Source organism: Paenibacillus sp. GCM10027628 (genome assembly GCF_042676385.1).
Lineage (GTDB): Bacteria > Bacillota > Bacilli > Paenibacillales > NBRC-103111 > Paenibacillus_E.
Genome location: NZ_JBHTHA010000052.1, coordinates 56,293 through 112,195, shown reverse-complemented (window position 1 = coordinate 112,195; position 55,903 = coordinate 56,293). Strand labels below are relative to the sequence as shown.

The window sequence follows — 55,903 nt, the reverse complement described above, 5'->3', positions numbered from 1 at the left end:
CTTTACATTGATTTTACATAAAGTTAATAAAGCTTGTTATTTGATTTGATAAGATAGAGGTACTAGAAGCATATAGTACAATTTGAGTGGGTAAAAAGTCTCAAGCAGGCTTTTTAATCTGCCTTTAAAGGGATGATAGCCAAGCCATGGATGTTCAGTCAGATTCAATATCTCAGTTTCAGGAAATCATTGAGCAGCAGTCGATTTATTCGGTCTATCAACCTATTGTTTCTTTACAAGATGGGAATGTCTTTGGATATGAAGCGTTAACGAGGGGGCCGAAGGGGAGTATCTTTCATTCACCGCTTGAAATGTTCCAGTTTGCTGAACAGCAAGGGGAATTATACATATTGGAGAAGCTTGCCCGTGAGAAAGCGATTCAAGGTTCGATTCTTGAACATCCGCAGCAGCTTCTCTTTATCAATATTTCGTCTCAAGTGTTATATGATCCGCAGTTTGTTCCCGGTAAAACGCTGGAAATTCTGCATAAGCATGGACTTCGTCCCAGCAATGTCGTATTCGAAATTACGGAGCGAAGCTCGATCGAAGATTTTTCCCTGGCCAAAAAAATACTGGAGCATTACCGGAAGCAAGGCTACCGGATTGCGATTGACGATGCGGGAGCCGGCTACTCGTCCCTTCAAGCGATTGCCGAGCTCCAGCCGGATTTTATCAAAATCGACCGTTCGCTAATTGAAAGCATCCATACGAATAAAGTCAAGGAATACATTCTGGAAACTTTCGTAACCTTTGCGCAGAAAATGAACATCTCACTGATTGCAGAAGGAATCGAGCATACGGACGAGTTGATTAAACTGTCACGCCTTGGCGTTCATTATGCGCAAGGTTATTTGCTTGGGAGACCTGCCGAGCGCCCGGTCCAGGTAGAGGAAAGCCACCGCTCACTTATATGGCAGCACCGTAAAGTTGAAGGGAGCGGAATGACCTGGATGATCGGGGATTTGGCAACCCCTGTGAAGGTATTTGACCGGAAAGCGGTCATTTCCGAGGTGGCCGATTATTTGAAAAAAAATCAGGAATCCGTCGGTGTCGTGATCGTAAGCGGGGATAGTCCGGTCGGGCTTATGATGCGGGACCGCTTTTTCCAACAGTTGACTGGACAGTATGCGTTCTCCTTATTCTGGAATCGGACGATCGATAGCATTATGGATGATACGCCTCTTATTGTAGATGAGCTTATGGCGGTTGAGCAGGTATCTCAAATGGCCACTTCCCGTTCGATTCACCGTTTGTATGATCTGGTCATTATTACAAGCAAGGGGAAATTGGTAGGCTCTGCTTCCATTAGAACGATACTCGAAAGCATTACGAATGTGCGGATGGAGTCGGCTCGGGTCGCTAATCCGCTTACCGGGCTGCCCGGAAACCTGCAAATCAATAGGGAACTAAACAAGCGGTTATTAGAAAATAAACCATTTCATGTGGTTTATGCGGATCTGGACTATTTTAAATGGTTCAATGACCGATTTGGTTTTCAAAGAGGGGATCAGTTGATTCAGTATACGGCGGATATCATGCAGCAGGCAATTGCCGTTTGCGGGACACCGCATGATTTTGTCGGACACGTAGGCGGCGACGATTTTATCGCGATCTCAGCCACTTCCTCCCCGGAACTGCTGTGTCAGGAAATGATTCGCCGTTTTGATCAGGGCGTGCAGATGTTCTATGAGGGGGAAGTGTGGGACTTTGTCAGAGACCGGACCGGTAATCCGGTACAAAGTGAAGGCGTTACGCTGTCGCTCTCGCTTGTCGTATGCAGCTGCGAAACGCCCATTTCGCTTGAACAAATTTCGCAGACTGCGGCGCTGTTGAAAAAGAAAGCGAAGGCTCATCAAGGAAGCATTTATTATTTTCAAAATATTGGATAAGTTTCTCAAATTAAAATGTGTAAGGAAGCTGCTTAAAAGAACGAACGATGACAACTTTTTGTTTGCCGATTCGCCGTTCCGATATTTTCTTTATGTTCCCCGGATGTATCCATATGGCATCCATGCCGCATGAGGTTGCTCCTACAATGTCGTTGCGCCACGAATTACCGACCATGACGCTGTGGTTGGCTGTGGTGCCCATCGCCTTCATAGCCGCTTCAAAGATCGCCGGATGCGGCTTACGCGGCCCATCCTTCTCCGAACTGAACAAACGATCCTGGTCGATCCAGGACGTGAGCCTCAATTTCTGCAGATTGCTCTGCAGCCGCTTCCTGTTGCCGTTACTGATAATCGCAAGTTTGTAGGTTTTCGAAAGGGTCTCCAGCGTATCTTCAACGCCTGGGAAAAGAGCGACGAAGTTGTCTTCCTGCTCCTCGACTTGATCGAAAAATGAACGGGTAAACGCCGGATTAACGGTAACCGGAAATGGCTGCAGCGCTTTGCGCAAGCAAACATGGCGCAGTTCGTCTGGAGAGATCGGACTGCGAATGGGAGCTTTCCGGTGACGGCTCCATTCCAGCTTGTAGCTTTGCAGCGCATCTTGCGACGACCAGTTCTGATCGTCCGGCTCCCACCGCGCTGTATAATCGTTCATCACTTCCAGAAATGCCGAATCAAAGCACTGTCTGCGATCCAGGATCGTATTATTCATATCGAAAAAGATGACTTTTTTGCGTGTCGGGGAAAAAAAAGGGCTCATTTGGAGAACCTCCTTCTGAAGACCGCTTAGCCGATTATTTGCTTCCTTACATGTTTATGTGCGCATACGTTTTTTTATTTTTATTTCGTATGCTATGATGAAGAGAGTATGCGAAAAATCGGGGTGCGCACTTATGGATAAGCTCATTATTATTGATGGTAATTCTATCGCCAACAGAGCCTTTTATGCTTTACCGCTGCTCAGCAATTCCAGTGGATTGCATACGAATGCGGTTTACGGATTTACGACCATGCTGCTCAAATTAATTGAAGAAGAGAAACCGACACACTTTTTGGTCGCATTTGACGCCGGCAAAATTACATTCAGGCATAAAGAATACACCGAATACAAAGGCGGGAGAGCGAAGACGCCGCCAGAACTTTCGGAACAATTCCCGCTCATTAAGGAACTGCTGAAAGCGTTCCAAATTCCGCAGTTTGAACTGACTGGATATGAAGCGGATGATATTATCGGGACACTCACCAAAATCGCTGACGAGAAAGGCGAGAAAGTTCTGCTTGTCTCCGGAGACAAAGATATGCTGCAGCTGGCTTCCGACCATGTAACCGTAGCTATTACGCGTAAGGGTATTACGGAAGTAGAGCGGTACAATCCTGAGGAAATTAAGGAAAAATACGGACTTACCCCGAACCAGATCATCGATCTGAAAGGTTTGATGGGCGATACGTCGGACAACATCCCGGGTATCCCGGGTGTAGGCGAAAAAACAGCGCTCAAAATGCTTCATGAATTCGGCACTGTGGAGGAAGTACTCGCAAATTCGGCCAGTTTGAAAGGCAAAATGAAGGAAAAAGTCGAGGAACATGCCCAAGATGCGATCATGAGCAAGGAGCTGGCGACCATTTTCCGTGAAGTACCTATGGAAACCGAATGGTCTTCATTCCGCTACGATGGCTATGACGGACAAGCCTTAGCCGGTATGTTCCGTAAGCTTGAGTTCAAATCTCTGCTTGAAAAGATGGATTTCTCCGGAGGCGCTGCGGCCGAAGAGGAAACAGAGAGCCTTGAAGTTGAGATTGTTACGGCTTCCAGTGTAGAAAGGTCGCTCTCCGCGATGGGGGATTCTGCGCCGATACACGTAGAAATCATCGGAGAGAATCCGCATCATTCGGTTATAGCCGGCATTGCCGTATATTTGGATGCGGAGAGCAAGAGCCTCTACATGCCGTTTGAGCTGCTGATGAGCGAAGCGGGTGCGCCAGTCCGTGACTGGCTAAGCGACGCTTCGAAGAAGAAGCAGCTGTTCGACCAGCACCGTGCGGAGCTGGCGCTGGCCTGGCATGGCGTCCACCTCCGCGGTGTGGACTTCGACGTACTGCTGGCTGCTTATCTGCTCGATCCGACGGAATCGAATCTCACGCTCAGCGGCCTTTCGAGCAAATACGGCCTTCCGGGCATCAAGGCCGATGAAGAGGTTTTCGGCAAGGGCGCGAAGTTTCGCTTGCCGGAACTGCCTGCGCTTAGCGAGCACCTGGGCCGCAAAGCGCATTCGATCGCGCGCATCGTCCCGGTGCTGCGCGATGAGCTCGAGAAGGGCGAGATGCATCGCCTCTTCTACGAGCTGGAGCTGCCGCTCGCCGGCGTGCTCGCCGAGATGGAGCTGCGCGGCATCAAGGTGGACGCCGCCGACCTCAAGGCGTTCGGAGACGAGCTTGCGAAGCAGCTCGAAAGCATCATGACGCGCATCTACGACCTCGCGGGTCTGGAATTCAACATCAATTCGCCGAAGCAGCTCGGCGAGATTCTGTTCGAGAAACTGGGTCTTCCCGCATGGAAGAAGACCAAGACCGGCTACTCGACGGACGCCGAGGTGCTGGAGAAGCTGGCGCCCTATCACGAAGTCGTAGGGCAGATCCTGAACTACCGGCAATTGGCGAAGCTTCAGTCGACGTACGTGGAAGGGCTGCTTAAAGAGGTGCGGCCGGAGACGGGTAAGGTGCATACCTATTACCGTCAAACGATCGCCGCCACAGGCCGCCTCAGCAGCCAATACCCGAACCTCCAGAATATTCCGATCCGTCTGGAGGAGGGCCGCAAGATCCGCAAAGTGTTCGTTCCATCCGAGCCGGGATGGTACATTCTTGCCGCGGATTACTCGCAGATCGAGCTTCGCGTGCTGGCGCACATCTCGCAGGATGAGAAGCTGAAGGAGGCTTTCCTTCAGAATATGGACATTCATACCAAGACGGCAATGGACGTCTTTGGCGTGGCCGAGAGCGACGTCGACTCGAACATGCGTCGACAAGCGAAGGCCGTCAATTTCGGTATCGTTTACGGCATTAGCGACTACGGCTTGTCACAGAACTTGGACATTACCCGCAAGGAAGCCGCTGCCTTTATCGAGCAGTATTTTGCCGTCTTCCAAGGGGTTCGCAAATATATGGATGATATCGTCCAAGATGCTCGAAGAGACGGGTATGTCACGACGCTCCTGCAGCGACGCCGTTACCTGCCTGAAATTACGGCTTCAAACTTTAATCTGCGCTCGTTCGCAGAGCGGACAGCAATGAATACGCCGATTCAAGGCACGGCTGCGGACATTATCAAGCTCGCCATGGTGCAAATGGCTGAACGCCTGAAGCAAGGGCAGCTAAAAAGCCGCATGCTGCTGCAAGTACATGACGAACTTGTCTTCGAAGTGCCTGAAGAGGAGCTCGAAACGATGAAGCGTATCGTCCCTGAAGTCATGGCCGCAGCGCTCAAGCTGGACGTTCCGCTTCGTGCCGATGTGGACTACGGCCTTACCTGGTACGACGCTAAATAATAAGGATGTTTTATAAGACCACTTTGTCCACATCAGACGATAGTCTGATTGGCGAATAAACCTACCTCTAAACGCGGTCGTTCGTCTCTGATTGACCTCGATATAGGTTTATCTCATAACGATGTTTTCACAGGATGCTTATTCGGCATCGAATCTTGAACGAAATCCAGGAACTGCGGTACTCACGTAGTACCCCACTACGCTCCGTTCCTCGTTCTCTGGATTTCGTCCAACCTTCTCGGTTCTGAAAGCGGACTTTTAAAACTTTCATTGAAATTAAATATCCACAAATAAAACACAAGAGGTGATGTCCGGTGCCCGAACTACCTGAAGTCGAAACCGTCAAGCGCACCCTGAATATGCTCGTCACCGGCAAAACCATTGAGTATGTGCAGGTTAAACTGCCCCGCATCATTCAGAAGCCGGATGATATTCATCTCTTCGAGGTGCTGCTGCAAGGGCAGACCATTCGAACGATCGAGCGCAGGGGCAAATTCCTGCGTTTTGTGCTCGATGACTATGTGATGGTCTCGCATTTGCGCATGGAAGGCCGGTACGGATTGTACCAAGGCGATGATCCGGTGGAACGCCATACGCATGTCCTCTTCCGGTTCACCGATGGCACCGAACTCCGGTACAAGGATGTCCGGCAGTTCGGAACGATGCATTTGTTTCCCAAAGGCGATGAACTGACGCAGCCTCCCTTGCACAAGCTGGGTTTGGAGCCACTGGATGAAGCATTCACGTTCGAGGCGTTCAAAGAGCGGATTGCGAAACGTTCGACGAAGATAAAGCCGCTCCTGCTCAATCAAGAATATATCGTCGGCATCGGGAATATTTATGTAGACGAGTCCCTCTTTTTGTCTGGCATTCATCCCGAACGCGAAGCCTCATCGCTTACGCGCAAAGAACTTGAAGCTCTGCATGAAGCCATTGTTCGCACACTCCGGGGAGCGGTCGAAGTCGGCGGCTCCTCGATTAAATCATTTGTCAACGGTCAAGGTGAAATCGGCCTCTTTCAACATCAATTTAACATCTATGGACGTCAATCCGAGTCCTGCAAAAAATGTGGAAGCCAGATCTACAAGACGGTTGTAGGCGGAAGAGGGACACATATTTGCCCTGTATGCCAACCGCTCAAACGCAAGCGAGTACTGAAGAAATCCAAGAAGTAGGCACGCGAAGCCCGCCCTCCTCATAGGATATGGAGTACTAAGCCCAGGTTGTGTGTAGAACCTGGTGCATAACTCTTAGGAGGGGTTTTATGCTTCCTGCCGTTTCTTTGCTTATTCTCGCGTTTGCTGTCTCTTTGGACGGATTCGGTGTCGGTGTCATGTATGGCCTGCGCAAAATCCGAATTCCGTTCCTCTCCATCGGCATTATTTCGCTTTGGTCGGGAATTATTATATTTGCCTCCATGCAAATCGGAGTCTTGATGTCTTCATTCATGAGTCCGATGGTTGCCAAACGCATAGGCGCTTTGATTCTTATTGGGATCGGCATTTGGGCATTGGTGCAGATGAGGCAGCAAAAGGCTCATGAAGCCCAGGACATGGACGATTCCAAACAGACGGGCGAACTCCAGGTACATTCGCTGGATACGCTCCAGAGGACGAAAGAGATTTTGAATATCGAATTAAAACGATTCGGTCTTGTCATCCAAATTTTGCGGACGCCCTCCATTGCGGACGTGGACCGCTCGGGCAACATTTCGGCCTCTGAAGCTACGCTACTTGGCTTGGCGCTTTCATTAGATGCATTTGGTGCCGGCATAGGAGCTGCTCTGATTGGATTCGTTCCTTTATTGACGGCATCGGTTATTGCTTTATCCAGCGGTACGTTCATCGCCATCGGACTCCGCATCGGTTTCCGCTATGCGGAGATGAATTGGATGAAGAAGCTGTCGGTTCTTCCGGGATGTGTCTTGATTTTGATGGGTATTATGAAAATGTTCTAACGTAAGCTGACGATGATCGTTTTCCTGGCGGAAAACACGAAGGAGCTCCCCTTATGAATATCGGGTTAACTGGAGGTATCGCTTGCGGCAAAAGTACGGTAAGTGCTATGCTGGTCAGCCGCGGCGCCATATTAGTTGATGCGGACCAATTAGCCCGCGATGTTGTTGAGCCCGGCAGCCCTGTTCTGGAAAGGGTTGCTGGGCATTTTGGACAAGCGGTTCTACATCCGGATGGATCTTTGAACCGCAAAAAACTTGGCGAGATCGTCTTTGCAGATGCGTCAGCGCGCAAACAATTGGAAAATTTGCTTCATCCGCCGATCCGTGCGTTGATGCGAGCACAGATGGAAACGGCGGAGCGTGAACACCCGGAGAAATTGGTTGTTGTCGATGTGCCGCTGCTGTACGAATCCGGCCTCGTTGCGATGTTTCAAGAAGTAATGGTTGTATATGTACCTAGAGACGTGCAGCTCGCAAGACTTATTCAGCGTGACGGTCTAACAGAGGTGTCTGCACAGGAAAGGCTAGCCGCCCAAATGTCGATCGAAGAAAAGCGCGAGCTGGCCGATATTGTGATTGATAATAGTGGAACTAGGGAAGAGACAAGCCTATTGATCGACCAGTTTTGGATAAGGAAGGGGCTTTCATGACATTTTTTCGCAAGAAGCGGGTTTTCGCTCTTCTGCTGATCTGTTTTGTCCTGATCCTGTTCATGAATAGTACATTTATCGGAAGAAAACTGTATCCCATTTACTTCGAGAAGGAAATCCGCCAAAGCGCGGCGAAACATCATATAGACCCATTTTTGATTGCAGCCATTATTAGGGTTGAAACGAATTATAAGGTTCATTTGGAATCGCATAAAGGGGCTATCGGCCTCATGCAGCTTATGCCGGAAACGGCTGCGTGGATCGTGGAATCCGGCAATTTAGGGCCTCAATCACAGGAAGATTTGCGTAATGCGGAAGTCAACATCAACCTTGGTGCCTGGTATTTGAATTGGCTAACCAAACATTATAGCGGGAATTTGATTTATGCGATCGCCGCTTATAATGCCGGCCAGGGTAATGTGAATAAATGGAAGCAAAATGAAATTTGGGACGGTACAGAAGCCAATATCAGCCAAATTCCGTTTGGCGAGACGCGGCATTATGTACAGCGAGTGTTATATTATTATGAAAAGTATACGAAGCTGTATGGGGAGCAGTGGAATGATCAAGCTCGAGCCCAAAACAAAGAAGCATTGGACTAGCTCCTTAACGGAGCGTAAAGTCCAATACTTCTTGTTTGCAGAAATCAGAGGTTAGGATTCAAGATTACTTGAATTGACCAGCCAGGGATTGCTCTGCAATTTGCACCAGGCGACGAGTAATGTTACCACCGATTGCACCAGCATCACGAGTAGCCATATTACCCATGTATCCATCCTGAGGGATAGCGATACCCAGTTCTTGTGCTACCTCGTATTTCAACTGGTCCAACGCTGCATTAGCTTGAGGAACAACTAAAACATTGTTGCTGCGGGATTGTCCTGCGCCCATGTCTGTTCACCTCCTTGTCGTTGGTAACTGTATTATGTGCGTTTCTGTATGGATCATAACAAGTAACATCTGGTAATACGCCAGGAAAGAAAGGAGAGAAGAGAGCGAATGAGATGTCCGTTCTGTGACTATAACGGTACGAAAGTGCTCGATTCCCGATCTGCAAACGAAAACAAGTCGATTCGCCGCCGCCGAGAGTGCGAGAAATGCGCGCGCCGGTTCACGACATTCGAGATGGTGGAAGAAACACCGCTCATCGTGATTAAGAAGGACGGCAGTCGGGAAGAATTTAGTCGAGAGAAAGTACTGCGAGGTTTGATTCGTGCTTGCGAAAAACGACCCGTATCGATGGAGCGGCTGGAGGTCATTGTCTCAGAAGTGGAAATGCAGCTTCGCAACACCGCTCATGCGGAAGTAGACAGCTTGGCCATCGGCGAGCTCGTCATGGAGCAATTGTACCCGGTTGATGAAGTGGCTTACATTCGCTTTGCTTCGGTTTACCGGCAATTCAAGGATATTAACATGTTCTTGAAAGAATTAACGCAAATCTTAGGTAAAGATGATTCAGGTCCGATCCGAGACAAATAAATCGTCGCAATAAAAGCCGTCTTGCTCGTCATGGCAACGAGAAAGACGGCTTTTTAGTTTTGTTCTACATATACAAGGCACAAGGCCATGCACGGTGCGAAAACCCGTCAATCCTCCATCAACTCATCTGTAAAGATGAAAAATATCGTTAGCGACAACATCCCCACATGTGTGTTACGATGATAACCATCTTTCCATAGCATGCTCAAGAGCCTCTATGAAAAATCCTTGCATTTTTCAATTTATGGTGCTAATATCTATTTTAACGTTACTTGTATAAAGTAAGTGTTTACAACACAATTTCATAATTGAATCTTCGGGGCAGGGTGTAATTCCCTACCGGCGGTGAAGATACTTACGTGTATCTCAAGCCCGCGACTCCCGGCTCACAAGGCTGGGACTGACTTGGTGAAACTCCAAGGCCGACGGTTATAGTCCGGATGGGAGAAGGTGAAGAGCAGCTTGTTAAAAATAACATTTTTAACAGGTCTGTTTGTCAATGCCCCCGTTGAATGTCTAGCGGGGGCATTGTTTCTTTCAGAAGGTTCAATTCAAAACTTGTTTTGCAAAAGCAAAACACATTGGAGGTTTTTGAATTGGATAATGCAGTAAATTTTAAAAGCAAGAGTTTGGCAATGAAATCATCGCGAATCGCGGGAATGAACGGAATCTGGTATATTGCGCTTGGAGCTACGTTATGGGGACTGGATCCGTTATTCCGAATCCTGTTGCTTAAAAGCTTCACATCCGCTCAGATCGTCTTCATTGAGCATCTGTTACTAGCTTGTTATGCTCTGCCTGTATTGATTAAACACCGCCGAACCTTAACCGGCAAGCTAACGTTAGCCGTCATCGGGGCTCTGCTCTTCATCTCGTGGGGCGGCTCTGCCATTGCAACCATCTTATTTACTTCCGCTTTTGCCCATGGCAGTGCGAATGCAATCCTATTGCTTCAAAAGCTGCAGCCCTTATTCGCAATTATTTTAGCTAGATTGATGCTTAAAGAGGCTTTGCCTTCCAAGTTTTTTCTCTATATCCTTGCAGCTCTGTTAGGTACGTATTTGTTGACATTCGGTTTTGCATCACCTGCCCTTGGTTTCAAGAATTTGGGGACACTGAGCTGTTTGTTCTCGATTCTCGCAGCAAGCTTGTGGGGAGGATCTACGGTCATGGGGAAATTTCTGCTCCAGAAGAAATTGGATTTCCCAGTCGTCACTTCGCTGCGATTTTTGCTGGCGATCCCCCTATTGACCATTGTTCTTTTGGCCAGTGGTGACGCTTGGCAACTGAAAGGCACATCCGGCGGGCTTGCGTTGTTGGCCGTGAATCTGCTGTTTCAGGCGTTTTTTCCAGGGTTGCTGAGCATGCTGCTCTATTATAAAGGTTTATCATCGACGAAAGCTTTTTTTGCTACGTTGGCTGAACTTGCTTTCCCTGCAGTCGGTGTGCTGATTAATTGGATTGTATTCCACCAGCCTTTGACACTTGGACAACTGCTCGGATTTCTCCTTATCTGGTTCACCTTATGGTTGATGAGCCGCGGCAAGGGAGACGATTCGGCAACCGCTAGTCTGAAAAGTTCATAATTGTCTGCAAAAAATCCCTGTTTTGCTGCAGTAATGCAACAACAAGACAGGGATTTTTTCATTTATTTACAAAACGGATAAAATTCATTCGTTTATTAGCGAATCCTCCGTGGTATGCCTCTCCATCTGGAAAGCTTCATGTTGATTATCTTTTTCGATGAGTACTTTGTAGCCATGATCAATAAAAACGTCTGCAAATCTATATAATTCCTTCGAATCTTTGAAAGATAGCTCAATCGTTCTTTCGTCACTGTCAATGACGTAAATTCGGAACACCTGGCAACACCTCACAATGGGGGATTCAAGCCATACATTATATGCAGTTCCGGTAAGTTTATGAGCAAATCCCTGGCCAAGCTATGAAAAAAAGAAAAACTCCCTTTAACGGGAGTTAGTCATTTTCATGGCGATCTACGCCATTTAAGACACCTTGTATTTCGTTGTTAACATCAACTGAAAGTCTGGTTTTGAAATAATCTACTACAGCCTCAACGGCCTTCTCAGCTTGAAATTCTGATATACCCGCTTCACTTGCCACATGATCTCTAACGATGTGTTTCATTGTACAGCTCCTCCAGATTTTGAAATTATAACGACCTATAGTATTTGCCAATCGAGGAGGATTATTCAGCACAATTGAACAATTTGAGTCCTGTTTATGAGCGGGGGTTAGGTAGAGCAGTGCAGCATAGGTGGTTGTTATCCTTGATATTCACCATGTCAGAGACCTGTTTGTAACTGTCCACCTTACCTTCCTTGATACGTAGTTGGATAGTGATGCGGGTGCGGATATGGAACCGGATAAATGGCTATCGGATGATGGTGATGCGGATGATGCATATGCATATGATAATGGGGATGATACGGGTGCATATGGTGATAATGCGGGTGCATGTGGTGAGGATGAGGATGGTGTGGATGATAATAATGTGTTTGTGGGGAATAACTCATTGAATAATCGCCTCCAACGAAATGATACAACAACCTATGCATCTAAAAAGGAGATGGATGCTTGCCTTTACTGAATTGGGCTTAGTGTCCAACAAGCCGTTTCGATCGTCGCACCAGAGGAATAAATGAAAAAAAGAAGAGGTTTTCCCTCTTCTTACAAGATACATTTCGGAGAAGGAAACGAGATTACATTCCTAATCCTCGGATGTTCGATCCAAGTAAAGGCGAGTTACTGTAGTAGAGTCACCTTTCTCAATTTCCTCTTCGGTCGCTTTCTCTTCAAGTGGATCATGCATATTCATACCTGGTGCGATTGTTGGCTCATGCTTTTCGGGTTGTTCCAGCTCGGTCACTCCTTTACAAGAATTACAAGCTTATGTTGGAACATTTTTAGTTGATTTATTCAAAAGTATAAGGAGGATGCTCGTCAATCACTGTAGACGGAGATAGCGCGGTTTCTTCGTTTTGTTATAAGCTTAACTGTCGTGTGGATCATTATGGCCGTCATGAATGGAAGCGCCCAACAAGAAAAGGATCACAATAAGTACCCATATCACTTGGACCATAATAACCCCACCTTTTATATGATAAATCAAGCTTAACAGGATTCTTTGTTGGTTTCTGTCTGAAAATACACAAAAATGCAACAATTAGACGAATAATGTTTACTCAATAGGGTACGCAAAATGTTTGCAAAATTTGGGGCTAATGGATTTATTACGGTTTAAAAGTGCTATAATAAAAGGATTCGAGAGTCCAATCATTCCACGAGAGGGAAGGAGAAACATTCATGAATACAAAGCAATTGGATCGAATCCATACGGGAAAGGGCTTTATAGCAGCGTTAGACCAAAGTGGCGGAAGTACGCCTAAAGCTCTGCTGCAATACGGCATTAAAGAAAACAGATATTCCAATGAAGAAGAGATGTATGAATTGGTTCACGAGATGAGAACGCGTATTATAAAAAGTTCCGCCTTTGATTCTCGGTACATTTTGGGGGCGATCTTATTTGAGAACACAATGGATCGATTCATTGACGGGCAATTTACCGCCGATTATCTCTGGGAGAAGAAAGGCATCGTGCCTTTTCTGAAAGTCGATCAAGGACTCGCCGATCTTGAAGGCGGGGTTCAGCTAATGAAGCCGATCCCCGGCTTAAACGACCTTCTGAAGCGGGCGGCTGAGCGAAACATCTTCGGGACGAAAATGCGCTCGCTGATTAAGGAAGCCAATCCTGCCGGAATTAAAAAAGTCGTTGAGCAACAGTTTGCGATCGGTAACCAAATCGTAGAGATGGGACTGGTTCCGATTATTGAACCGGAAGTTGACATCTACAGCGCGGATAAGGCAACATCGGAAAAACTGCTAAAGGACGAAATTTTCGCTCAATTATCCAACCTGAGCAAAGACGTAAAGATCATGCTTAAACTTTCCATACCGACGGAAGAAAATTTCTACAGTGAATTAATGGAGGATCCGCATGTTGTACGGATTGTGGCTTTGTCAGGCGGTTACACGCAAGCGGAAGCCAACGAAAAGCTGGCGCATAATCACGGACTGATCGCCAGTTTCTCACGTGCCTTATCAGAGGGACTAACCGATGGACAAACCGACGATGAATTCAACGCGATGCTGGCCAAATCCATTCAGAACATTTATGAAGCTTCCATTATATAAAAGGTTCCTGCCGGGGTTCTCTCCCTGTGGCTCCTTAACAAAAAAATCCGCAAACCATGATGGTTGCGGATTCTTTCTTACGACCTACTTATTCGTAGTATCCTTCCGTTGATTTGCGGAATTGTTTGAATTGATTCGCATCATGCCCGAACCACACTTGGGAATTCGTTCGGGCAGCGAGCGTGCGGATTTTCTCAATCGCGTTCCGGTAGCCGATTGAATCGTATATAATGCCCGGCGGCTTGACGGGTGGACCATAACTCTCAGCCGTATAGATGGTATCGGAAGCAAGGATGATCCCGCCTGCTTCCGGCATTTCAATGTGCAAGCCTAACATGCCCCAAGCATGGCCGCTGCCAAAGTTAATAATCTTGATGCCTTCAGCCAGTTGTCTTCATTGCGTTTGACGGTCTGCCACTGCAAGTGGTTTTTGATCCAAGCATCAATGTCCGCCCAAACGTAGGCTCCTTCTTTATCGTTGCGTGCATAGCTTTGCAGCGTGCCGTTCAGCTCATCTTCATGGACGATAATCGTAGCATTCGTGAACATCTCCAGGCACCCGGCATGGTCCAGATGCAAATGAGAGGCAACGACGTACTTGATTTCCTCAGGTCTAACATGGAGCTGATCCAACCGGTTATGCAGGTAACATTCCTCGCTCGCCACCCAAGGGAACGCCTGCTGGGTGGATTCGGCCCATCGCCCTTCGACGCCCATCGAGTTCGGGTTGCAAGCCGTATCGAACAAAATTTTTCCTTCCGCATGATCGATCAATACCGTATAAATCGGAAATTCCACGAACTGTGTCGGTGCATTAGGATTACTGACCGTAGCGGGATTATGCATGGCGATCATCCAGTTTTTATCCATACTCATACGACCGTTATCCATTACATAGAGCTTAGGGCGGGCTTTAATAATATTCGGCATGTTCATTTCCTCCCATGAAATTATAGTTTTTGTCTGATTGCTGTTCATGTTCAACTTTGCCGGCTTATGAGGCGTTGTTGGCGTGCATAGCCTTCACTCCGTTTCTTGTGAGTGCACGGGCGAAACAAAAAATAAGAATCCACTCTTGGCATTGTGAAGGATCATAATCGCAAAGTGAATATCCATTGTTGCTCCACCGGTGGTATAGACATACAATAATAAATAAACTAAACTTATGTAAGTAGGCACTTTAAGGTGTCCTGGGAACTTCGAAGTGCAAAGGAGGGAGATCATTTGACATCTTCAGCCAAAACAAAACAACCCGACATCTCGTTGGCGGTGTGCGGCTATAGCAAAGTTCTTGAAATTATTTCCAATAAATGGACGGCACTCGTCATTTATGCATTGGAAAACGGAAGCATTCGATACGGAGAAATGGAAAGAAGAATCGAGGGCATTTCCAAAAAAATGCTCACTCAAACGGTGCGAAAGCTGGAATGGAATGGACTGGTTAAGCGCCATATTACACCAACCGTGCCCCCAGCCGTCGAATATTCACTCACCCCTTTGGGGGAAAGTTTACTTCAGCCGATGAGAGAGCTAAGACAGTGGGGAAGGGAAAATTACTTGCATGTCGAGGCGGCAAGAGCAAATTCTGATCTAACTTACAGTAAGGAGACTCAGTCCTCAGCAAATTGAAAATTACGATCAACGTGACGACTATTGCGCGGAACGAGCCCTCTTCGTTGAACCAAAGCAAAATAATTGCCCTGCCCTTTTGAATAAGAGCAAGGCGATTATTTTTTATCGAGAAAAACGATGCTGGCTTCGGACATATTGTGTGCACCGCATCTCAGTGTTAGGATCAAACGAAAAAATATGACGGAAGAAACACCACACCTGCTTAAAGTAATACCTAATTCGAAAAACCTTGATACAACAGTCTGTCCCCGAAAGTCATCGTAGATGACTGAGGACAGTCTTTTGATCTTTCGCTGGCGCGCGGGAACTCCCCCGCACAGCGATGTAAAACATCGTTGCGGCCACGATACGATGATGATCCTACTCCTGCAACGATGGAAACCAACGTTGCAGATCGCCTTTATACGCTGGCGCGCGGGAAAGGCGTAACTAGGGAGCGGAAATTACATATAGCCGGACAAGGATAAGTCCAGCCCGGCTCTTTGACCTTGGTTTACTTATTTGCACCAAAGTCACGATAAATTTGGTGGAGCCTAGGGGGATGTCCGAATCTTTGATTTAAAGGCTGACGAAGCGTATTGACGAGGACTTTTAGCGGTAGATTCAGACTCCGTTTTCTTACCCCACAAAGTGAAGCCAAGCGTTGAAGCTTACTCCTATTACTTTGCGGGGGCCCCGGGTACAATTAAGCTCCTTGTGCACGGACTGAACCCCACCAGGGGTTCGCTCCAGCCCTAGGCCATAAAAAAGAAGCACCACAACCTAAAGGTTGCAGTGCTTCTTTTTTATGGAGCCTAGGGGGATCGAACCCCTGACCTCATCGCTGCCAGCGATGCGCTCTCCCAGCTGAGCTAAGGCCCCGCGAATTAACGTCGACTTTTCGTATTATACATGAATAATGCCGATTGAGCAAGCCCTGGGCAAATAAAAATTTATGTTGCTAAATTCATGCTCGATTGCTGTGGACGATTCTGTTACAAACACTAGCAAACGTTGTTTCAAGCAGACATTCATGCTAACCTAATAGAATAAAAAGTTCTCGTTTGGGAGTGACCGGAAGTGTCGAACAATGTGCTGTACTGGATTTTCTTGGGGTTGGCTTTTGCGCTGCCTTTTATGATGGGCGTGTGGTTGATGCGGAGAACGAATCGACTGGCATTCTCGTTTTGGATATCGACGGCTTTCAATGTGATTTTGACGGTTGCTGCTGTTTTATGGTGGAAATCGGTAAGTGCAGAGGGGTTCCGAATGATGTTCGGCATGGCTTTTTACGGAGTGTCTTGTGTAAATTTAATGGTTCTGGAATTTTTCGCTTTATTCAGTATTCATAAGAAATTGAATCCCTAAGGAGATTGATGTTATGCGCCAAGCGTCTTCGATTCGTTTCTATTTGTTTTTGGCCGCTGCCCTCATCTGGATGGCGGTTATTTTTTTCAAATCAGCGGAAACGTACCAGCAGCAAAGCCTGCGTCCGCTATTATCGTCGTGGTTTGAGGGAATGAAATTATCGAAGAGTCTCCCGCATTGGGAGTTTACTTATGATCACGATCTAGTATCATGGCAGGATCCGATTGGGTTAATCGAATTCTTCATAAGAAAAGCAGGGCATGTTAGCGAATACGCTATCCTTGCCCTGCTTTGGTCATTGGCCTTACTGGCCAAACGGCTGAATGTCATCATGGCACTGCTCACCTCCTCGTTGATATCTGTGCTTTACGCGATTACGGATGAATGGCATCAAACTTTTGTACCCGGTAGAACCGGTCATGCAATTGATGTTGGTGTGGATACCATTGGTGTTGCATTTGCCATATTATTCGTCCTGATCTGCCTAGGCATTAGAAAATGGATTAGACGAAGAGGAAGAAACTAGATAACATTACATAGACCTTGCGCTGCTTGAACGATTTCCATTTCCATAGCTCGCGCGCTTCTCTTTCCAGCTCTTGCTGCTGCCATTGCATCAATTTTTCCGATAAATAAATATCTGTGGGTTGCATCCATATCACCTTCCTTTCATTTCCTGTTGCTCTTAGCATACATCTAGAATAAGGGGAACAAAAAGAGTATAATTTTCTTTATTAATTTCCCCTTTTATGAACGGAGGCAGCGATGCAGCTTTTGACCCATTATTTAGAGCTTCGTGCCGGCTTTGAACACGGAGTTGAGAATCAAGCACAGCGTGTAACCTTAGAGGAATTAGCGGATAAGCTGTACTGTACGACCCGCAATGTCAAGCTGCTGCTTAAGAAAATGGCGGAACAAGAATGGATCAGCTGGAAGCCCGGACGGGGCAGGGGCAATGCTTCAGAATTGACTTTTCATGTGTCGGCCGAGGATATGATATCGAAGCAGGCCATGGAGCTAGCCGGACGTGGGGATTACAAAGGCGCTATCGAGCTGATTCATCAGTTAGGCAAGGGAGAGTCGCTGCAGGATTCTTTTATTGAATGGTTGTTTAGTAATTTCGGTTATCGTGCGGTAGAACATGAAGAGCGGTATAAGGATACGCTGCGTTTCCCCGTTTATAAATGGCTGGTTAAGCTGGATCCGGCACATTCTTTTTATGCGTTCGATTGTCATTTAATCAATCAGATTTTTGATACGTTGGTTCAATACAATTCCAAGACCATGGCGGTTGAGCCGCATTTGGCTCATTACTGGGAAATCAGTGAAGACGGTTTACATTATACGTTTTATTTGCGGAAAGGTGTCTTATTCCATCACGGGAGAGAGATGACGGCAAACGATGTTTGCTACTCTTTTTCAAGGCTCGGAGAAATCGGAACTACGGCTAGCCACGGATGGCTCGCAGACGGCATTGAGGCTATTACGGTCCTTCACCGTAATGCGATTGCCATCGAACTGAAGCGCCCTAACGTGCTTTTCCTGCAGCAGTTGGCTGATGCGTCGCTAGCTATTGTTCCTGAAGAAATTTGTCGGGACAACGAAGCGATGTTTGCTCGATTACCGATAGGAACGGGACCCTTTCGTTTGGAACGCAATGATGACTATATATTAAAGCTTCGCGCGTTTGACAGCTATTTTGGCGTGAGACCGCATCTGGATCAAGTGGAGATTTGGCTGCTGCCGCAGGATTTATGCGAAGTGGGTCCGAGCTGGGATATGGTACAGGTGCTTTTCGATCCGTCTGACTCCAGAAAACCTGTGGGAGCCGTAGGTAAAGATTCCGAATGGCACCAGATCGAACAATCCGTCCTTGGCTGCAGTTTATTAACCTTTAATATGAAAAAGCAAGGGCCGCAGCAGCATCCCCTATTTCGTAAAGCAGTCGATCTTGTTATCGACAGGGAACGCTTGATTCTTGAGCTTGGAGGCTTAAGGGAAGCGCCGGCCAGTAGTTTTATACCGGGAATCGAACGAGCGAACAACCAACCCTATCAAACGGATCTTGCTGAAGCTAAAAAGTTACTGGACGATATGGGATACTCCGGCGAGAAAGTAAGCATGTACATCTATTCCGAAAAGAATGAGGATGCAGATTGGATTTGTATACAGTGTGCAAAAGTCGGCATTAACATTGAGCTGTTCCCTCAAAGTAAATCCGATATGATGAAGCTGGAAACCGTCACCGCAGCCGATCTTATCTTGTATCACATCATGATGGAAAGCGATTACGATCTTCACATCATACAGACGCTTAAACAATCTAACAGTTACGTACGCGCGCATATGAGTGATCGCCGCACCGCATGGATTGACGAAGAAATTGATCTGCTTCTGGCAAATCCCAATCAACAGGAACGCATTGATAGGCTGAATCAGATGGTTGATGTACTGCAGGAAGAAAAAGCGTTTTTATTCATTTTGCATCGATCTATGCAGACGACTTACCATGCTTCCGTAAAAGGAGTCAGTATAAACGATCTGGGTTGGGTCGATTTTCGCAAGATCTGGTTTGCGCCGAATCGCTGATAAAAGGTAACAATCTTGGAGATACTTCCTATTACCACTTTGATCGTTAATAAGGAGGGCTCCAGTATGACTGCAATCAAGCATGCGGAAATTAAAGGATTTATTGAGCGAAATGATGTTCAATGTGCAGATATAGAAGTGAAGGTAAAAGGCACTAAAGACGTTTTTCTTGCGGAGTTCACAGAATCGAATGATAATGATTTTGACATGACCCATGTGTTTCGGAAAGATGTGACAGGCGCAATCGACTGGTACGATAATCATTTGCACAAAGCGTTTGAAGATGTTTCCGAGGAATTGTTTCAAAACGAGGCGGGAGAGACGATTTGGGCCAAACGTGAGGAGTTTAAGGAAGGCATATTGAATTTCGGCAAGATCCGCCAAGAGTTGGCTGAACATTTTAAGCTGCTGCGCAAAGCATCATTGTTCCATACGGAGGATACCCGGGAGCAATCTTATCTGCACTAGACCTATACGAAAAAAACGACCCTCTAGGATCGTTTGTACATGGTAGGCTCATATCGGCGTTCCATCGACTGCCAACGGGCATTAGCCACGAAAAAACCGACGAATGCAAAGACGATCAGTCGGATCGGAATCCAAACCAAGTTGATATCGTGAAAACTTAGGAATTCAATAAAACTGAAAAGAACAGTGAGCCCCAGGCCCCAAGGCAGCAGTCCAAAACGGATTAGATAGTTCGATCGTCCAAGTTGCTTCCTTTTTAGCCAAACTTCTTTACGCGGATCGTTCATCATGATAACTCCCTTTTCTTTTCATTATAGCATTACTAGAGCAAAATCTCGAATGAGTCGCATGGAATTAACCGGCGGCTTTTTTCATTGATGACCAAAGCATGTAAATTATGGTAGTATAGGGGAGGCTCAATAACTCGCTTATTGTATGCATCGATAGTTTTTCTTAAGGAGAGGATTCAACATGCTTACCAAACTGCTTGCATTTGGATTACTGTGGCGTTTAACAGGCAATCCGTTTCTTGCACTTATTATTTTACTCGTGATTCTATATGTGCTAGATCGTAGATTCGTAGGGTTAACACCTAACCTGTTTAAGCCTTTTCAGCTCAGTCGAAAAGCATCCCGATTGCGCCAAGACCTGCACGCCAATCCGCATAACACCTCGTCCAAGCTTGAGCTTGCACGAATTTTATTAGAACGAAAAAAATACAGCGAAGCGCTGCCCTACCTGGAGCAATCGCTTAACGTGATGGAGGATTCGGCTGACGTTCATTACGAGCTCGGACTTTGCCGTTTAAAGCTCGGCGAATTAGAGGAAGGTGAACGTTTGATGCTGAAAGCGCTAGAGCTGAATCCTCGCGTGAAATATGGCGAGCCCTATTTGCGCCTAGGAGAAGCTTTGGCATCCGTTGCTCCTGAGAGAGCCGTCGCCTACATGGAACGGTTCCGCGAAGTTCATTCTTCGTCGGTTGAAGCCTATTACCGGCTCGGCCAACTGTACCAAGGGCTGGGCCGACGCGAAGAAGCGAGACGCGCTTACCGAGAAGCGCTGGATATTTACCGCGGCTTACCGAAATACAGCCGAAGACAGCAGCGACGCTGGGCGCTGTTAGCCCGCTTCAAATGAAAAAAGGCAAAGGTCCGCTTACTTGGCGGATCCTTTGCCTTTTTTCAGTGTGCTGCGATAAAGCAGCACGAGCAGCCACGAGCCCAGCAAGCCGACGAGGATCGAGGAAGCGGTGTGCAGGTCGAAGAGCAGGATATGCTCGTTTGCAGGCTTTAAACGATCCCACAGCGTTAAGAGCGCCGGATGCGCAAGGTAGATGCCGAAGGAGGCTGCTCCTAGGCCGGACATCATTGTGCTGAGTGGAGAGTGACTCTTATGCACCCGCTGCCCCCACTGGACGAAGCAAAGCGCGGCAGCCATGCAGTACACAAGCAGCGCCAGCTCAAACCACGTATTTTCAAATGAGGCCAATCCGAACTGGTTGAGTAGCAGCATACCGACAAATGCGAGTCCTCCCAAGGACATTGCCGCCCAAATCATAGCACGATGCTTGTCCGTCCATGCACTGACTTTGTCATAATGAATGCCGGTAAAGGCTCCGAAAGCAAAGAGAGCCGAATAGCTTGCAAAAAAAGAAGCATACTCAGGGATAGGATGCACCCAATGATTCACAGTGTAAGCGACAGCTTGAATACTGATGCCTATAGGAATTAATCCATGGCGGAGCAACCGGAATTTACGGACTGCCGTCATTATGATTGGAAATAAGATATAGAACTGTACAATGATAACCATGTAATAGAGATGGTAGCTGGCATTGCCCGAAAGGAGCAATTTGAGCATATAAATCGCGTCAAAATTAGCCTTGCCATGATACATATATTGGTTATAAATGTAATAAAAAATCGACCAGAGTACATAGGGGACCAAGATGCGCCGCAACCGTTTTGTCCAAAATAAGAATGACATAGGGGGATCCCAGCGGTCGTAGTAGTTATAAAATAAGACAACACCGCTGATCCAGATGAATACTGGAACGGTAAATAAGCAAGCGCGGTTAAGCGTGAAAAATATTGCCTGAGACCCCGTTCCCATAGGCAATAAGGTTGCAGCGGAGGTTCCATGTATAAGAATAACGGCTATTATCGCAATAGCTCTAACGAAGTCGATTTCAGGAATTTTGGGTCGAATTTGCATGAATACGAGTCTCCTTTTTCACCATTTCCACTTTATCATGAATAAAATGAGAGAACAATAGAGTCTCCGTGCGTCTGGAGCGCGCTTGACGCTCTCATGACTGAGAGATACACTGATTAGGAGAAAGAATGACGAGTATATCAAAAGGGTGAATCAACATGAGTTATGAGTATGTGATGCAGGCGGTTTTGTTGATTTTTTTGGTCATCGTGACCTTCTTTGCCATGGTGTTATGGACGAAATGGAGAAAAAGAGGACGGAGATAGCGCATGTATTTTATCAATCACGAACAAATTGATCAGCGAATTCAATTTTTAGAAGTTCTGGCGGAGGCATGTAAGAAACTTGAAGAGCAATGGGGTGCCGACGAAGGCGATCTCATTTTGCAGATGGCTCAGGAACGAGTGCTTCATTTGGCAATTGAGACGGTAACCGATGTCGGTAGTTTGTTAATTGATGCGTTTATTTTAAGAGATGCGAGCAGTTATGAGGATATTGTCGAAATCGTGCAGGGTGAAGGCGCATATTCGGAGGCGTTAACATCGATTTTATTGGAACTGGTCAAGCTGAGAAAGCCTCTCGTACAGGAATATGTGAACTGGAATAGGGAACATTTCCATCCTTTAATTCCTAAGCTTCCAGGAGCGTTTGAAGAATTCGCTTCCAGTGTAAAAGCCTTTATCAAGAAGGAAATGGAATAACATACATAGTTGTTTATTAATTTACTTATGCTTTCGGATGCTGTAAAATGAGACTAAATTGCAGTTCCGAGGGTAGGTGAGCTTATGAATCATGAACCTGAGACATCCACGCGCAAAGTCATCCTTTCTATGCTCAAGACTCAGGGGCCTCTAAGTGTCCATGATATGTCGAAGCAGCTCGGAATTACGGAAATGGCCGTAAGGCGCCATATCAATTCGCTCGAGAAGGATAGTTTGATAGAGGCGAAAATTGTCAGACAGGCAATGGGAAGACCGACAAGCGTGTATTCCTTGACACCTATAGCCGATGAATTATTTCCCAAGAAATATATGCAGCTGACGGTGGATCTGTTAGGAGAGCTGCTGGAAGACGAAGGTCAAGAGAAAATCGACCATTTGTTCGAACGCAGACAAGAGAAATTGGAGCTTCGATATAAGGCGCGAATGAAAGCCGGAAGTTTGGAAGAGCGTGTAGCTGAGCTGGCTCACATTCAGAATGAGAATGGCTATATGGTACAATGGTCCCAGCTAGGTGATGGCGAGTTCATGCTAAGTGAACATAATTGTCCGATCACGCAAGTGGCCAATTTGTTCCAACAAGCCTGTAAGTGCGAGCTTTCGCTATTCCAGAACCTCCTTGATGCAAATGTGGAGCGTACAGAATGTCTGTCGAAAGGCGGAAGCAAGTGCGTGTATATGATCCGTCAAAATAAATAGCCATCTTCCTCAAGTTTTGGGGAAGATGGCTTTTTGTATTGTACTATATTGATGCGGCCAGCAATCGCGCGGCTTTGTCCGTGATCCATTCAAACCGGCCAGCTTCGATTTCTTTTAAATTAATCAAAGAGCCGCCAATGCCTAAACCGAAGCAGCCTAGGCTCAGAAATTGCTTAATGTTTTCTTCAGTTACGCCTCCGACTGCCATCATCGGAATGTGGTTAAGCGGGCCCATCAGTTCTTTGATGTAGGCGATGCCAAGACTTGCGCTCGGGAACACTTTTACCGCAGTAGCTCCAGCTTTCCAGGCTTTAACAATCTCTGTCGGTGTCATAGCGCCCGGGAAAATGGGGATTTCCTCAGTTTTCGCCCAGCGAATGACTTCCTCGTCCATATTCGGCGTGACGAGGAAGGAAGCACCGGCTTGAACGGCTTGTTTCGCATCTGCCAGGTCTAGTACCGTTCCGGCGCCAATGTACATTCGATCGGCGAATTTTTTCTGCAGCTCACGGATCATCCCTAATGCACCGGGCGTATTCAGCGTCACTTCCATAACCGTTACGCCACCCCGGAACAAGGCGTCAGCGACTGAAGCAATATCGGCTTCTTTAACCCCTCGTACGATCGCTACAATGCGTGTACGTTCGATTTCTTTAAGTCCTTGCTCGCGATTCATGAGTATCCTCCACATGTCCTATATTAGTTTATCTAACATTATGACAGGTCCCCTCAAATTTTTCACCATTTTTGTGTCAAAACGAGAAGCAGCTGCCTATACTGTAGTAATTCATAGGCATTCGTCTAGAAGAGGCCATGTGGAAAGCTTAGGAGGTGCCGGTCAATGACATGGATGGAGATCAGCGCACTCAGTGCAGCTGTCGCTTTTATCATACTTGTCGGTTTCGCTGTGCGGGCTTTGATTGCCGCCAAGCATATGCTGAGCAAGTTAAGCGATGCAGCAGACCAAGCAAAGCAGAGCGTAGTCATTACTGCAGAGCAGACGGACCGGTTGATTAAGCAGGTCGGAATGCTTACCGAAGACGTTCACGCGCAAGTGCAATCGCTGCAAGCATGCTTTCAGTCGATCGATCAGGCAGGAGCAGCTATAGGGGATGTCGCTTCTGCGCTTCGCAAAGCCTCGCGCGTGATGAACGAATCGATTCATGGTGCGGAAAAGGTTATACATACGCACCAGAAACGATTGCAGGACGCTATCGAGTGGGCAACGACCGGCATCGAACTATGGCACAAATGGCAGGCACACAGGAATGCCAAATCAGACACCTAGCGGGTCTGACCAATTATTCTAAAGGAGTGGATTCGAATGTCAAATCAAAAAAAAGGTAAAGATCTTCTCATCGGAGCTGTCGTTGGAGGCGTGCTTGGAGCGGCTACTGCACTTCTGTTTGCTCCAAAATCAGGTCGCGAATTAAGAAGCGACATCGCGGATCAAGCGCAAGCCGTAAGTGAGAAAACCGTTCAGATTGCAAGTACGGTCAGCCAAAAGACACAGGAAATCGCGAAAACAGTGAGCGCTCAAACTTCGGAATTGGTCGGCAAAGCGAAAGATACGGCAGCAAATGTCGTAGAAAACGTCCGTTCCTGGAAAGAGTCCAGAAAAGTCGATGAGCTGGCCCAAGAGCTTGAGGAATCTTCTGAGGCTGCCGAAGATTTGGTCATCATCGGAAATTAATCATGCTATACGACGGCAATTAAAAAAACGCACGAAGCTCGTTTCAATGAGCTTCGTGCGTTTTGGTATGTTACCACTTGGAGGGATCAATCTTGCGAATATCAAGGCCTTCCCAGACGTTCTTAATCTTAGCCGTTTCCGGATGGTCGAAAACAAGCCAGGCAGTCGGAAGATAGCGTTCGCCGTATTCACTGGACGGTTTGTTCACAATCGTGTTGTTATGAACAAGAACGGTAGAAGCTCCGCCGTCCAGATTGGCAGCGGTAACCGCACCGTGCTCGAGGAAGATTTGCTGCACATCGTAAAGCGTTGCACCGATGCTGTGTTTTTGCCTGCCGTCGATGATACAGAAGAGAATCGAACCGTCCTTCGTCTGCGCCATGCTGGTGCGCGGAGCGATACCCCAGCCGTCCGCTTGGCTCTTGATTTGTCCTACGCCGTTCACGATAAAGCGAGGGCTGAAGGAAACCGCTTCCTGGACACCCATATCCACGAGCTCGGATACTTTGTATTTGCCGGCGATCATCCGGCCTTCTTTATCGATGCCGACTACTTGGACCGAGCCATTCATGCCTTTGTCATTATAGAAAATCTTGCCTCCGGAGATGACAATGCCTTCGGGCTGAAAGCCGTTTCCTTCCCAATTCGGATCGATGAATCCGCCGCCATTGACGCCAAGGACGGCTCCCGTCCGCTTCACCATCGAAGAAACCTTTTCACCCTTGCCTGCTTTTTCAGGTACGGCAATTCTCAGCTTTTTCGGGTCAGAGATCGTAACCAAGTAGCCTTTGAAGTTGCTTCCGGAAATAGGCTCGACCGTGACAAGATCTTTTTTGACGACCGTCTGCGCAGTTGCTTTGTGCCCGACGTCGACAAGGCCTTTGTCTTTTTCAACTCCCATATCGTCGAATTTTTTCCAATAAGCTTCTACCCGTTTTTGCAATTCATCAGAGCCAATCAAATATTTGGCCCAGTCGCGATGCTGAGTTGTAATGAGCGTATCTGCCATCATGAATCTTAAATTGGTTCCCGATGAAGTCAGAAAAAACCAGCCTAAAGCGCCCAAGAATAACACTGTAAAACTAATAACCATAACCAGCATGAAACCCAGTCCGGCGGATTTTTTGCGCCTCGGTTTACTGGTCTGCCGGGGAGGGAGCTGGGAAGCTGCTTGCTGCATAGCCATAAATTTTCACAACCATTCCTATCCGGATTTCATCTCTTTCATTGCATTGACATAACAATCCCTTATAAATAAACGAAAAAAAGGAAGTAAAAGTTTCATCAATCACAAACTTTTTTTCCTTTTTTCGTCAGTTGGGGTATAGGACTTTATTTTCTGCTATCATGTTCTCAAACTGTTCGGCCGGCAGCGGGGTGCTGAAAATATAGCCCTGAATCTCATTGCAGCCGCGTTCTCGCAGGAATTGAAGCTGTTCCAAAGTCTCAACGCCTTCAGCCAGGGACTTGATTTTCAATTGCTGCGACATCGCGATGAGCGCCGTTACAATGGCTGCGTTATCTTCATCCGTGGTCACGTCTCTAATGAACGACTGGTCGATCTTGAGTGTATGTACACGGAACCGCTTGAGATAGCTGAGAGAAGAATAACCCGTTCCAAAGTCGTCAATCGAGATTTGCACGCCAAGCCGCTTCAGTTTGTCCAGCGTATCTTGAATAAAGGTCACATTGTTCATCGCGACACTTTCTGTAATTTCCAGGCAAAGCAAATTGGACGGAAGCCCGGAAGTCCGCAGCGTCTCTTCTATCAGCTGAACAAAGCCGCTCTGCATGAATTGTTTCACCGAGATATTGACGGAGACGCATAAAGGAGGAAGTCCCATTGCAATCCACTTCGCATTTTGCGCGCATGCCTGCTTCAAGACCCAGTTCCCAAGCTGTAGGATTAAACCTGTTTCTTCAGCAACGGGAATAAATTCACCGGGGGACACCATGCCCCATTCCGGATGCTTCCAACGGACGAGAGATTCCATGCCGAAAATTTTACCTGTCGACAGCTCGACAAGCGGCTGATAATAAACCATGAACTGTTCGCGTTCCACGGCTTTACGCAGCTCTATTTCCATATTGAGGCGATAGAGAGAACGCATATTCATTTCCGGGTGATACATCTCAAAGGTGTTGCCGCCTTTTTCTTTGGCTTTGTACATCGCCGTATCGGCGTTTTTAATCAGGGTTTGGTCATCGTTACCATCTCGGGGATACATGGCCACTCCGACGCTAGCCGTTATGTAAAGCTCCTGCTGTTCAAAATAATACGCATCCTTCATGCAATTCGGAATGCCGCCGGCAAAGGCCAGCACTTCTTCGGTGTGACGGATGCCGGTCATCAGGATGATGAACTCATCGCCTCCGAATCTAGCAACGAAATGAGAGTCTCCCGCAAATTCGGAGAGCTGCGCGGCGACGTGCTGCTGCAAGAGATCACCAGCTTGATGCCCTAGTGTATCGTTAATAATTTTAAAGCGATCTAAATCGACGAACAAAACAGCAAGCATCGTACCTGAGGCATGAGCCTCGGTGATCGCCGTCTGAAGTGTTTCTTGGAATTTTAACCGATTCGGCAAATTAGTTAGAGAATCATGGTAAGCCATATGAACCAACTGTTCTTCCGCTTGCCGTTTGGCGTGCATCGCACGGATGGTGGCATACGATCTGGAGAACTGATTATCTTCATTCATCACGAAGGCAGGAGGTTGAATATCCGCTTGTCGATGCTCACCATTGGCCGCCCAGCTCGTTGAAGTCTGAAGCATCGAGATCAGATTCGTAATGTGTTCCTTATGAATATGTGCAGCTGATGCTGTTTTCGTTTTCTTGGCGTCAGGGTCTCCCAAGTAGAGGGTGCCTTTGCGCGCATCGTACGCTTTCACTAGATTCATATTGACAATATTGCTGCTGTCCACAAGGCGAAAGCCGTCTTCATAGAGCCATTCTTCGATACTACCCAGCGAAAAGTCCAGATAATACTGGTTGTCCTTCGTATGGATCAGGTAATCCCGATGACCGATCTTATCGATCTTAACGACTTTATTGGCATCGATAAGCAACGAATCGGATCCTTTTTTTCCATCGCGGGTAACGGGTATTTTCTGTGACATTCGATCAGCTCCATAAGTCGATAGATAAACATATTTTAACATTTTATTATACCTTTGTTTACCAATCAAGCGAATGGTGTCGAAAAATGACGAATTTACAGATTTTTCACTATGAAATCGGTCGTTTTAGTGAAGGAAACAATGATTCGACGCCAGTACCCCGTTCGAATTGATAATCAAGGCTCTTACCGGTATTGCGTGCTACGCTGCGTGTAATAAGCTCATGATATTTTTTTTGCCGTATGGCAGCGATGACGACATGCTTGCCGATCCCCAAGGGGTCAAAATAAAGCTTACCTTCTTTTTCGGCATATTTCTGCACATGATGAAGGTTTACGAATAAATCCGTATCCATCTTCTTAAACCCTTGCTCTTCCAGTTTGTCGAGAAAACCGCTGAAATCGATCAAGGAATTCACGCTTCTGCTTAATTTGCTCAAATGCGTATGGTAGGTGATCTCACGCATACTGACTTCGATATAAAGAACATCCTGAAAAGGTATTTCGACTTCCTTCTCAGATTTGTCCTCTTTTTCCAGATAACCAGCTTTTTCCATCAGTTCGGTGTAGGAAAAATTGTATGCATCCGACAGCTTTTTCAGCGTAACAGGCGATGGTTTGATTTTTTCGTTGGTCGAACGGTTCCGCTCCAGCTCAAGATCGCGAATGTAAGCATGTGAAAGTCCGCTTTTATGGGCTGCTTCACGTAAGGACATCTTGCCGCGTAAGCTTTCCAAAAATTTACCGAATCCTTCTAATTGCTGCATAGTGACGAATCCCTCCATTTGACTCATATTGTAAACGAATTCCTTGGAAATGAAAATGCATGAGGCTTTGATTGGTGCCAATTACCACTACTTCCAGTGAAGTAACAACAGATGCATATTTAAGCTCTGCACATGGAAAATTAATCGCAACATCCTTGGAAAGGGGCTGATGATATGGCCAGAGATTTGCCCATAGGAAATGGGAATGTGCTCATCAACTTTGATGCTGCTTATAATATTCGTGACATGTACTTCCCTTTGGTAGGGCAGGAGAATCAATCCAGCGATCATCTTTCGCATTTTGGCGTTTGGTGTCAGGAAGAATTTTTCTGGATTGATCATCAGGAGGTCTCCAAAAAGCTTAACTATTTGCAGGATTCTCTTGTCACGAATGCAGAATGCACGCACGAACGGCTCGGTCTTCGGATGGTGCTAAGGGATGGTGTGGACGTTCAGCAAAATGTTTTTTTGCGTAAGGCGAAAGTGGAAAATTTGTTTGAAGCTGAGCGGACGGTTAAACTGTATTTTCATCTGGATTTGCAAATTTATGGGAATGGGATCGGCGATACGATTTTCTTCGATCCTGAGCTGAGTTCGCTTGTGTTTTATAAAGGACACCGTTATATGACATTATCGTGCTTATCGCCTGACGAGATGAAGGCGGGGCCTAGCGGATATGCGACGGGTCAAAAGGGGATTCACGGCCTGGAGGGGACATGGCGCGACGCGGAAGACGGTCACCTTGGCGGCAATCCCATCGCACAGGGTTCAGTCGACGGCATTATCGAACTGACAATGACGCTGCCGCCTAAGGGCGCGAAGGAAGCGTGGTTTTGGATATGTTTTGGCAAGAGTAAGCAGGAAGTGGAACGATTGGAGCGTTTGCTCCGCACTGCGACTCCGCAAGTTTTGCTGCAGCGCACCCACGATCATTGGGTGAAATGGGTGAATCGCGACCAACATCAGCTATCGCTGCTGAAACCGGATTTGGACTCATTTTACAAGAGAAGTTTGCTCATCACAAGAACAAATCTGGACAATCGGGGAGCCATTGTAGCCGCCAACGACTCGGATATTTTAAAATTCGCCAAAGACTCCTACTCCTATATGTGGCCGCGTGACGGCGCATTGGTATCTCATGCATTGGATCGAGCGGGCTATCATGAACTGGCCCGTAAATTTTTCGATTTTTGTATCAAGACATTGACGCCGGAAGGCTATTTGATGCATAAGTACAATCCGGACGGATCCGTAGGCTCCAGCTGGCATCCCTGGGTGAATGCGCAGGGAGCGAAGCAACTAGCCATTCAGGAGGATGAGACGGCACTCGTTCTTTATGCGATGTGGCATCACCATAAGCTTGCGAACACGATGGAGCAATCCAGAAACGATTATGAACAATTCGTCAAACCCGCTGCGGATTTTCTTGTTCATTACCGTGATGCATCGGGATTGCCGCTGCCATCCTATGATCTATGGGAAGAGCGTTACGGAGTACTGGCGTTCACCGTGTCGAGTGTGTATGCCGGATTAGTCGCGGCGGCCCGGTTCGCAGAATATCATCAGGATAAAGCACGAGCGATTTATTACGCTGATACGGCCGGGCTCGTCAAGAAAGCAGCGGAGCAGCAATTATATGCGGAAGATCAGAAGCGTTTTTTACGAGCATTGTTTTGGAATCATGAGACGCAAGCTTACGTGCCCGACTACACGTTGGATATGAGCATGTACGCCTTATTCGATTTTGGATTATTTGAGCTTGAAGATCAGCGAATCGTGAACACCATGAAATCATTAAAAGAAAAATTATGGGTGAATACCGAAATCGGAGGCATTGCCCGCTACGAGAACGACTACTATCACCAGGTTACGAAAGATGTGGCTCAAGTTCCCGGTAATCCATGGTTTATTTGTACGCTCTGGTACGCGGAGTGGTTGGTGGCATCGGCCAAGACGGTGAATGATTTGATCGAAGCGGAAAATCTGATGCGCTGGGCGATCAAGCATGCCCTGCCATCAGGTGTCATGGCCGAGCAGGTGCATCCGTTCACGGGGGCGCCGATGTCGGTATCGCCGCTCACATGGTCGCATGCATCGTTTATCAAGGTGACGCAGGAATATTTGTCCAAGCTAAAGCAGCTAACCTCGAAAGGCACCAAACAGCCGAACGATGCAAGCGAAGCCAAGGTGCTCGAGCCGGCTATTCATTAATGGGAGGTACTCACTCAATGAAGACGATTCGGGTTAAACAGCTTCGGCAGGGGACGCCTTCCATCGCATTGGATTCGGTAGATACGCCGGTCCTAAGCCATCCGCAGGAAGTGCTCGTACGTGTGCTGGCTGTTGGATTGGATGGAACCGATAGAGAGATTTTACAGGAAAAATACGGGACACCTCCGGAGGGGGAGGACGACTTGACGACAGGACACGAGTCGTTAGGCGTCGTCTCCGAAGCAGGGGCGGACAGCGGCTTTCAAGCGGGGGATCTCGTCACCGCAATTGTAAGGCGCCCCTGCAAAGAGCAAAGCTGTGTGAACTGCCGCAATGGCCATGCCGACTTCTGTCAGACCGGCAAATACGTGGAACGGGGCATCAAGGGGGCGCATGGCTTCCTCTCCGAGTATTACAAGGAGGAAGCCCGGTATTTGGTGCAGGTGCCGACGGACCTGCTGGAGCATGGCATGCTCGTCGAGCCGCAAAGCATCGTCGAGAAGGTTTGGGACCAGGTGCAGCGCGTGCAGCAGCGCCTGATCTGGGAGCCCAGGACCGCGCTTATTCTGGGCTCGGGGCCGCTCGGGTTGCTTGCGGCGATGACCTGCCGCGTCCTCGGGCTTGACGTTTATGTGTGGTCGATGTCTCCGCAAGACGGCTTGCAAGCGCAGCTTGTGCAGGCGTGCGGAGCCGTGTATCAGCAGGCCGGCGCTGCAGGCTCCGGCCAGACATTGACGGCTTATGCCGATGGACTCGGCAAGCCGATAGATCTGATCCTCGAATGTACGGGCTTCAGCCCGCTTGCCTTCGAGGCTATGGCTGTGCTGGCGCCGGGCGGCGTGTTGGCGCTGCTGGGGGTCACTCCAGCTGACCGGAAGCTGGAGATTGCATCGGACATGCTCAATCAGAGCATGGTCCTGGAGAACAAGTGCGTGATCGGTTCGGTGAACGCGTCACGCAAGGATTTCGAAACCGCCATCTACCGCTTGCAGCAGATGGAGAAGTTGTCGCCAGGCTGGCTTTCCCGCCTGGTCACCAACCGGATGCAGCTGGAAGACTTGCTGCAGCTGGATTTTAAAAGCATCCCGATCAAAGCGGTCGTGGATTTCGTACCAACCGGCCAGTGGGGCGAATTAGTCAAACAGACGAAGGAAGTTGTCTATAGCTTTTCGGTATAGCGTAACGTGGAACGTAGATTTCCGTTATAACGAAAATGCGAGCATCATGAAAAAACGGATCAATAACGGAACAATGTGTTCCTGTATTTGGTCCGTTTTTTGTGCATTTTATTGAAAGTATAAGTTTCAGGGGAGGACTTGTGGCTCGCCATTCTAGCGAGTTCGACCCTATGGGACGCTGATCGAGCGCATAATGATGTTTTCCATCGATACTGATTTGAAGCGGACAGTGCCGTACCTAATTTCCTTCTAAATTCGCAAACGTATGGATTTACATGAAAAGGGATCTTCAATGAAGACCCTGATGGTTTTTCTTTGTAGATAGGCAATAACGGAACAATGATTCCATTAAATTTCGACATATATCTGCATAATTCAACAATTTCAATATTCAATTCTTATTCATAAAAACCGATATTAAAACTTGAATATAACCCACAACCAGATAAAGAAGAAGGAGCCATCATGAAGACAACGAAAGAAAAGAAAAGCCGTATGACGTTTTCTCACCTCTCCCTGCGCGTGAAATTGCCAGTATTCATTAGCCTTTTGGTCATACTCGCACTAGCGGGATCAAGTCTATTCTCGTATATGTTTGGGTCGGGCATGCTTATGATGAAAAGCAAAGACCAGATGAATGCAAACGCAGACCGAATTGGAGAAAACCTTTCTTCAATCGTGCAATTGGAGGCTCAAAGCACTTATCAAGTATCCGTTCACAGCACGCTCAAAGATTTATTAAAACTCAGACTTCAAAATAAACTGTCCGAACAGGATTTTTTCTCGGCCAAAAACGATCTGCTAGCAAAAGCCAACGCAGTACTTCAGAAAAGTGTTCAAGGAACAAAAGGGATTCAATCCTTGATGATTATTGATACCAAGGGAACGATCGTCGCGGGCAGCAATCCGGACTCGGTCAAAGGCGACCGCTCAGATCGCGAATACTTCAAGGAAGCTCTTCAAGGCAAATCTTTCGTGAGTGATGCACTTATTTCTAAGAGTACGAATTCCTTGATCGTTGTATTTGCTGAGCCCGTTAAGGATGATGACGGTACGGTCATCGGTGTATTCAACAGTACACTGGATACCTCTCTATTTGTTGACAAATTAAAAGGAATTCAAATTAACGGGGAAGGCAGAATTTTTGTGGTCAGCCGCAGTGGGACTATACTCTACCATTCCTCGGTTCCCGATATGATCGGAAAGCCGCTGGAATCCGGGATATATGCAGATGTGCTGAAACAAAAAGCGACAGGTGAAGTTTCGCATGGCAATATTGAGAATACAAATACATACATCCGCTACTCCAAGATTCCGACCTCGGATTGGACGGTTTTTGTAGCAGACGATTACAGTGACATCCAGAGGCCGCTGCATACATTAATGACTAATATTATTCTCGTTACCGTTGTCGCAGTCTTAATTGCTATCGTGGTCGGTCTTCTCCTGTCCCGATCTATCACATCTCCAATCATTAGATTGACAAACTTGTTTAAGCGATTGTCTTCCGGAGATTTGACCGTCAGTGCGGAAGGCAAGTACACCAGCGAATTTAGGCATTTGGCCGATAGTTTTAACGTCATGGCTGCGAAAAATAAAGAATTGATTGCTCATATGAATAAATCGATTGAGGTACTGAATGTTAATACGAATGAACTGGAGGAAACATCGAATCATACCGCGCAATCCATTCGGGAAACGTCGGTCACAACAATGGAAATCGCTAAAGCGATGGAGTCGCAATCACATGAGACGGAACATATCGTTGGCAAATTTTATGGATTAGGAGAGAAAATCGCGGCTATCGGCAGCAGATCTCAATCCGTTAAAGAGCGTTCCGAGGCGATTATTGAGGTATTCCATACGAATAGAGAAGTGATTGATAATCTGATTGCAATTAACAACAGAAATGAGCAGGAAGTACAAAAAATTTCGTCAATTACCGCACTGCTCGCGGAAAGCTCTAACCATATCCGTAATATTACCGGTACGATAGGCGATATAGCCAAACAGACCAACCTGCTGGCGTTAAACGCTTCAATTGAGGCTGCAAGAGCAGGCGAGCACGGGAAAGGGTTTGCCGTCGTTGCCGGTGAAATTCGCAAATTGGCCGAGCAGTCTTCGAAACAGTCGAGTGATATTAACGCAATCATTCAGCAAACGCTTGAACATGTGGATGAAAATAATAAAAGCGTAGGTGAAATTCAGACGATTGCCGTCCAACAGGATGAGCTCGTCGGTAAAACGCAGTTGAGCTTCAAAGAGATCCTGGACAATGTTACGGACATCACCGATCAAATTAAGTCCATGGCCGATGAAGTTGGCCAAATGGAGAGAGATAAAGATGATGTCCTTGGATCGGCCCAAAGCTTGTCCGCTTCAGGTGAAGAAGTATCTGCTTCCGTACAAGAGGTAACGGCAACGGTGCAAGAGCAATCTGCGATGGTACAAAAACTTGCCGGCATGGTGGAAAGCATCGATAACTTAACCCAAGAGCTTGGACAAACCGCTGCGCAGTTTAAAGTGAGCTAGGAAAATGATGAAGAGGTTGTCCCGAAAGTCATCATAGATGACTGGGTAGAGTCTTTTGATCTTTCGCTGTCGCGCGGGAACTCCCCCGCACAGCGATGTAAAACATCGTTGCGGCAACGCTACGATGTTGATCCTACTCCTGCAACGATGGAAACCATCGTTGCAGATCGCCTTAATACGCTGTCGCGCGGGAACTCCCCCGCACAGCGATGTAAAACATCGTTGCGGCTACGCTACGCTGATGATCCTACCCCTGCAACGATGGAAACCATCGTTTTTTTGTTAGACTTCTTTTTTATATTTTTCTATAATATGGGGAAAGGGAGGACAGCAACTAATGTCTAACAAATGGTTGAAAGATAATGGTATGCACATTTCATGGTTCATTGCGTTGATTGCGACGTTAGGAAGTCTTTATTTCTCAGAGATTATGCATTTTTTACCTTGTAAATTATGTTGGTATCAACGTATATTGATGTATCCGTTAGTCATTTTATTAGGCATAGCATCCGTCCGCAGAGATTATAAACTCACGATTTATGTGCTTCCTTTGACGATATGGGGAGCTTGTATTTCCGTCTATCATGTGCTGCTGCAGTCCGGCGTCTTCCATGAAGACGCAACCGCTTGCGGCCCCGTTCCTTGCGATGTGGATTACTTGAACTGGTTTGGTTTTATTACCATTCCGATGCTCGCCGGAGCGGCATTTATCCTCATCACGCTTCTTCAATTTTTGACGTATCGAGCTACTAAATGAGAAAAATAGGCAGGTAATTTGTCTGGCACTGTCGAAATGAGTACCGGAGTACTCATAGAAGGAACGAGGTGCCAGCATGACCCCTATATCCAAAAGCGCCGCTCTGCTGATCGTACTTAGCGCAACATTGATCGGCGGATGTGCAGATAAAAGCTTGATCACGACTCCAACCGAAAAGGAATCGAGTGCAGCCGCAACCGAAGCGCCCCGCACTACCGGTATCCCTATAACCTCCACGCCAAAACCGACTTCCTCACCGAAACCAACACCAACCGTAACACCAATCGCAACACCAAACGCAACACCGCATGAATCTGACGTACCTACAGCTTCTGTACCTCCTAAGTCTGCGGCATCTTCTAAACCGGCATGGCAGCCGGGAACAGGGGACCGTACCCCATTTTCTTGGTATTACATGAAGAAGAAAACAGGGCAAGTACCTGATTTCCCGAAGGAAACCAAATCTTTCACTGCGGATCAAAAGGCTGTGTGGGTAGGCAGCGGTAAAAAGGTTTATCTTACGATCGACGCGGGAGGACCGCTGATCGAGGTGGACTTAATGCTCAAATCGCTCAAAGACAATGGCGTTAAGGCGAATTTTTTCATTTCCGGCAACAATATCAAGAAGAATCCTGAATATTTAAAGCGGCTTCTCGCCGACGGTCATTTTATTGCGAACCATACGATGACGCATCAGGACTTTAATAAGATGACAGATGAACAGATAAAGAAGGAAATTACCGATTTTGAAGACATGTACAGGCAAATGACCGGTAAAGAAGTGGAAAAGTATTTCCGCTTCCCGTTCGGCAGCTATAACATGCACAACTTAAGCCTTGTTTCGAGCATGGGCTATACTTCGGTATTTTGGTCAACAGCCATGCGCGACTGGGAACCGAGGAAAAACGGAGCCGAAGATCCATACAATGACATTATGAACAATCTGCATGAAGGCAACGTTATCTTAATGCATCAAGGCTCTAAAGAGAACATGGAGGCGCTTGACCGCATCTGTAAAGAGATCAAGAAGAAAGGCTATGAATTCGCGCTTGTGAATGAACTTCAGCCTAACAAATAAGGCTAATCTCCCGAAATCTGATACGTGATCCCAGGTACCTTTGAGCTTGGACATTCATAGTCTAACTATGAGGTTCAGCATTTTATCAAACGGCAAAGGAAGCGTATGAGTGTGCAGCAAGCGATAGCCGTACTTGACTCCGGTGTCGGAGGATTGACTGTAGTAAAAGAAGTAATGAGACAGCTTCCGCAAGAAAAAGTGATTTATTTCGGGGACACTGCCCGAAGTCCATATGGACCCCGGCCTGCGGAGGAAGTGTGCAGCTTCACTCGCCAAATCGTAGATTATTTAGTTCAATTTAATCCGAAAATGATTGTCATTGCCTGCAATACCGCAACGGCCGTCGCTATAGAAGATATTCGCAACCGCGTATCGATCCCCGTGCTCGGCGTCATTTCACCGGGTGCTAGAGCCGCCATCAAAACGACGAGAAGCGGTGTTGTCGGGGTCATCGGCACCGACGGGACGATCCGCAGTATGGCGTATGAGCAGGCGCTTAGAACCATCGCCCCAGGCATCCAGGTTTATAGTGAAGCCTGTCCGATGCTGGCCCCTTTCGTAGAGAAAGGACTTTTTGACGCAGAAGAGGCCAATGTCATCGTGGAACAATCGCTGCGCTCCCTTGTCGGCAAACCCATCGATTGCTTGATCTTGGGCTGTACGCATTACCCATTCCTGATGCATTCGATCTCGCGGGTCATGGGGCCGGGTGTGAGCTTAATCTCATCAGCCGATGAAACAGCTCGGGAGATTAGCACCATTCTATATCATCACGGCATGCTGGCATCTTCAGGCTTGATGCCCATTCATCAATTTTTTTGCAGCGGAGAACCGGAATTGTTCAGACAAATTGCCCAATCATGGCTGAAAGAACAAATCTCCATCACGCCTGTGGTCTGGCAAGTGACCAACTTCATGTAATAGCACGACTCTGCAGACCGAGCTTACTCGGTCTTTTTGCTGTCAGAAATGATACGAGACTCATTTTTATTCAAAACGGGGGAAAGTTGCTGTTGAATGATTTTAAGCATGCCGGCATATTCATAGCCTGACGACAAGTCATCAAGCTGCGGGGTGATGGTGTGCTAGGGTATGGTTATTGGACTTTATGCAATGAACTGACGCGATTAAGCAGAATCTATCCATTCCTCCGAATCGAAGGGATCGGATATAGCGTAATGGGCAAAAGCATTCCCGCCATTGGTATCGGGCATGGAGCCAGGCGAATTCATTATAACGCATCCTTTCACGCGAACGAATGGATTACAACGCCGCTGCTTATGCAGTTTCTGGAAGATCTTTCGTGCGCTTACGCCAGAGGAACAGCTTGGCGAGGTATGAACATTCGACGGATCCTATCGGAAACGACATTATGGCTCGTACCCATGGTGAATCCGGACGGAGTAGATCTTGTCCTTCAAGGGGTTACCTCAGATCACCCATACGGCACTCTCCTGCTGGGGTGGAACGGCGGTTCGACGGATTTCCATAATTGGAAGGCCAATATACGCGGAGTCGACCTGAACGATCAATTCCCCGCCCATTGGGAGGAAGAAGCCGCCAGGCGAGGTCAGCTCGGTCCGGGTGAACGCGACTATGGCGGTGAAGCGCCATTGACGGAGCCGGAGGCCATTGCGATCGCGAATTTTACAGAGAGACTATCATTTGATCTGGTCATGGCTCTGCATACACAAGGGCAAGAAATCTATTGGAACTATCGCGGTTATGAACCTCCGGAATCCGAGCCATACGCGGATAGGCTAGCACTGGTAAGCGGCTATAGAGCAGTTAAGCTTACGGACAGCGACGCGGGATACAAAGATTGGTTTATCCAACAATTCAGGCGCCCCGGTTTTACGATCGAGGTCGGTTTTGGGGTGAATCCGCTCCCCGCTGAAACATTTCCTTTGCTATATGAAGAAGTCGTGCCTATATTGCTGGAGGGACTGGTGCTTTAGGCTGTCATATAAAGACAAGTAGGCTGAAGTAGGCCTTGCCCGGCACGAACCGTTCCGCCCATGCCTCATATACTGTTGACAGGAAACTGTTGGGAGGTATGCGTATGGCAACTAAAGGCAAGGGCGGCGGCAAGAAAATTAAGAAAAAGATAGTTTCATCCAGAATTCATTACACGATGAAAATTGTTGAATCATCTACTTGCGCAGTATGCAAGTCTCAATGCGCGAGAGGGTTGCGATATTTAGCTAGGATGTCGGAGCCGGGAGCCGTAGGGAAAGGCGTTCCGTGTATACTTACGAGAAAGCGCATCGACTGATTGAACATCAGAGAAGGATTTGCCGTCTTATACGTAGAGGTGAGATGAATGTGGGGCCACAACCACCGAATACGTAGAGGTATCCTTCTCTTTGCTGTTGTCGGCGTAATTGGAGCGGCTGGAGCCGGCTTCATTGACTTGCGAGTCGAAAGTATCGGAGCAAAGTATATGGTCTCAGCTGAGCAGGCGCCCAGAGCGGATGCCATTCTTGTGCTTGGCGCTTATGTGCAGCCGGATGGCACGCCATCCACAATGCTGCACGATCGTCTTCAAGTTGCACTTGACTTGTATCGGAGTCAAACGTCGGACAAGGTCCTTGTCAGCGGTGACCACGGGCAGAAGGATTACGATGAGGTCAATGCCATGCGCATGTTTATGGAAAAACATGACGTGGAGCCGGCAAATCTTTTTCTGGATCATGCCGGATTCAGCACGTACGAGAGCTTGTACAGAGCCCGTGACATTTTCAAAGTACATAAAGTGGTTATTGTTACGCAGGAGTATCATTTGAAAAGAGCTGTGTACATAGCTAGACAAATGGGCCTGGAAGCTTACGGCGTAGCAGCGGACCTGCAAACCTACAGGGGGATGCCGAGGTTCGCAGCTCGCGAAATCGCGGCCAGAAACAAGGATTTTATGCTCGTTCATGTTTTCAAACCGAAACCGACTTATCTTGGCGACGAGATCCCGATTTCCGGCGATGGGCGCCTAACCCGCGATCAGTAGAAGTCGAACGCTCACATATTCCTTATTTTTGTGGGGGATATTATTTCTGTTGGCAAGAAAACCACGGAAAGGGCGTTGGATCCATGAAAGGAACGGCAAGGATGATTATTCTAAACGTCGTTCTCCTGATTGTTCTCGTTGGGGGAGCTGCTTTAGGGTACTATTTTTACGATCGGTCGATTAATTATTTGTCTACGAATAATGCTCAAATTACTGGCGAACAAGTGACCGTTACCGCCTCGACGGGAGGGAAATTAACAGATTGGAACGGCGACGTTGGGAAAAAAGTTGCGCAAGGTGATCGGATTGGTACGGTATTAACTTCAACGGGGACGGTCGATATCACAGCCCCCAAAGGGGGGACGATCGTTCAACAAAATGCGGTTGTCAATTCCACCGCTTCGCCAGGTATCCCGATAGCCTATATTTATGATTTAGACCGGCTATGGGTCAATGCGAATATCAAAGAGACGGATCTGAATGACGTTAAGGTTGGACAGGCCGTCGATGTATATCTCGATACTTACCCTGGTACCACTTTAAATGGCAGAGTAGAGAAACTTGGACTGGCGACAGCAGGAACGTTCTCGCTCATGCCCTCGACGAATACGACCGGCAATTATACGAAAGTTACGCAAGTTGTTCCGATCACGATTTCGCTGGAAGGCAATCGCGGATTAGGGCTGATTCCAGGCATGAGCGTCACAGTGCGCATCCATAAGTAAGGGAGCGATCGTATGAACTTGTACGTGATCGGGTATGTCTTATTCAGCTTGATCGTTCTTCTTGCTGCGAACTGGATGTACATGAAAAGAAAAAAAAGCCGCGACGCCTTACATAGTGGGCGTTACTCACCATTACCGGAGCCGGCACACACGCTCGTGGAGATGTCGGAGGAACTGAACGGCCATCATGAGCAGGTGGACAAGGCGGAACCGGAAGCTCCTTCTTCGAGAACCACGGAAGTCAAAGTCGGGCAACTGCTCACCGTGCTCATGCTCGGTGCGTTCGTCTCCATTTTAAATCAAACGCTGATCAATGTGGCGATCCCGCATATCATGACCGACTTTAACGTCACCGCGAATGTCGTTCAATGGCTGACGACCGGGTATATGCTGGTAAATGGCGTTATGATTCCGATTACGGCCTTTCTAATCGAAAGATATGGATCGCGCTTCATGTTTCTGATGGCCATGATCTTGTTTACGGCTGGGGCGCTTATATGTGCGGTTGCCCCCAACTTCGCCATTCTCATGACCGGCAGGGTTGTACAGGCATCGGGGGCTGGCATCATCATGCCGCTTATGATGACGGTATTTCTTACCGTATTTCCGCCGGAAAAAAGAGGAAGCGCGATGGGGATGATGGGGATTGCGATGATATTCGCCCCGGCAATCGGTCCGACGCTATCCGGCTGGCTGGTACAAACCTACACGTGGCGCTTGTTATTCTATCTTGTCTTGCCAATCGGGATCATTGATATCCTGCTTGCTTTCTTCTTGATGGGGAATGTGACGAAGATGTCGAAAGTTCGGTTTGACTTCTGGGGGTTCCTATGTTCAACGGTCGGTTTCGGGGGATTGCTGTTTGCCTTCAGTGAAGCGGGCTCTGCCGGCTGGTTAAGCTTGCGCGTGCTGGGCACCATGACTATCGGTATTATCAGCCTGATCTTGTTTGTTTGGCGGGAACTATCGGTCAAAGAGCCGATGATTGATTTACGCGTGTTTACGTATAATGTGTTCACGCTCACGACGATCGTAAGCTCCATCATTAACATGGCGATGTTTGCAGCGATGATTCTACTGCCGATTTATTTGCAAAACATTCGCGGTTTCACACCGCTCGCCTCAGGCTTGCTGCTGTTGCCGGGGGCGATACTCATGGGGGTCATGCAGCCGATCGCCGGCATGATTTTTGACCGGATCGGCGTACGCTGGCTTGCAGTTGTCGGGTTGATCATCACGACGGCCACGACCTGGGAGTTCAGCCGATTAACGTCGGATACGACCTATAGCCACATTCTGGTCCTTTATTGTCTGCGCATGTTCGGCATGTCGTTCATGATGATGACGATTATGACGGAGGGCATGAATCAGCTGCCGCGGCACCTTCATAGCCATGGCACGGCGATGTCCAACACCCTACGGCAAGTTGCGGGGTCCTTGGGCACCGCGCTGCTCGTTACCGTGATGAGCAGCAGAGCCGACTTCCATATGGGGAACTTCGGCAACACGTTTACCTCTACGAATCCTGTAATCGTAGGAGAGCTGTCTCGGCTGGGACAAGGTCTTGCCGCGATGGCTCATATTCCTGTTGCGGCGGGGAACAAGCTGATATCCACTTTGATTTATGCATCCGCTATGAAGGAGTCCACGATTAACGGAATCAATGACGCTTTTCTTATTGCGACAGGCATTACAGGGGTTGCCCTTGTGCTTTCTTTCTTCATTCGAAGAGTAAAGCAACCTTCCTAACCCAAACAAACAGTCCATGCATCCGATTTACGGTGCATGGACTGTTTGTTTGGCGTTATTTATGGCTGTGGTGGAAGGAGCACTTATTTTCAATGAACCGAATCTGGTTTTCAATCCGATTCAAATGCTCTTTAGCTTCTTGGGAAGAGGCGTCTTGAACCTGAAGCTGCTGAAGCTCTTCCTTTAAGCTGTGCAGATCGTTTCCCGCATTCGCACAGTCGTAATTGCTTTCCAAATTGTCGATCATATTGTTCCTCCTAGACTTCTGAACTCTGGTAGCGAAGTCTTATTTCTTGCCTTTCTGACTGCTTTTATCAGAAGTGCGCGTAGTCGAATTCTGGCTTGCGTGACCTTGCTGCTTATTGTCTGTCATGTTGTTCACTCCTTTACTGTATGGATTTAAGCAATGCCCATTTATTATGAGCAAATCAGCTAAATTGATACGAACCCAAACGAAAAAGCCCAGCTAACGATTCCTTGATCGTTTCACCGGGCAGGTAACTACAGTGTATGTGTAAAGCGGTTAGTGGTTAGGCGTTAGCAATTTGTCTGCCAACGAACGCTTCAATTTTTTGATAGCGTCTGTCTCTAGCTTGTGGTTTTGATTGAATTTAGTGCCTGTCAATGCAAGCGCTTCCTTAACAGTCATTTCTACACGGATAATTTCTTCTCCTTGCGGGATTTGGACGTTGTTGTTGCTCATTTTCATCACTCCTATGTCAACTTTTTGAAGTGAAAACCTTAATTTGACGCACTTTTAATATAACACATCATGTTAGCTATTGCAAGGGGAGGAAAGACCCAATTCAAGGGAAATCCAATGACAAAAGCCCCCTAAATCCGAAAGGATTTTGAGGGCTTTTTTAGAGAATAAAGGGAGATTTTATGGACCGGTATAAGGGGCGCTGCCTTCTGTGTACTCATCTTCAGGCTTGCGAATCCAACGCTGCAAGTAGCCTTGATCGTAAAGCGCCTTGATCAAAATGATGAGAACAGGAGAGAGAATCACGCCGGCAACGCCGAATAAAGAAAGCGATAAAATCATAAAGGCTAGTGTCGTAAATGCTGATACCCCAAGCGATTCGCCCGTAATTTTGGGTTCCATGATCTGTCTGACAAGGATGACGACAAGCAGCACAGCGCTCAGCCAAATGGCTAAAGTTGTATCGCCGACAATGAACAGATAGATAATCCACGGAATGAAAAGTGTCGAAACGCCAAGCAGCGGCAGAACATCGAAGATAGCCGACAGCAGGGAGATGGAGAAGGCGTTATTCACGCCAAGAACGAGCAGCGCGATGAAGATAACCGCGAAAGTAAGCGAGATCAGCTTCAATTGCGCTTTTATGTACGAGACGATACCCTTGACAACATTTTCTTTTAGAAAATAATACGCTTTTTTAAACGTATTCGGCGTCTTGTCATGGGCAAGCTTCTTCCAAGATTCAATCTCAATACTGAGGAAGTAGGCAAGAATGATGCCTACGATGAAATTGAACATGAAGGTGGAGAATGACGTGAGCGAGTTTACCATCCCCGATAAGAACCTGCCGATAAATTTCGAAGCACTCGCGGCAAAATTACCTGCATATTCCTTGATTTTGTCGATAACATCCTGCGGCAGCGTTTGAAATTGCGCATTCAATTCACTAATTCTATGTACAATCTGATTCTGAAAAACGGCTTGGTAATCATCGACTTTGTTGACAAGGCTCATGATCTGGCTAGTGAAAATAACCGCGGCGCCCGTGAGCGCGCCAAAAATGATTAATACAAAGAGCAGCGTTGAAATCGCTGAGGCAATCGATTTGCGCATGCCTTTGCGGTGCAAAAAACGAGCCAGAGGCTCGATCATCAAGTAGATGATCAGAGCCAGGAAGATAGGCGTCGCAATGCGGTACAGGTAGCTGAATAACAGCATGAATAAGTAGACTGTGAGTACGATAAGCCCGATATCAAAGGCCGTTCTCCAGTATTTCTTGTAAAAAGAAATCACTTACATACCTCCAAAGAGACTTTATTGTTCCGTCAATATGATCGGTCCCTGGCTTGTAATCGCTATGGTATGTTCATATTGAGCGGAAAGACTTCCGTCAACCGTGCGTGCCGTCCATCCGTCCAGATCAACCTTTGCATGGAATTTGCCTACATTAAGCATAGGTTCAATCGTGAAAACCATGCCTTCTTTGATGCGCGGTCCCTTGCCTGCCGGCCCGTAATGCGGCACCTGCGGCTCTTCATGCATTTCTGATCCAATCCCATGTCCGATGAAGTCGCGAACCACAGAGAAGCCCTGAGACTCGGCATAGACTTGAATGGCATGCGATACGTCGCCGATGCGATTGCCGGGAACCGCTTTTTCGATGCCTTTGTAGAGAGCTTCTTTCGTTACTTTTAACAGCTTCTCAGCAACGGGAGAGACGTTGCCTACCGCGTATGACCATGCAGAGTCTGCCAGCCATCCGTCTTTGCGGACGACCATATCGATGGTGACGATGTCGCCGTCTTTCAAAGCTTCTTTTTTCGGAAAGCCGTGACAAATGACGTCATTGACGGAGGCGCAGGTTGCGTATTCGTAGCCGCGGTATCCCTTTTGCTCCGGCGTAGCTCCGTGTTTGGCCAGAAAGCCTTCGACGAATTGGTCAATTTCCCAAGATGTAATGCCGGGACGAATCATTTTGGCGATCTCTTTATGGCAATCGGCGAGAATGCGGCCGGCTGCGCCCATTTTTTCAATTTGCTCTTTGGATTTAATTGTAATCATCTAGTAACACTCCTCTGACGTAGGTCCCTAATCTTTCATTATGTCCATTTTGCGGACCATAACTTCATTTCTTTCAATATTTGATGCAGATCCTCGCCCTTCGGTGTCAACGTATATTCCACCGTGACGGGGACGGTCGGATATGCCGTTCGTTCCAGCACGCCATGTTCCTCAAGGTGACGAAGCGTGTCGGTCAACGATTTGGGACTGATTCCGGCTACTTGCCGCTGCAGCTCGCCGAATCTGCGTGTGCCGCAAAACAATTCTCGAAGTACAAGAAAGGCCCATTTGCCGCCGATAACTTCCAGCGTCCGTTCGATGGAGCATTCAATCACATTAGGTTCTTTGGGAATATAATTGCTGAGTGGAGCGATTTTCTCATTCTCAAGGGTAGACATAAGAACGCATCCTTTCAAGTTTAGGTCACTAACTTCGAGGTAAGTAAGTTACAATGTTGTATTTAGTGTTCAATTTTCCCGCTACTATTTATTTTATAGAGTGAGACTTGAAGTTGCAAGCTTAACGAAGGTTGATTTCGTTGTCCCGATTATTTACAATAAGAATAAAACTAGTTTCAGGAGATGTGTACATATGAACGTCAAAATTTCTCGCAATGCAGCAAAAGTACTCCAATTGGAGCTGGACAAAGAAGAAAACAAAGGTTTAACGGTTCGCGTACAAGTGACTCACAAACATGGCGACCACGCCCACTATGGTTTGGGTCTTGACGATAAATCGACTAACGATGTCGTTGTCAGCACGGATAAAGGAATCGATGTGCTGCTGGATAAAGACGAACCGCTTCTTGACGGTATTCGGATCGACTACTTCTACACACCGGAAGAAGGCTTCATGATTACGAACCCTAGCAAGGGGAACCACGGAGATCACTAATGCCGAATGATATTCGCATTTGTGATAAATGCAAACACATGAAAGTGAAGACCGCCCTGCCGAAGCTTCAAGCTATTGCGCCGGACGCTGACGTCAAAGTGGCCTGTAAGTCATATTGCGGTCCGTGTTCTCGATTTGCATTTATTTTTATTAATGGACGTTACATAACCGGAACGACAGAGGATGAAGCGATCGAAAAGGCGAAGAAGTATGTGAAATAAATAAGAGTAAGCACAAAAGCATCCAGCCACTTTAAAGTGGTCTAGATGCTTTTTTTGCGTGGTAGCCAGCTTATGCGTGGACCGCTGATCGTTCCAGCAGTTTGCGGATCTGGCTCTCAATTTTATGAGGAGCTGTCGTTGGTGAAAATCGTTTGATGACATTGCCCTGCCGGTCAACCAAGAACTTCGTGAAATTCCATTTGATGCCTGAACCGAAAAGACCGGATGCATGTTGTTTAAGATGGCGGTAGAGAGGATGCGCGCCAGGGCCGTTGACGTCGATTTTGGAGAAAAGCGGGAAATTCACGCCAAAATTGATCTGGCAAGCCTGCTCGACCTGGGCGTCGTCGCCGGGTTCTTGCTCTCTGAATTGATTGCAAGGGAAGCCAAGAACAGTAAATCCTTGATCTTTGTATGTGTCATGAAGCTCTTGAAGACCTGTGAATTGGGGGGCGAACCCGCATTTCGTAGCGGTATTGACGATTAGCAGCACTTGACCGCGGTAGTCGGAAAGCGGTTTTTCTTCTCCGCGGATCGTTCGGACACTAAAATCATGGACGTTCAAAAGGTTCACCTTCTCATATATATTTTGTGCAAATTAATTGTACACAATTTTATTTCGTTTGAAAAGGACTTTTTGTTTTTACAAGATTTTTATCACGAAATAATACTCCGTGAACATTAGAGCAGTATGCTATTTCGTAGTGGAAATCTATTCATGTTGGAGGTAACTATGAAAAGAATACGGAGAAGAAGACGCCTGCTCCATGTGCTCGCAGCAGTTTTTGCTGTTCCAAGATGGCCGATGCTTGGGCATGAACAACGGAATTAGGTCTATTGTTCGTTAATAAAGACCCTCAAATAAAGAACAAATGAGTCATCTATTTGTCCGGAATGACCGCTAAAGCTCTAGTAAAGAAGATTGAAATGCCTAAACAGTCGGCAATGCCCTATATGTCTACAGTTCCCCCTTACCCGTCGTGGAAAGAACCAATGTCTCTAAATAGAGAACATTTTGACGCATTTGGCGGGTAAATGACCACCAATCAGGCTTCGAACGAATAAAAGTCCATAATTAGCGAAGACTGTTCGTTGTTTATGGACTTTTGTTCTTTCGAGCCCCGATATGGCTATTTCGCCAAAAATTAGCGTCAAACTTATTCACTAATAACGACCGCGGTTCCTTATTCAAGCCATTAGCGCAGTGACCGTGGCTATGGTAGCATTCCGGACTCGAAACTTATCATCGGAAGCTGCGGCGAGGTAGCCGGGTTAACCCTGTTTTCCGGATTATCAAACCCTCAAAATATCTGCAAGTGCCTTATCTACCGTTGTATAGTTAAAATCAAATCCATGCTCCAGCAATACCCGCGGCAATACTTTCTGGCCTTCCAAGAGGAGAACGGACAACTCGCCAAAAGCCAACTTCATCACGAAAGCTGGCAGCGGAAACCAATCCGGTCGTCGCAACGTCTTCGCCAACACCTTTCCGAATTCCTTATTCGTCACGGGATTGGGTGCTGTCGCGTTGACGGGTCCGCTTATCGCTTCGTGCTCCAAGCAGAAAGAAATAAGCCTCACCATGTCATCGATATGAATCCACGATAGCCATTGTTTTCCGCTGCCGATTGGGCCGCCAACCCCTAACTTATAGGGCAGAGCCATCTTGGGAAAAGCGCCTTCCCTGCCGTCAAGGACAAGTCCGACGCGTACTTTTACGATGCGTGTTCCATGGATTTGATCTGCTGCCTGCTCCCATGCTTCGGAAACACCCGATAAGAAATCGACGACACGATGCGGGCTGCGCTCGTCGAACGTTTCCGTTTCCGAAGTGCCATAGATCGACATGCCTGACGCGTTTACAACCACTTTCGGTTTGACCTCAAGCCGGTTGACCAGTTTAGCCACTTGGGCAGCGGCTTTTTGGCGTGACTGCACGATACGCTCCTTTGCTTTTGACGTCCATCGCTGATTAATGGACTCGCCTGCCAGATTGACAATCGCATCAATTCCTTCAAGCAAGGAGGGCGTTTCTTCCAGATGCTCCCAGGACACGGTTGGGACTCCATGAGTATGAATAGCGGCCGAGCGTGATATGTTGATGACTTCATGCCCTTCCCGAAGTAGATAATTGATCAATCGTCCGCCTATAAATCCGGTGCCGCCGGTGACTGCAATTTTCATCGGTGTGCGCCTCCTTTTTCTTTGATTATAGGTTGTTGATGCAACGATTTCCAATTGTCTTTATTCTTCCGTTAACAATATTGTGTTATATTGGAAAAAGGGAGGGATGCCTTATGTTTCGCTTATTACGCAAATGGTTTGCCTCGACACCCCAAAAGAACCTGAATCGACAAAGGCGATTCGCCAAGGCCAGATTTCGTTATGATGCTTCGGAGCTGCCGCAAGGGCTGGGTCTGCTTCCGGGCGTTCCATTGCAGAGTGCTGTGGCCAGACTCCAGAGCGCCATTCCGTCTGATTATGTGGAAAGATTGAAATATCGGGTACTTTCGGAAGATCGGAACATGACGGATGATGAGTTTGCTTGCAAATGGTTTGAATTACAGCGCTTTTTCCTGATGAACTTGATATTGAAACGAACACCGATGTTTAGCCAGGGAATTGATGCCATATGGCATGAAATGTTAATGTTTACCAGGGAATATCAACGATTCGGAGAAATGTTTGCCGGCGGCGTCATTCATCATGCTCCGGAACGGGAGCCCAGACAAATGCCGGGAGAACGCGCATGGTTTGACTGGGTATATGCGCATTTGTTCCAATTTGCTCCTTCCAGCACCGTCTGCTGGAATGGATTTTTCCGTCATCCGCTCGATCAGGAGCGGACAAATCTGCTTCGCGAAGGCATCGAATCCGAGATCGCCGAGCGCTGGTTTGATATGGAACAGGCTCAGCGGTATCCTGAGGTGGAGGAAACGATCCGCATGCTCATTCAGCAGGCGATTCATGAAGCAAGGCATGCGGCGCAAAGCAACAGAATCGAGGACACGGAGTGGTCGCAACAGGGTTCGGTTGGCAACGGGATGATGTACCTGGCTGGTGCCATGATGTTCTACTCCATCTTGGATAGCGATAATTATGACAGCAGTATGAGCCCGATTCTTCCACAATCGGAAGAGGAATTAGATCGACAGAAGTGGCAAAACCAAAGCAACTGCTCCACATCGGGCTGCGGCAGCTCAGGCGGAAGCTGGGATGGCGGCAATTCCGGCGATGGTAGTTCTGGAGATAGCGGCAGCGGAAGCAGCTGCAGTTCGGGATCGAGCTGTTCCTCGGGCTCCAGCTGTTCTTCGAGCTCTAGCTGCGGATCCGGCTGCAGCAGTTAATAGTGCAGCAGACACCTTTCCTGATTGGGAAGGTGTTTTTTTGCGCGAAAAAGACACATGCTGACATTTTTCGTGTATAATTATCTTTCGGATTCATTAACCTTGGGTTAATAAATATCAGAGACAGGGGGGCTGCGCAGCATGAATCGACTTCGTAATTTTCTAAGTACATACCATCCGATCGTACATACGCTGATTCTCGGAACCGTTATGGCAAGGGCGGCATCCTCGATGAGTTTGCCATTTCTTGCCATTTACCTGTCTAGAAACACGTCTATGAGCGAGGTTATGATCGGCGTTGTCATCGGGATGGGAGCATTGGCCGGAACTGTTGGCGGTTTTGTTGGCGGGACGCTATCGGATCGATTCGGTCGACGTATTATCATGCTGGCCGCTTTATTTGGATGGGCGTTCGTTTTTACCGGCTTTGCCTTTGTGAAACTGCCGATTTGGTTCATGCTGCTGAATATGCTCAACGGCTTGTGCAGATCCTTCTACGAACCTGTTTCTCAAGCATTAATGGCTGATTTAACAGAACCTGCGAAACGTTTGAAAGTGTTCTCGTTGCGTTATATGGCTATTAATGTTGGTGCGGCTGTCGGACCTTTGCTCGGTTCTTTCTTTGCAACGATGGACGGATCGCTGCCGTTTCTCATTACGGGAATCGTCTATTTTGTGTATGCCGTCACGCTCTATGCACTTCTATCCGCATTCGGCATCAAAAAAATCGAAGGCGAGAAGAAGGCGAATGTCACATTTGCTTCCGCTTGGCAGGTCATTCGAAGGGATACGACATTCCGGTATTATAGTATTGGCGGGATCATCGGTGCGATCGGCTACTCGCAGGTTATGGTGACCTTGTCTCAGTACTTGGAGCATAGCATCGCTGATGGTGTGAAAATGGTTGCATTACTGATGAGCGTAAATGCTATAACCGTTATAGCCATGCAAATTCCACTAACACGTTGGGCTGAGAAATATACGCCGCTTGTCGCCATTTCGGCCGGCAACTTGATGTTTGCGCTTGGGGATGTCGGGTTTGCTTACTCGCATACGACGATACCGCTCGTCTTCTCGATGATTGTATTCACCTTCGGTGAGATACTTAATTACCCTGCGGCCAATATGCTCATCGACAAATTAGCCCCGGCACATATGCGCGGAACTTATTTTGGGGCACAGACACTAACGAATGTAGGCCACTTTTTGGGACCATGGATCGGCGGATTTTTGCTTGCTTCGTACAACGGAAGTACTTTGTATACCGTAATGGCTTGTGTTACGATCTGTGGAACCTTGTTCTACCAACTAGGTTCAAGACGTCAATCGGTTGCAAAAACCGTAATAAAGAATGAAAATATGTGAAAAATAGTTCCATAGAACTATTCGATTTCTTCCAATCATCCCTTATTCTTGATAGTAAAGGTATCAACATTTGACAGCTTTCGATACATCTCGCTAAAAACATCACGATAAAGGCAAACCTGGCGAAAGCCAGCGACGCAAAGCTAGAGGGGCTCTCTTGTCCTGCAAGTGGACCGGGTGCCAGCCAGCCGCCGACGATTGGGTCTTCAACATCCAGAACCCCTCCGATCGGTTCAAAAGGCGGGGTTTTTCTTTTGTCACGAATATGAAGAAATAAGGGAGGATCCTGCAACATGCAGCCTGAATGGATGCTACACGAAGAACAGAAAATCACTTCACTTTGCGGTAATCATGTCGCCCGTTTGGTGCCGTCTTCAGACGGACCGAAGCTGCTGATTAATCGGGAAGAATATGCACTAAATGAGACGTGCTGGGATGTCGAAATGTTTCATGGACGAAACAACAGCATTCTCATCTTTTACTGGAAAGGCGAGGTTAAACTTTCCGTGAAAATTCCGCCATTGTCACAAATTGAAGCATTCCTTACAAGACTTTATCAATGTTTATCTTCCAAATGGAGAACGGTGCAGCCGATTTAGGCGCACCGTTTTTTTCTCTTATCTCTTCTGCACACGTATAGGCGGATGCACATATGTTGGGTACAGTTATACGCAAATGCCTAGGAGGTAAGAGAATGGGAGAGCTGAATGATTTTGAATCGGCGGCCTTATATGAACAGCGTTTCTGGTTGCAGGTGCTTGGGGATCATGGCCGGTTCATCTACAACGCGCTTGCGCCAAATGAGGAAATGGAAATTGAGCATGCGCGGTGCTTTATCCTCACCTTTGACAGTCTGCTTGAGACCGCTCGCGCGAACCTTGATTTAACAGGCATAATGATGCTGAATCATAGATCTTATCAGAAAGCACAAGAGCTGCGCGCCTTCAAGCTGCACCTTCTGGAACGTCATTTGACGGGGAAAATCGGATTGAGTTTGCCGCCTACGTTTGTCAATCATATGTTGAATGAGCTTGATGAAGCCCTGTCCGTGATGGGATATTTGGTTAGGCAGGAATTCCCGCCGGCACCGAGTCCGATTCATTTGCATTTGGTATGGCTGCAAGATGCGTTCGGCCATGCCGGTGCGATTCAGGATAATCTTGATTTGACAGAGAGTAAACGCAAAGAAATGAGCAGCCACTTCGCGCATCAATTCAAGGAGTTTTATTTAAAAGCGGTCGAATTCGCCCAATATCTCCGTACGAATCTGCATCATTTTCCAGCATTAAGCCGTTTGAACAAAGAAGCAGAACTTGAAATGACCTTGTTTTTGGAGTTTTTACGCGAACTTGAAGAGCAGAGACTTACGCATGAGACCTTAGGCACATTGGCACCGTTGATGGCGGACCATATGGCTAGAGAAGAACTTTATTACTTGACAAAGTTATCACAGGTCTCCGAAACGAAGAAGCCTTCCGGCAATCCGCTAGCGCCGAGAATCGAGAATTAGGGAACGTGTAAAGCTTGATAAAATCATTGTCACAGATCGACAGGGACGATATAATAAATCGATATGGGAGTAGTTCCTAAGGACTACTGTTGGGGGAGGAAATACCATGAGATTGATCACTCGTTCCGATTTTGACGGTTTGGTGTGTGCAATGCTTTTTAAGAAGCTGAACATGGTGGATGAAATGAAATTCGTTCATCCCAAAGATATGCAGGACGGATTAATTGAAGTCACGGAAAATGATATTTTGGCGAATGTCCCGTATGTACCGGGTTGTGGCCTATGGTTCGATCACCATTCCAGCGAGCTGGAACGGATGGGACAAAAGGTGGAGTTTAAAGGGGAGACCCGCATTGCTCCAAGCGCGGCGAGAGTGGTGTACGATTATTATGGCGGCAAAGAAACGTTTGGCGATATTGACGACATTATGTTGGGTGTAGACAAAGCGGACTCCGCGCAATTCAGCAAAGAAGATATTTTGAATCCTCGCGGTTGGGATTTGCTCTCTTTCATCATGGATGCTCGTACGGGGCTTGGCCGCTACCGTGATTATCGAATTAGCAACTACCAGCTTATGGAAGATCTTGTTGAGCATTGTGCGACAAAGTCGGTTGATGAGATTATGGAGCTTCCAGATGTGAAAGAGCGCGTAGATCGGTACTTTGAGCTGGATGCAACGTATCGCGACATGTTGAGTACATATACGCGAACTGAAGGCAATGTGATTGTCACCGACCTCCGAAATGTGGAGAACATTTACCCTGGCAACCGTTTCATGGTCTATGCCTTGTATCCGGAACAAAATATCTCTATCTGGATCGTAGACGGCCGGAATAAGCAGAATTGCGTGTTTGCCTGCGGGCACAGTATCGTTAATCGCTCTTCGAAAACGAATATCGGCGCATTGATGCTCCAGAACGGCGGAGGCGGGCACCATGCAGCCGGAACTTGCCAAGTGCCGTATGAGCAAGCGGAAGAAGTGCTTCATAGTCTTGTTGAGACGATGAGAGCAGACGGATAATAGTGTGATCAGACAGCTGCAGGATGGGGAAGTCGCCCGGAATGCGGCTTTTTTGCGCTGATTCGTATTGCGCCCTGCGATAACAAGAAGGTATGATGAGTAAAAAAGAGAAAATGACCGGAGAGTTATTCGGTCAATTGGAGGGAAAGCATGAATCTGGAACGCATTCATCATGTTGCTGTCATCAGCTCGAATTATGAACGATCGAAGCATTTTTATGTGAATCTGCTTGGTCTCAAAGTGATTCACGAATCTTATCGGGCAGAACGTGATTCCTACAAACTGGACTTGCAGATAGGAGACACGGAGCAGCAGATTGAATTATTTTCTTTCCCGAATCCGCCTGAAAGAGTCAACCGGCCGGAGGCGCGCGGGCTCAGGCACTTGGCTTTTACAGTTGCAAATATGGAGCAGAGTGTGCGGGAATTGACAGAGAAAGGGATCCACGTTGAGCCGGTGCGAATAGATCCGATAACGGGTCAGAAATACACCTTTTTCGCGGATCCGGATGGGTTGCCTTTGGAGCTGGTGGAGCATGTCGGGTGATCGGAACTTAAAGACGGAACAGGAACCGAAGCTAGGTTTTGCCAAAGGCTGCTTGTGGAGTATCCTGATCTCGGTTCCTTTTTGGGCGCTGCTGATATGGTGGTTGTTTGTTAAATAAAAGCCCTCATGAATTTGGCCGGCCAACTGTGTTTTACAGTGGGTGGACAAAGTCATTGAGGGCTTTCAGGCCAGAACGAGTGGCTCACCTTTCTAAGCGAGTTCGAGTATATGGGACGCAGATCGCTGCGTTAACGATGTTATTCAGCGTTCCAGACGTAAAAGTAAATGGAATCGAGTGAATAGCGATGTTTTCCATCGTTACAGGGGAGATTACATATTTGAAGTGGGCAGATGCCATACCTAATTTCTCCTTCGTCGCAAATGTATGGATTTACACATAAAAAGACCGTCAGGATGAACTTTCCTGACGGTCTTTAATGCGGAAAAATGGGCAAGATGTTATTTGTTCTTGCCAGTCACAGCCTAATTGCTCTCGATTGGTTTACGTGGCGGCAATGGGCCCAAGTACTGGAAAAGATTGCATTCGATGCGGCCGTTAAACAGCTTGCGCTTCTTATCGGCGCGGCGGCTCATGTAGTGCTCGAGCTGCTGGCTCGGGCTCAGCACGAACACGCTCCACGAGGGCAGCTGCCCCGTGATCGAGCCGAGCTGGCGCAGCGCCTGCTCGACTTCTTTGGAATCACCAAGCCTCTCCCCGTAGGGAGGGTTGGTGATTAAGCAGCCGTAGTCGCCGCGCGGGCGGGCCTTGGCCACAGGCTCCACTCGAAAGTGGAGCTGCTTCGCCAGGCCAGCCGCCTTCGCGGCGGCTTCGGCCACATCGATGGCGGCGCCATCGATGTCGCTGCCAACGATGTCCAACGGGACATCGTCGCGGACTGCGTCGTAGGCCTCTTCGCGGGCCTGCTCCCACAGCTCGAAGGGGACATTGTCCCACTCCTCGCTAGGAAAACTGCGCCGGAGGCCCGGCGCAATGTTCCACCCGATCATCGCCGCCTCGATCGGGATTGTGCCCGACCCGCAAAACGGGTCGTAGAGCGGGCGCTCGACGCGCCAGCGGCTCAAGAGTACCATGGCAGCTGCCATGGTTTCCTTGAGCGGCGCTTCCGTCACCAGCTTGCGGTAGCCGCGCTTGTGCAGGCTCGGGCCGGTCGTATCGATCGTAAGCGTCGCGATATCGTTCAGCAGAGCGACCTCGATGACATAACGCGCGCCAGTTTCCGCGAACCATTCGGTGCCATAGCGTAGCTTCATTTTCTCTACGATCGCTTTCTTCACGATCCCCTGACAAGCAGGCACACTGGAAAGCTGTGATTTATGCGAGCGCCCTTCCACAGGGAATTCGGCATCGCCCGGTATCCAGTCCGGCCAAGCTAAAGCTTTCGTGCCCTCGAACAACTCATCGAATGTGAGCGCTTTGAATTGGCCCATGAGCACGAGGATGCGATCTGCAGTCCTTAGCCATATATTGGCCCGGCAAATGGCCAGTTCATCTCCTATGAAACGTACGCGGCCGTTCTCAACGGTCACTTCCGTGTAGCCGAGATCGCGAATTTCGCGAGCGACGACGGCTTCAAGTCCCATTGGACAAGTAGCGATTAATTCAAGTTGCGACATGATCTTATCCCTTCCTAAACGGGTTGTGCATCGTTCATAAAACTCATACAATTAACAAGTATAGGACAAAAGGGATACACTTACAAACGAAACCTCCAGCGGGAGGCCCAAGAAGAGGAGCGATGACCATGGAAACGGTAACTGCCGAAAGCTACATGGAGGATTTATATGAAGAAGATGAAGTCCTAGAGCGGGTAAAAGCGGGCATTCGCGCCCAGAATATGCCTGAAATCTCAATTGCGCCAGGATACGGCAGACTGCTGACGATGTTAGTGAAAATGATCGGAGCCAAGCGAGTCTTGGAGATAGGTGCTTTGGGCGGCTATAGCGGCATATGCCTGGCACGCGGATTAGGGGAGGGCGGCAAGCTGGTTTCTCTCGAATT

General features: G+C 47.6%; 59 protein-coding genes, 1 tRNA gene, 1 pseudogene and 2 riboswitches (1 of these 63 cut by a window edge). Of the genes and pseudogenes, 41 read left to right on the top strand and 20 right to left on the bottom strand.

Annotation, left to right across the window (positions count from 1 at the left end; translation table 11 throughout):
- The first annotated feature begins 146 nt into the window (after positions 1 to 146).
- Positions 147 to 1,889, top strand: coding sequence for a GGDEF domain-containing protein (locus tag ACFQZT_RS31880; protein WP_379306924.1), 1,743 nt, complete (start codon positions 147 to 149; stop codon positions 1,887 to 1,889).
- 10 nt (positions 1,890 to 1,899) lie between these two features.
- On the opposite strand, the gene ACFQZT_RS31875 is transcribed toward ACFQZT_RS31880, so the two are convergent.
- On the bottom strand, positions 1,900 to 2,649 hold the full coding sequence (locus tag ACFQZT_RS31875) for an HAD family hydrolase (protein ID WP_379306922.1): 750 nt from the start codon (positions 2,647 to 2,649) through the stop codon (positions 1,900 to 1,902).
- Between the two features lie 133 nt (positions 2,650 to 2,782).
- On the opposite strand from ACFQZT_RS31875, the gene polA reads away from it, so the two are divergent.
- From polA to ACFQZT_RS31850, 5 genes are all read left to right on the top strand, one after another.
- Positions 2,783 to 5,434, top strand: coding sequence for a DNA polymerase I (gene polA, locus ACFQZT_RS31870; RefSeq protein ID WP_379306920.1), 2,652 nt, complete (start codon positions 2,783 to 2,785; stop codon positions 5,432 to 5,434).
- 314 nt (positions 5,435 to 5,748) lie between these two features.
- Complete coding sequence (gene mutM / locus ACFQZT_RS31865; protein ID WP_379306918.1) at positions 5,749 to 6,609, top strand: DNA-formamidopyrimidine glycosylase; 861 nt, start codon at positions 5,749 to 5,751, stop codon at positions 6,607 to 6,609.
- 89 nt (positions 6,610 to 6,698) lie between these two features.
- A complete protein-coding gene (gene ytaF, locus ACFQZT_RS31860; protein ID WP_379306916.1) occupies positions 6,699 to 7,391 on the top strand; it encodes a sporulation membrane protein YtaF in 693 nt (230 codons plus the stop codon).
- 53 nt (positions 7,392 to 7,444) lie between these two features.
- Positions 7,445 to 8,041 (top strand): dephospho-CoA kinase, encoded by a 597-nt coding sequence (gene coaE, locus ACFQZT_RS31855; RefSeq protein WP_379306914.1) that lies wholly within the window; start codon positions 7,445 to 7,447, stop codon positions 8,039 to 8,041.
- Complete coding sequence (locus ACFQZT_RS31850) at positions 8,038 to 8,643, top strand: lytic transglycosylase domain-containing protein (RefSeq protein ID WP_379306912.1); 606 nt, start codon at positions 8,038 to 8,040, stop codon at positions 8,641 to 8,643. The genes coaE and ACFQZT_RS31850 overlap by 4 nt, the downstream gene beginning before the upstream one ends.
- A gap of 64 nt (positions 8,644 to 8,707) precedes the next feature.
- Here ACFQZT_RS31850 and ACFQZT_RS31845 read toward each other — a convergent pair whose 3' ends face one another.
- Positions 8,708 to 8,932, bottom strand: a complete 225-nt coding sequence (locus tag ACFQZT_RS31845; protein ID WP_379306910.1) for an alpha/beta-type small acid-soluble spore protein — start codon at positions 8,930 to 8,932, stop codon at positions 8,708 to 8,710.
- A 108-nt stretch (positions 8,933 to 9,040) separates the two neighbouring features.
- On the opposite strand from ACFQZT_RS31845, the gene nrdR reads away from it, so the two are divergent.
- Both nrdR and ACFQZT_RS31835 read left to right on the top strand, forming a co-directional pair.
- Complete coding sequence (nrdR, locus tag ACFQZT_RS31840) at positions 9,041 to 9,520, top strand: transcriptional regulator NrdR (protein WP_379306909.1); 480 nt, start codon at positions 9,041 to 9,043, stop codon at positions 9,518 to 9,520.
- A gap of 308 nt (positions 9,521 to 9,828) precedes the next feature.
- Positions 9,829 to 9,976, top strand: a riboswitch (FMN riboswitch).
- 179 nt (positions 9,977 to 10,155) lie between these two features.
- Positions 10,156 to 11,106 (top strand): DMT family transporter, encoded by a 951-nt coding sequence (locus ACFQZT_RS31835; RefSeq protein ID WP_379307027.1) that lies wholly within the window; start codon positions 10,156 to 10,158, stop codon positions 11,104 to 11,106.
- Between the two features lie 391 nt (positions 11,107 to 11,497).
- On the opposite strand, the gene ACFQZT_RS31830 is transcribed toward ACFQZT_RS31835, so the two are convergent.
- Complete coding sequence (locus tag ACFQZT_RS31830; RefSeq protein WP_379306907.1) at positions 11,498 to 11,668, bottom strand: hypothetical protein; 171 nt, start codon at positions 11,666 to 11,668, stop codon at positions 11,498 to 11,500.
- Positions 11,669 to 11,897: 229 nt separating this feature from the next.
- On the opposite strand from ACFQZT_RS31830, the gene ACFQZT_RS31825 reads away from it, so the two are divergent.
- A complete protein-coding gene (locus ACFQZT_RS31825) occupies positions 11,898 to 12,131 on the top strand; it encodes a hypothetical protein (protein WP_379306905.1) in 234 nt (77 codons plus the stop codon).
- A gap of 716 nt (positions 12,132 to 12,847) precedes the next feature.
- Positions 12,848 to 13,735, top strand: a complete 888-nt coding sequence (locus ACFQZT_RS31820; RefSeq protein ID WP_379306903.1) for a fructose bisphosphate aldolase — start codon at positions 12,848 to 12,850, stop codon at positions 13,733 to 13,735.
- A gap of 88 nt (positions 13,736 to 13,823) precedes the next feature.
- On the opposite strand, the pseudogene ahlS reads toward ACFQZT_RS31820, so the two are convergent.
- Positions 13,824 to 14,665 (bottom strand): annotated as a pseudogene (ahlS, locus tag ACFQZT_RS31815) (AhlS family quorum-quenching N-acyl homoserine lactonase).
- Positions 14,666 to 14,959: 294 nt separating this feature from the next.
- On the opposite strand from ahlS, the gene ACFQZT_RS31810 reads away from it, so the two are divergent.
- On the top strand, positions 14,960 to 15,364 hold the full coding sequence (locus ACFQZT_RS31810; RefSeq protein WP_379306901.1) for a winged helix-turn-helix transcriptional regulator: 405 nt from the start codon (positions 14,960 to 14,962) through the stop codon (positions 15,362 to 15,364).
- 791 nt (positions 15,365 to 16,155) lie between these two features.
- Here the strand turns inward: ACFQZT_RS31810 and ACFQZT_RS31805 are convergent.
- Positions 16,156 to 16,228: transfer RNA gene (locus ACFQZT_RS31805), tRNA-Ala, on the bottom strand.
- A gap of 198 nt (positions 16,229 to 16,426) precedes the next feature.
- On the opposite strand from ACFQZT_RS31805, the gene ACFQZT_RS31800 reads away from it, so the two are divergent.
- Entirely contained in the window at positions 16,427 to 16,714 is a 288-nt protein-coding gene (locus ACFQZT_RS31800; protein WP_379306899.1) for a hypothetical protein, read from the top strand.
- Between the two features lie 13 nt (positions 16,715 to 16,727).
- Positions 16,728 to 17,240, top strand: a complete 513-nt coding sequence (locus tag ACFQZT_RS31795; RefSeq protein WP_379306897.1) for a VanZ family protein — start codon at positions 16,728 to 16,730, stop codon at positions 17,238 to 17,240.
- Here the strand turns inward: ACFQZT_RS31795 and ACFQZT_RS31790 are convergent.
- Complete coding sequence (locus ACFQZT_RS31790; protein ID WP_379306895.1) at positions 17,218 to 17,367, bottom strand: hypothetical protein; 150 nt, start codon at positions 17,365 to 17,367, stop codon at positions 17,218 to 17,220. The two genes, ACFQZT_RS31795 and ACFQZT_RS31790, sit on opposite strands and share 23 nt — an antisense overlap.
- 112 nt (positions 17,368 to 17,479) lie before the next feature.
- Between ACFQZT_RS31790 and ACFQZT_RS31785 the strand changes: the two genes are divergently transcribed.
- Positions 17,480 to 19,303, top strand: a complete 1,824-nt coding sequence (locus ACFQZT_RS31785; RefSeq protein ID WP_379306893.1) for an ABC transporter substrate-binding protein — start codon at positions 17,480 to 17,482, stop codon at positions 19,301 to 19,303.
- A 66-nt stretch (positions 19,304 to 19,369) separates the two neighbouring features.
- The gene (locus tag ACFQZT_RS31780) at positions 19,370 to 19,771 is read left to right on the top strand and encodes a hypothetical protein (RefSeq protein ID WP_379306891.1); all 402 of its coding nucleotides are present in this window, start codon (positions 19,370 to 19,372) and stop codon (positions 19,769 to 19,771) included.
- A 23-nt stretch (positions 19,772 to 19,794) separates the two neighbouring features.
- Here ACFQZT_RS31780 and ACFQZT_RS31775 read toward each other — a convergent pair whose 3' ends face one another.
- On the bottom strand, positions 19,795 to 20,061 hold the full coding sequence (locus tag ACFQZT_RS31775; RefSeq protein ID WP_379306889.1) for a hypothetical protein: 267 nt from the start codon (positions 20,059 to 20,061) through the stop codon (positions 19,795 to 19,797).
- Between the two features lie 181 nt (positions 20,062 to 20,242).
- On the opposite strand from ACFQZT_RS31775, the gene ACFQZT_RS31770 reads away from it, so the two are divergent.
- Positions 20,243 to 20,908 (top strand): tetratricopeptide repeat protein, encoded by a 666-nt coding sequence (locus tag ACFQZT_RS31770; RefSeq protein WP_379306887.1) that lies wholly within the window; start codon positions 20,243 to 20,245, stop codon positions 20,906 to 20,908.
- Between the two features lie 18 nt (positions 20,909 to 20,926).
- Here ACFQZT_RS31770 and ACFQZT_RS31765 read toward each other — a convergent pair whose 3' ends face one another.
- Positions 20,927 to 21,985, bottom strand: coding sequence for an acyltransferase (locus ACFQZT_RS31765; protein ID WP_379306885.1), 1,059 nt, complete (start codon positions 21,983 to 21,985; stop codon positions 20,927 to 20,929).
- Between the two features lie 269 nt (positions 21,986 to 22,254).
- On the opposite strand from ACFQZT_RS31765, the gene ACFQZT_RS31760 reads away from it, so the two are divergent.
- Positions 22,255 to 22,686: a DUF86 domain-containing protein gene (locus ACFQZT_RS31760; RefSeq protein ID WP_379306883.1), complete on the top strand. Its 432-nt coding sequence runs from the start codon at positions 22,255 to 22,257 to the stop codon at positions 22,684 to 22,686.
- An 84-nt stretch (positions 22,687 to 22,770) separates the two neighbouring features.
- Positions 22,771 to 23,403, top strand: a complete 633-nt coding sequence (locus ACFQZT_RS31755) for a helix-turn-helix transcriptional regulator (RefSeq protein WP_379306881.1) — start codon at positions 22,771 to 22,773, stop codon at positions 23,401 to 23,403.
- A 43-nt stretch (positions 23,404 to 23,446) separates the two neighbouring features.
- Here ACFQZT_RS31755 and ACFQZT_RS31750 read toward each other — a convergent pair whose 3' ends face one another.
- Positions 23,447 to 24,079, bottom strand: a complete 633-nt coding sequence (locus ACFQZT_RS31750) for a bifunctional 4-hydroxy-2-oxoglutarate aldolase/2-dehydro-3-deoxy-phosphogluconate aldolase (protein ID WP_379306879.1) — start codon at positions 24,077 to 24,079, stop codon at positions 23,447 to 23,449.
- Between the two features lie 165 nt (positions 24,080 to 24,244).
- Here ACFQZT_RS31750 and ACFQZT_RS31745 point away from each other — a divergent pair, with 165 nt between their 5' ends.
- Both ACFQZT_RS31745 and ACFQZT_RS31740 read left to right on the top strand, forming a co-directional pair.
- Complete coding sequence (locus tag ACFQZT_RS31745) at positions 24,245 to 24,691, top strand: DUF948 domain-containing protein (RefSeq protein WP_379306877.1); 447 nt, start codon at positions 24,245 to 24,247, stop codon at positions 24,689 to 24,691.
- A 36-nt stretch (positions 24,692 to 24,727) separates the two neighbouring features.
- The gene (locus ACFQZT_RS31740) at positions 24,728 to 25,096 is read left to right on the top strand and encodes a YtxH domain-containing protein (protein ID WP_379306875.1); all 369 of its coding nucleotides are present in this window, start codon (positions 24,728 to 24,730) and stop codon (positions 25,094 to 25,096) included.
- A gap of 70 nt (positions 25,097 to 25,166) precedes the next feature.
- On the opposite strand, the gene ACFQZT_RS31735 is transcribed toward ACFQZT_RS31740, so the two are convergent.
- From ACFQZT_RS31735 to ACFQZT_RS31725, 3 genes are all read right to left on the bottom strand, one after another.
- Positions 25,167 to 26,282 (bottom strand): phosphodiester glycosidase family protein, encoded by a 1,116-nt coding sequence (locus ACFQZT_RS31735; protein WP_379306873.1) that lies wholly within the window; start codon positions 26,280 to 26,282, stop codon positions 25,167 to 25,169.
- A 127-nt stretch (positions 26,283 to 26,409) separates the two neighbouring features.
- Positions 26,410 to 28,218, bottom strand: a complete 1,809-nt coding sequence (locus ACFQZT_RS31730; RefSeq protein ID WP_379306871.1) for an EAL domain-containing protein — start codon at positions 28,216 to 28,218, stop codon at positions 26,410 to 26,412.
- Between the two features lie 109 nt (positions 28,219 to 28,327).
- Positions 28,328 to 28,984, bottom strand: a complete 657-nt coding sequence (locus ACFQZT_RS31725; RefSeq protein ID WP_379306869.1) for a helix-turn-helix domain-containing protein — start codon at positions 28,982 to 28,984, stop codon at positions 28,328 to 28,330.
- Between the two features lie 174 nt (positions 28,985 to 29,158).
- Here ACFQZT_RS31725 and ACFQZT_RS31720 point away from each other — a divergent pair, with 174 nt between their 5' ends.
- The 11 genes from ACFQZT_RS31720 to ACFQZT_RS31670 all read left to right on the top strand — a co-directional run bounded on the left by ACFQZT_RS31720 (position 29,159) and on the right by ACFQZT_RS31670 (position 42,215).
- Positions 29,159 to 31,195: a glycoside hydrolase family 15 protein gene (locus ACFQZT_RS31720; RefSeq protein WP_379306867.1), complete on the top strand. Its 2,037-nt coding sequence runs from the start codon at positions 29,159 to 29,161 to the stop codon at positions 31,193 to 31,195.
- Positions 31,195 to 32,373 (top strand): glucose 1-dehydrogenase, encoded by a 1,179-nt coding sequence (locus tag ACFQZT_RS31715; RefSeq protein WP_379306865.1) that lies wholly within the window; start codon positions 31,195 to 31,197, stop codon positions 32,371 to 32,373. Before ACFQZT_RS31720 ends, ACFQZT_RS31715 begins: the two co-directional genes overlap by 1 nt.
- A 465-nt stretch (positions 32,374 to 32,838) precedes the next feature.
- The gene (locus ACFQZT_RS31710; RefSeq protein ID WP_379306863.1) at positions 32,839 to 34,905 is read left to right on the top strand and encodes a methyl-accepting chemotaxis protein; all 2,067 of its coding nucleotides are present in this window, start codon (positions 32,839 to 32,841) and stop codon (positions 34,903 to 34,905) included.
- 337 nt (positions 34,906 to 35,242) lie between these two features.
- Complete coding sequence (locus ACFQZT_RS31705) at positions 35,243 to 35,662, top strand: disulfide oxidoreductase (RefSeq protein WP_379306861.1); 420 nt, start codon at positions 35,243 to 35,245, stop codon at positions 35,660 to 35,662.
- Between the two features lie 76 nt (positions 35,663 to 35,738).
- Positions 35,739 to 36,740 (top strand): polysaccharide deacetylase family protein, encoded by a 1,002-nt coding sequence (locus ACFQZT_RS31700; protein ID WP_379306859.1) that lies wholly within the window; start codon positions 35,739 to 35,741, stop codon positions 36,738 to 36,740.
- 111 nt (positions 36,741 to 36,851) lie between these two features.
- Positions 36,852 to 37,661 carry a glutamate racemase gene (gene racE / locus ACFQZT_RS31695; RefSeq protein ID WP_379306857.1) on the top strand — a complete coding sequence of 270 codons (810 nt, stop codon included), beginning with the start codon at positions 36,852 to 36,854 and terminating at the stop codon, positions 37,659 to 37,661.
- 161 nt (positions 37,662 to 37,822) lie between these two features.
- Positions 37,823 to 38,698 (top strand): M14 family metallopeptidase, encoded by an 876-nt coding sequence (locus tag ACFQZT_RS31690; protein WP_379306855.1) that lies wholly within the window; start codon positions 37,823 to 37,825, stop codon positions 38,696 to 38,698.
- 104 nt (positions 38,699 to 38,802) lie between these two features.
- Positions 38,803 to 39,015 carry a hypothetical protein gene (locus tag ACFQZT_RS31685; protein WP_379306853.1) on the top strand — a complete coding sequence of 71 codons (213 nt, stop codon included), beginning with the start codon at positions 38,803 to 38,805 and terminating at the stop codon, positions 39,013 to 39,015.
- 48 nt (positions 39,016 to 39,063) lie between these two features.
- Positions 39,064 to 39,741, top strand: a complete 678-nt coding sequence (locus ACFQZT_RS31680) for a SanA/YdcF family protein (protein ID WP_379306851.1) — start codon at positions 39,064 to 39,066, stop codon at positions 39,739 to 39,741.
- Between the two features lie 101 nt (positions 39,742 to 39,842).
- On the top strand, positions 39,843 to 40,466 hold the full coding sequence (locus ACFQZT_RS31675; protein ID WP_379306849.1) for an efflux RND transporter periplasmic adaptor subunit: 624 nt from the start codon (positions 39,843 to 39,845) through the stop codon (positions 40,464 to 40,466).
- 12 nt (positions 40,467 to 40,478) lie between these two features.
- Complete coding sequence (locus ACFQZT_RS31670) at positions 40,479 to 42,215, top strand: DHA2 family efflux MFS transporter permease subunit (protein WP_379306847.1); 1,737 nt, start codon at positions 40,479 to 40,481, stop codon at positions 42,213 to 42,215.
- Between the two features lie 55 nt (positions 42,216 to 42,270).
- On the opposite strand, the gene ACFQZT_RS31665 is transcribed toward ACFQZT_RS31670, so the two are convergent.
- The 5 genes from ACFQZT_RS31665 to ACFQZT_RS31645 form a co-directional block, all read right to left on the bottom strand.
- A complete protein-coding gene (locus ACFQZT_RS31665; protein WP_379306845.1) occupies positions 42,271 to 42,462 on the bottom strand; it encodes a DUF2524 domain-containing protein in 192 nt (63 codons plus the stop codon).
- Positions 42,463 to 42,738: 276 nt separating this feature from the next.
- Positions 42,739 to 42,918, bottom strand: coding sequence for a hypothetical protein (locus ACFQZT_RS31660; protein WP_379306843.1), 180 nt, complete (start codon positions 42,916 to 42,918; stop codon positions 42,739 to 42,741).
- Positions 42,919 to 43,098: 180 nt separating this feature from the next.
- Positions 43,099 to 44,211, bottom strand: a complete 1,113-nt coding sequence (gene ytvI, locus ACFQZT_RS31655; RefSeq protein ID WP_379306841.1) for a sporulation integral membrane protein YtvI — start codon at positions 44,209 to 44,211, stop codon at positions 43,099 to 43,101.
- A gap of 21 nt (positions 44,212 to 44,232) precedes the next feature.
- Positions 44,233 to 44,979 (bottom strand): type I methionyl aminopeptidase, encoded by a 747-nt coding sequence (map, locus tag ACFQZT_RS31650; RefSeq protein ID WP_379306839.1) that lies wholly within the window; start codon positions 44,977 to 44,979, stop codon positions 44,233 to 44,235.
- A 38-nt stretch (positions 44,980 to 45,017) separates the two neighbouring features.
- Entirely contained in the window at positions 45,018 to 45,377 is a 360-nt protein-coding gene (locus ACFQZT_RS31645) for a winged helix-turn-helix transcriptional regulator (protein WP_379306837.1), read from the bottom strand.
- 193 nt (positions 45,378 to 45,570) lie between these two features.
- Here ACFQZT_RS31645 and ACFQZT_RS31640 point away from each other — a divergent pair, with 193 nt between their 5' ends.
- Together ACFQZT_RS31640 and ACFQZT_RS31635 are read left to right on the top strand one after the other, a co-directional pair.
- Complete coding sequence (locus ACFQZT_RS31640; RefSeq protein WP_379306835.1) at positions 45,571 to 45,873, top strand: iron-sulfur cluster assembly accessory protein; 303 nt, start codon at positions 45,571 to 45,573, stop codon at positions 45,871 to 45,873.
- Positions 45,873 to 46,094 carry a YuzB family protein gene (locus tag ACFQZT_RS31635; RefSeq protein ID WP_379306833.1) on the top strand — a complete coding sequence of 74 codons (222 nt, stop codon included), beginning with the start codon at positions 45,873 to 45,875 and terminating at the stop codon, positions 46,092 to 46,094. Before ACFQZT_RS31640 ends, ACFQZT_RS31635 begins: the two co-directional genes overlap by 1 nt.
- A 70-nt stretch (positions 46,095 to 46,164) precedes the next feature.
- Here the strand turns inward: ACFQZT_RS31635 and ACFQZT_RS31630 are convergent, their stop codons facing one another.
- A complete protein-coding gene (locus ACFQZT_RS31630) occupies positions 46,165 to 46,659 on the bottom strand; it encodes a glutathione peroxidase (protein WP_379306831.1) in 495 nt (164 codons plus the stop codon).
- Positions 46,660 to 47,387: 728 nt separating this feature from the next.
- Positions 47,388 to 48,278, bottom strand: coding sequence for a TIGR01777 family oxidoreductase (locus tag ACFQZT_RS31625; RefSeq protein WP_379306829.1), 891 nt, complete (start codon positions 48,276 to 48,278; stop codon positions 47,388 to 47,390).
- A gap of 113 nt (positions 48,279 to 48,391) precedes the next feature.
- Here ACFQZT_RS31625 and ACFQZT_RS31620 point away from each other — a divergent pair, with 113 nt between their 5' ends.
- From ACFQZT_RS31620 to ACFQZT_RS31590, 7 genes are all read left to right on the top strand, one after another.
- Positions 48,392 to 49,441 carry a glycine-rich domain-containing protein gene (locus ACFQZT_RS31620; RefSeq protein ID WP_379306827.1) on the top strand — a complete coding sequence of 350 codons (1,050 nt, stop codon included), beginning with the start codon at positions 48,392 to 48,394 and terminating at the stop codon, positions 49,439 to 49,441.
- Between the two features lie 141 nt (positions 49,442 to 49,582).
- On the top strand, positions 49,583 to 50,806 hold the full coding sequence (locus ACFQZT_RS31615) for an MDR family MFS transporter (RefSeq protein ID WP_379306825.1): 1,224 nt from the start codon (positions 49,583 to 49,585) through the stop codon (positions 50,804 to 50,806).
- A gap of 102 nt (positions 50,807 to 50,908) precedes the next feature.
- A riboswitch (cyclic di-GMP riboswitch) is annotated at positions 50,909 to 51,002 on the top strand.
- 97 nt (positions 51,003 to 51,099) lie between these two features.
- Complete coding sequence (locus tag ACFQZT_RS31610) at positions 51,100 to 51,405, top strand: hypothetical protein (protein WP_379306823.1); 306 nt, start codon at positions 51,100 to 51,102, stop codon at positions 51,403 to 51,405.
- A 95-nt stretch (positions 51,406 to 51,500) separates the two neighbouring features.
- Positions 51,501 to 52,316 carry a DUF2935 domain-containing protein gene (locus ACFQZT_RS31605; RefSeq protein WP_379306821.1) on the top strand — a complete coding sequence of 272 codons (816 nt, stop codon included), beginning with the start codon at positions 51,501 to 51,503 and terminating at the stop codon, positions 52,314 to 52,316.
- A gap of 106 nt (positions 52,317 to 52,422) precedes the next feature.
- Positions 52,423 to 53,337 (top strand): exopolyphosphatase, encoded by a 915-nt coding sequence (locus ACFQZT_RS31600; RefSeq protein WP_379306819.1) that lies wholly within the window; start codon positions 52,423 to 52,425, stop codon positions 53,335 to 53,337.
- A 150-nt stretch (positions 53,338 to 53,487) separates the two neighbouring features.
- Entirely contained in the window at positions 53,488 to 53,883 is a 396-nt protein-coding gene (gene gloA2, locus ACFQZT_RS31595) for an SMU1112c/YaeR family gloxylase I-like metalloprotein (protein WP_379306817.1), read from the top strand.
- Complete coding sequence (locus ACFQZT_RS31590; RefSeq protein WP_379306815.1) at positions 53,873 to 54,001, top strand: hypothetical protein; 129 nt, start codon at positions 53,873 to 53,875, stop codon at positions 53,999 to 54,001. Before gloA2 ends, ACFQZT_RS31590 begins: the two co-directional genes overlap by 11 nt.
- 365 nt (positions 54,002 to 54,366) lie before the next feature.
- Here ACFQZT_RS31590 and ACFQZT_RS31585 read toward each other — a convergent pair whose 3' ends face one another.
- Positions 54,367 to 55,518, bottom strand: coding sequence for a THUMP domain-containing class I SAM-dependent RNA methyltransferase (locus tag ACFQZT_RS31585; protein ID WP_379306813.1), 1,152 nt, complete (start codon positions 55,516 to 55,518; stop codon positions 54,367 to 54,369).
- A gap of 122 nt (positions 55,519 to 55,640) precedes the next feature.
- Here ACFQZT_RS31585 and ACFQZT_RS31580 point away from each other — a divergent pair, with 122 nt between their 5' ends.
- Positions 55,641 to 55,903, top strand: partial view of an O-methyltransferase gene (locus ACFQZT_RS31580; RefSeq protein ID WP_379306811.1) — the start only. The gene runs 379 nt beyond the window's last position; 263 of the gene's 642 nt are visible here — the first part of the coding sequence; the start codon lies at positions 55,641 to 55,643; its stop codon lies off the right edge, out of view.

Bases quoted from the DNA above. Each gene is read 5' to 3' on its own strand.
- ACFQZT_RS31795 (WP_379306897.1), top strand. From the start codon at position 16,728: ATGCGCCAAGCGTCTTCGATTCGTTTCTATTTGTTTTTGGCCGCTGCC.
- ACFQZT_RS31825 (WP_379306905.1), top strand. From the start codon at position 11,898: ATGGAACCGGATAAATGGCTATCGGATGATGGTGATGCGGATGATGCA.
- ACFQZT_RS31755 (WP_379306881.1), top strand. From the start codon at position 22,771: ATGAATCATGAACCTGAGACATCCACGCGCAAAGTCATCCTTTCTATG.
- ACFQZT_RS31615 (WP_379306825.1), top strand. From the start codon at position 49,583: ATGAATCGACTTCGTAATTTTCTAAGTACATACCATCCGATCGTACAT.
- ACFQZT_RS31685 (WP_379306853.1), top strand. From the start codon at position 38,803: ATGGCAACTAAAGGCAAGGGCGGCGGCAAGAAAATTAAGAAAAAGATA.
- ACFQZT_RS31600 (WP_379306819.1), top strand. From the start codon at position 52,423: ATGAGATTGATCACTCGTTCCGATTTTGACGGTTTGGTGTGTGCAATG.
- ACFQZT_RS31680 (WP_379306851.1), top strand. From the start codon at position 39,064: ATGTGGGGCCACAACCACCGAATACGTAGAGGTATCCTTCTCTTTGCT.
- ACFQZT_RS31780 (WP_379306891.1), top strand. From the start codon at position 19,370: ATGACTGCAATCAAGCATGCGGAAATTAAAGGATTTATTGAGCGAAAT.
- ACFQZT_RS31585 (WP_379306813.1), bottom strand. From the start codon at position 55,518: ATGTCGCAACTTGAATTAATCGCTACTTGTCCAATGGGACTTGAAGCC.
- ACFQZT_RS31880 (WP_379306924.1), top strand. From the start codon at position 147: ATGGATGTTCAGTCAGATTCAATATCTCAGTTTCAGGAAATCATTGAG.
- ACFQZT_RS31675 (WP_379306849.1), top strand. From the start codon at position 39,843: ATGATTATTCTAAACGTCGTTCTCCTGATTGTTCTCGTTGGGGGAGCT.
- ACFQZT_RS31835 (WP_379307027.1), top strand. From the start codon at position 10,156: ATGAAATCATCGCGAATCGCGGGAATGAACGGAATCTGGTATATTGCG.
- coaE (WP_379306914.1), top strand. From the start codon at position 7,445: ATGAATATCGGGTTAACTGGAGGTATCGCTTGCGGCAAAAGTACGGTA.
- ACFQZT_RS31770 (WP_379306887.1), top strand. From the start codon at position 20,243: ATGCTTACCAAACTGCTTGCATTTGGATTACTGTGGCGTTTAACAGGC.
- gloA2 (WP_379306817.1), top strand. From the start codon at position 53,488: ATGAATCTGGAACGCATTCATCATGTTGCTGTCATCAGCTCGAATTAT.
- ACFQZT_RS31760 (WP_379306883.1), top strand. From the start codon at position 22,255: ATGTATTTTATCAATCACGAACAAATTGATCAGCGAATTCAATTTTTA.
- nrdR (WP_379306909.1), top strand. From the start codon at position 9,041: ATGAGATGTCCGTTCTGTGACTATAACGGTACGAAAGTGCTCGATTCC.
- ACFQZT_RS31635 (WP_379306833.1), top strand. From the start codon at position 45,873: ATGCCGAATGATATTCGCATTTGTGATAAATGCAAACACATGAAAGTG.
- polA (WP_379306920.1), top strand. From the start codon at position 2,783: ATGGATAAGCTCATTATTATTGATGGTAATTCTATCGCCAACAGAGCC.
- ACFQZT_RS31705 (WP_379306861.1), top strand. From the start codon at position 35,243: ATGTCTAACAAATGGTTGAAAGATAATGGTATGCACATTTCATGGTTC.
- ACFQZT_RS31700 (WP_379306859.1), top strand. From the start codon at position 35,739: ATGACCCCTATATCCAAAAGCGCCGCTCTGCTGATCGTACTTAGCGCA.
- ACFQZT_RS31875 (WP_379306922.1), bottom strand. From the start codon at position 2,649: ATGAGCCCTTTTTTTTCCCCGACACGCAAAAAAGTCATCTTTTTCGAT.
- ACFQZT_RS31830 (WP_379306907.1), bottom strand. From the start codon at position 11,668: ATGAAACACATCGTTAGAGATCATGTGGCAAGTGAAGCGGGTATATCA.
- ACFQZT_RS31660 (WP_379306843.1), bottom strand. From the start codon at position 42,918: ATGAGCAACAACAACGTCCAAATCCCGCAAGGAGAAGAAATTATCCGT.
- ACFQZT_RS31715 (WP_379306865.1), top strand. From the start codon at position 31,195: ATGGGAGGTACTCACTCAATGAAGACGATTCGGGTTAAACAGCTTCGG.
- ACFQZT_RS31605 (WP_379306821.1), top strand. From the start codon at position 51,501: ATGGGAGAGCTGAATGATTTTGAATCGGCGGCCTTATATGAACAGCGT.
- ACFQZT_RS31850 (WP_379306912.1), top strand. From the start codon at position 8,038: ATGACATTTTTTCGCAAGAAGCGGGTTTTCGCTCTTCTGCTGATCTGT.
- ACFQZT_RS31775 (WP_379306889.1), bottom strand. From the start codon at position 20,061: ATGATGAACGATCCGCGTAAAGAAGTTTGGCTAAAAAGGAAGCAACTT.
- map (WP_379306839.1), bottom strand. From the start codon at position 44,979: ATGATTACAATTAAATCCAAAGAGCAAATTGAAAAAATGGGCGCAGCC.
- ACFQZT_RS31750 (WP_379306879.1), bottom strand. From the start codon at position 24,079: ATGAATCGCGAGCAAGGACTTAAAGAAATCGAACGTACACGCATTGTA.
- ACFQZT_RS31790 (WP_379306895.1), bottom strand. From the start codon at position 17,367: ATGCAACCCACAGATATTTATTTATCGGAAAAATTGATGCAATGGCAG.
- ACFQZT_RS31645 (WP_379306837.1), bottom strand. From the start codon at position 45,377: ATGTCTACCCTTGAGAATGAGAAAATCGCTCCACTCAGCAATTATATT.
- ACFQZT_RS31735 (WP_379306873.1), bottom strand. From the start codon at position 26,282: ATGGCTATGCAGCAAGCAGCTTCCCAGCTCCCTCCCCGGCAGACCAGT.
- ACFQZT_RS31845 (WP_379306910.1), bottom strand. From the start codon at position 8,932: ATGGGCGCAGGACAATCCCGCAGCAACAATGTTTTAGTTGTTCCTCAA.
- ACFQZT_RS31665 (WP_379306845.1), bottom strand. From the start codon at position 42,462: ATGATCGACAATTTGGAAAGCAATTACGACTGTGCGAATGCGGGAAAC.
- ACFQZT_RS31610 (WP_379306823.1), top strand. From the start codon at position 51,100: ATGCAGCCTGAATGGATGCTACACGAAGAACAGAAAATCACTTCACTT.
- ACFQZT_RS31590 (WP_379306815.1), top strand. From the start codon at position 53,873: ATGTCGGGTGATCGGAACTTAAAGACGGAACAGGAACCGAAGCTAGGT.
- ytaF (WP_379306916.1), top strand. From the start codon at position 6,699: ATGCTTCCTGCCGTTTCTTTGCTTATTCTCGCGTTTGCTGTCTCTTTG.
- ACFQZT_RS31745 (WP_379306877.1), top strand. From the start codon at position 24,245: ATGACATGGATGGAGATCAGCGCACTCAGTGCAGCTGTCGCTTTTATC.
- ACFQZT_RS31765 (WP_379306885.1), bottom strand. From the start codon at position 21,985: ATGCAAATTCGACCCAAAATTCCTGAAATCGACTTCGTTAGAGCTATT.
- ACFQZT_RS31720 (WP_379306867.1), top strand. From the start codon at position 29,159: ATGGCCAGAGATTTGCCCATAGGAAATGGGAATGTGCTCATCAACTTT.
- ACFQZT_RS31785 (WP_379306893.1), top strand. From the start codon at position 17,480: ATGCAGCTTTTGACCCATTATTTAGAGCTTCGTGCCGGCTTTGAACAC.
- ACFQZT_RS31710 (WP_379306863.1), top strand. From the start codon at position 32,839: ATGAAGACAACGAAAGAAAAGAAAAGCCGTATGACGTTTTCTCACCTC.
- ACFQZT_RS31730 (WP_379306871.1), bottom strand. From the start codon at position 28,218: ATGTCACAGAAAATACCCGTTACCCGCGATGGAAAAAAAGGATCCGAT.
- ACFQZT_RS31640 (WP_379306835.1), top strand. From the start codon at position 45,571: ATGAACGTCAAAATTTCTCGCAATGCAGCAAAAGTACTCCAATTGGAG.
- ACFQZT_RS31820 (WP_379306903.1), top strand. From the start codon at position 12,848: ATGAATACAAAGCAATTGGATCGAATCCATACGGGAAAGGGCTTTATA.
- ACFQZT_RS31725 (WP_379306869.1), bottom strand. From the start codon at position 28,984: ATGCAGCAATTAGAAGGATTCGGTAAATTTTTGGAAAGCTTACGCGGC.
- ACFQZT_RS31625 (WP_379306829.1), bottom strand. From the start codon at position 48,278: ATGAAAATTGCAGTCACCGGCGGCACCGGATTTATAGGCGGACGATTG.
- ACFQZT_RS31670 (WP_379306847.1), top strand. From the start codon at position 40,479: ATGAACTTGTACGTGATCGGGTATGTCTTATTCAGCTTGATCGTTCTT.
- ACFQZT_RS31620 (WP_379306827.1), top strand. From the start codon at position 48,392: ATGTTTCGCTTATTACGCAAATGGTTTGCCTCGACACCCCAAAAGAAC.
- ACFQZT_RS31740 (WP_379306875.1), top strand. From the start codon at position 24,728: ATGTCAAATCAAAAAAAAGGTAAAGATCTTCTCATCGGAGCTGTCGTT.